The sequence below is a fragment of the Kitasatospora sp. NPDC090091 genome (assembly GCF_044747365.1).
GTDB lineage: Bacteria > Actinomycetota > Actinomycetes > Streptomycetales > Streptomycetaceae > Kitasatospora.
In genome coordinates this window covers 229,475-285,658 of record NZ_JBIVDY010000011.1, presented here as the reverse complement: position 1 = coordinate 285,658, position 56,184 = coordinate 229,475, and the positions used below count along the sequence as shown (strand labels likewise).

The window sequence follows — 56,184 nt, the reverse complement described above, 5'->3', positions numbered from 1 at the left end:
CTGTCGGCGTGCTCCCCGAGGTGACGGCGGTCCGCTATGTGACGCCACTGCGAGAAGGCGGCTCGATGCCGGGCCTGGTCGAGGCCGACGACCGGCGGCTGTATGCGCTGAAGTGGGTCGGCGCGGCGCAGGGCCGCAAGGCACTGGTGGCGGAGGTGCTGGCCGGAGAGCTCGGCCGCCGGCTCGGGCTGCCGGTGCCGGAGCTGGTCACCGTCGACCTGGACCCGGTGCTCGCCCGCAGCGAGCCGGACCAGCAGATCCAGGACCAGATGCGGGCCAGCGGCGGCCTCAACCTCGGCATGGCGTTCGTCAGCGGCGCGCTCAACTTCGACCCGCTCTGCTTCGACGTGGACGCCGGCCTGGCCGGCCAGGTGCTCTGGTTCGACGCGCTGATCGGCAACGTCGACCGCTCCTGGCGCAACCCCAACCTGCTGGTGGCGACCGGCGGGCTGCGGCTGATCGACCACGGCGCCAGCCTGATCTTCCATCACCACTGGGCCGGCGCGGACGCCTGGATCCGCCGCCCGTACGACGCCTCCGACCACGCGCTGCTGGGCGCCGAGCCGGACCTGGCGGCCGCGGACAAGGCGCTGGCCCCGATCGCCGAGGCGGCGATCGGGGAGGCGGTGGCGCAGATCCCGGACGTCTGGCTGGAGGACGAGCCGGGCTTCGACTCGCCCGAGGCGGTGCGCGCCGCGTACCGCGCCCAGCTGACCGGGCGCCTGGCCGGTCCGCGCGACTGGCTGCCGGAGGTGGCCGCATGACCGAGCCCACGACCCCCGCGCCGTCGGCCACCGCCGAGCTGCACGACTACGAGTACGCGGTGATCCGGGCGGTGCCCCGGGTCGAGCGCGGCGAGTGCGTCAACGTCGGCGTGCTGCTGTACTGCCGGCAGAACGGGCACCTGGCCGCGCGCACCCACCTCGACCAGGCCCGGCTGCTGGCGCTGGACCCGGTGGCGGACGTCGCCGGGGTGCGGCGGGCCCTGCAGGGGGTCGAGGCGGTCTGCGCGGGCGGTGCGGCGGCCGGTCCGGCGGCGGGGGACAGCCCCGGGCAGCGGTTCCGCTGGCTGACGGCGCCGCGCAGTGCGGTGGTCCAGCCGGGCCCGGTGCACACCGGGCTGACCGCCGACCCGGAGACGGAGCTGCGCCGGCTCTTCGACCAACTGGTGCTCTGAGCCGGCGGCCGGTTGCCCCGCGTTCCTGGCCGGGGCCGGCTGTCGGCGCGCCGGCCGTGGGGGCGGGCCCGGCCGTGCCGCGACGGACCGTTGCCGTGGTCAAAGCTTGAGTTGCTTAAGCACTCCGCCGTACCCTTGCACCATGGGTTCGACAGCGACGACGACCGTACCGACCAACGCCGAGTTGATGGAGGCGCTGGCCGCCGTAGGCGCCGCCTACTTCCACGACTTCGCCGCGGCGGCGGCCCGGCACGGGCTCTCCTCCTCGCAGGCGAAGGCGCTCGGCGCGGTGCGGGAGCCGGTGCCGATGCGGGCGCTGGCCGGCCGGCTGGGCTGCGACGCCTCGAACGTGACCGGCATCGTCGACCGGCTGGAGTCACTGGGCCTGGCCAACCGCGAGGCGGCGGCGGGTGACCGACGGGTGAAGATCGTCGTGATCACCGAGCAGGGCCGGGAGATCCTGAACCTGATCCGCGGCGAGATGGCCCGCACCCACCAGGCCTTCGAGGCGATGAGCGACGAGCAGCGGGTGGCGCTGCACTCCATCTGCGCCCAGGTGCTCCCGGTTCTCACCGGCCGCTCGGCCGGGGTGCAGTAGCGAGGTGGTGCCGTAACGCCGCGGGCGGCGCCCGCGGCGGCACCCGCGGTAGCGGCCGGTCCGGCGCCGGTCCGGCTGACCTCGGCTGTTAGGCTTGCGAAGCGTGAGCGCGAAGCCCCAGATCCCCAATGTCCTGGCCTCCCGGTACGCCTCGGCGACCCTGGCCCAGCTCTGGTCCCCCGAGCACAAGGTGGTCCTTGAGCGCCACCTGTGGCTCGCCGTCCTGAAGACCCAGCAGGACCTCGGCGTCGAGGTGCCCGAGGGTGCCGTCGCCGACTACGAGCGGGTGATCGACCAGGTCGACCTCGGCTCGATCGCCGCCCGTGAGCGGATCACCCGCCACGACGTGAAGGCCCGGATCGAGGAGTTCAGCGAGCTCGCCGGCCACGAGCAGATCCACAAGGGCATGACCTCTCGGGACCTCACCGAGAACGTCGAGCAGCTGCAGATCCGCCAGTCGCTGGAGCACGTGCGCGACCGCACGGTCGCCGTGCTGGTCCGCCTGGCCCGCCTCGCCGCCCAGCACTCCGAGCTGGTCATGGCCGGCCGCTCGCACAACGTCGCCGCGCAGGCCACCACCCTGGGCAAGCGGTTCGCGACCGTCGCCGACGAGCTGCTGGTCGCCTTCAACCGCCTGGAGGAGCTGATCGCCCGCTACCCGCTGCGCGGGATCAAGGGCCCGGTCGGCACCGCCCAGGACATGCTGGACCTGCTCGGTGGCGACACCGAGAAGCTCGCCGAGCTGGAGCGCCGGGTCGCCGGCCACCTCGGCTTCGAGAACGTGCTCACCAGCGTCGGCCAGGTCTACCCGCGCTCGCTGGACTTCGAGGTGCTCACCGCGCTCGTCCAGCTGGCCGCCGCGCCGTCCAGCCTGGCCAAGACCATCCGCCTGATGGCCGGCCACGAGCTGGTCACCGAGGGCTTCAAGGAGGGCCAGGTCGGCTCCTCCGCGATGCCGCACAAGATGAACACCCGCTCCTGCGAGCGCGTCAACGGCCTCGCCGTCATCCTGCGCGGCTACGCCTCGATGACCGCCGAGCTCGGCGGCGACCAGTGGAACGAGGGCGACGTCTCCTGCTCGGTGGTCCGCCGGGTCGCGCTGCCGGACGCGTTCTTCGCCTTCGACGGCCTGCTGGAGACCTTCCTGACCGTCCTCGACGAGTTCGGCGCCTTCCCCGCCGTGATCGAGGCCGAGCTGGACCGCTACCTGCCGTTCCTCGCCACCACCAAGGTGCTGATGGGCGCGGTGCGCGCGGGCGTCGGCCGGGAGACCGGGCACGAGGTCATCAAGGAGCACGCCGTCGCCTCGGCGCTGGCGATGCGGGCCGGTGCACGGGAGAACGAGCTGCTGGACCGGCTGGCCGCCGACGAGCGGATCCCGCTGGACCGCGCCGCGCTGGACGCGCTGCTCGCCGACCGGCTCGCCTTCACCGGTGCGGCCGGCGCCCAGGTCGCCGAGGTCGTCCGCTTGGTCGAGGTCGTCGCGGCCGCCCACCCGGAGGCCGCCAAGTACGCCCCGGGCGACATCCTCTGACGATTCGCCACCGGTAGCCTGCGTCGGCGAGGGCCCCGTCACCGTTCCGGTGGCGGGGCCCTCGCCGTTCTCCTTCGGAACCGGGCCCTCGGCCGGACAGCGCCTAGCCGGCGGCCGGGTGGCCCGGGTCGAGCGGTGGGGCGTTGGTGCCGCAGTTGTAGCGGCAGTCCGGCTCGGCCACCGGGTGGTCCTCGGGGGCGAGCACATTGCCCCGCACGGTGGTGAACGCGATCAGCCCTCCCGTGACCAGCAGCCCGGCGCAGATCAGCATCGCGGTGTGGAAGGCGGCGTCCACCGAGGAGGGCACCCGGTAGGCATCGCCGCTGAGGCCGGCCAGCGCGGGCAGCGCGGCGACCGCGAGCAGGCCGGCCGCGCGGGCGGCGGCGTTGTTGACCCCGCTGGCGATGCCCGCGTGCCGGACGTCCACCGCGGCCAGCACCGTCGCGGTGAGCGGTGCGACCAGCAGCACCATGCCGAAACCCATCACCGTGACGGCCGGCAGTACGTCCGTCCAGTACGAGGCGCCGGGCCCGATCCGCAGCATCAGCAGGACCCCGGCCGCGCAGAGCAGCGGCCCGACGGTCAGCGGCAGCCGGGGGCCGATCCGCTTGCCGAGCCGGCCGGCCCGGGCGGAGAGCGCGAGCATCAGGACGGTGATCGGGACCAGCGCCAGTCCGGAGACCAACGGGGAGAAGCCGGAGACGATCTGCAGCTGCACGACCAGCAGGAAGAACACCCCGCTGAAGGCGGCGTAGACGCAGAGGGTGACGAGGTTCACCGAGGTGAACAGCCGGGAGGAGAAGAGGCCGAGCGGCAGCATCGGCTCAGGGGTGCGGCGCTCGACCACGATGAAGGTCGCGCCGAGCAGCAGACCCGCCACGCCGGTGATCCAGACGCCGGGGGAGAGCCCGTCGCCGGCCGCGGTCAGCGCGTAGGTGACAGAGCCCAGGGCCAGGGCGGCCAGCACCGCGCCGAGCACGTCGAAGCGCCCGGTCGCACTCTCGTCCCGGCTCTCCGGCACGTGCCGGGAGGCCACCGCGACCACCAGGGCGGCCAGCGGGACGTTCAGCAGGAAGATCCACCGCCAGCCCGGACCGTCCACCAGCCAGCCGCCGACGAAGGGGCCGACCGCGGCCGACACCCCGCCGAGGCCGGACCAGAGGCCGACCGCCGCCGAGCGGTCCTCCGGGTGGAAGACGGCCTGGAGCATCGCCAGCGACCCGGGGGTGAGCAGTGCCCCGCCGATGCCCTGGACGGCGCGGGCGGCGATCAGCACTTCGATGGTGGGTGCGGCGGCGCAGGCCGCCGAGGCGGCGGCGAACCAGACCACGCCGAGCAGGAAGACCCGGCGCCGGCCGTAGCGGTCGCCGAGTGCGCCGCCGAGCAGGATCAGCCCCGCCAGGGTGAGCAGATAGGCGTTCAGCGTCCATTGCAGGGCGGCGAGCGGGGCGCCGAGGTCGGCGCCGATCCGGGGCAGGGCGACGTTCACCACGGTGCCGTCGAGCATCGCCATGCTGGAGCCGAGCACCGTCGCCAGTAGTACCCAGCGCCCCTGCGCGGTGCTCAGGCGCAGGGTGCCGGCCTCGGAAGTGGCCACGGCCCGATCGTCCGCCCCCCGGGGCCCGAGTGACAAGGGTCACCGGGGGTGTGTCGGCGGCTGGCTTTCCGTGAGTGATCGTGTGCGGACGGCCGACGAAATAGGCGGAGTGTCGCGGATCAGTGGCGCGCCGTAAATGGATTGTGCACGTACTGTGCAGCGGATCATCCGGAGCGTCACGGTGGTGCGCGCGGAATTGCCCGATTCGGGAGATCGACATTGCTTCGCTCGAACGGATGGGCTTTAGTTCAGCGACCGCCCGGCGTCAGCCCGGGTGGCCACCGGGTGGAACGCCTAGTCCTGCCGCTGCCCGGTGGTACGAACTGAACTCTGTACGGCAGGAGCGGGGGACCCACAGGTAAGTCGCCGGACCGGAATTCGCGGTCCGGCTTGGGGTGAAGCCGCCTATGCGGCCGGGCAACTCCAGCCCGAACCCGACAGCTCACCTCGCAGGCGTCGGAGAGGAACTCTTCCATGCCCGCACAGGCCCGTCGTATCGCCCTGCCCCGTGCCGCCCGCATCGGTATCGCCACCGCCGTCACCGGCGCCGCGTTCGCCCTCCCGCTGGTGACCACCATCAGCGCCCAGGCCCACACCGCCCCGGCCGCGAAGCCGCAGCAGACCGCCACCTGGACCGGCGCCACCAGCGTCGACGCCGCCCCGGCCGCCGCCGCGCAGCCGGCCGCCGAGGCCGCCGCTCCGGCCGCCGCCCCGGTCGAGGAGAGCTACAAGGTCGTCAGCGGCGACACCCTGTCGAAGATCGCCAACGCCAAGGACGTCCAGGGTGGTTGGAAGGCGCTGTACGAGCACAACCGCTCGGTCGTCGGCTCCAACCCGAACCTGATCTTCCCGGGCCAGAAGCTGGCCCTGGGCACCAAGGCCGCCGCTCCGGCCGAGGCCGCCAAGCCGGCCGCCCCCGCCGCCAAGCCGCAGGTCTCGCACGACTCCGCGAAGCCCGCCGCCCCGGCGCAGGCGCCGAAGCCGGTCCAGGCCGCGAAGCCGGCCGCCCCCGCCCCCAAGCCGGCCCAGGCCCCGGCCGCCAAGCCGGCCGCCCCGGCCGCGAAGCCGGCCACCACCCCGGCCCCGGCCGCCGTGGCCTCCACCTCCGGTTTCGTCGCCCCGCTGGCCAACCCGAAGCTCGGCACCGCCTACGGCGTCGCCGGCTCGATGTGGGCCTCCGGCCACCACACCGGCGCCGACTTCGTCGCGGCCACCGGCACCCCGCTGCGCGCCGTTGGGGCCGGCACCGTGGTCAAGGCCGGCAACGGCGGCGCCTACGGCAACGAGGTCGAGATCAAGCTCGCCGACGGCAAGTACGCCCAGTACGCGCACCTGTCCTCGATCGGCGTGAAGGTCGGCCAGGCCGTCACCGCCGGCCAGCAGATCGGCCTCTCCGGTGCGACCGGCAACGTGACCGGCCCGCACCTGCACTTCGAGATCCGCACCGGCTCGGAGTACGGCTCGGACATCGACCCGATCGCCTACCTGCGGGCGCACGGCGTCGCCATCTGACCCGGTCCACAACCGAGTTCAGACCACCGCCAGGTGCGGGGCGAACGAACTCCCGGGATGGTCATGTCGGGTGACCGCTCGACCGGGTGATCGCCGCACCAGTGGCGGACACGGGCGCGGGACACGCCCAGGCCGGCCCGGCTCGCGAGACCTCCCTCGCGAGCCGGGCCGGCCGCTTTCGTTTCCGTGGCGCTTCCGCCGGCCCCGGCGTGGTCCCGGCGTCCGGTCAAGTCGCCTTCCCGGCAGGCCTGTCAGTCCGCTCCGGTCAGGCCCGGCGGGCGGGCAGGCCGGTCTGGGCGGCGGTCAGCAGCCGGTGCATCTGCTCGCCGAACTCCTCGGTGTCGCGGGCCGGTTCGGGGAAGACCAGGCGGACGTCGCGGTGGCCGTGCGGGTGGTCCAGGCGCAGCACCAGGCCGTGGCGGTCGAGTGCGAGCGGGCGGATCTCCGGCCGCTCGGCGAGGAGTTGGGGGTCGAGCAGCCGGGTGAGCGCGGCGAGCGCGTCGGGGTGGTCGTCGATGAGGTGGGTGAGCAGGCCGGCCTCGTAGCGGGCGAGCGGGTCGGGTGCGGCGAGGGCGAGGTCGGCGCCGGTGAGCGCGCTGGTGCCGTACGGGGTGGCGAGGACGGCGTGGGCGACGTCCAGGTGCAGGTGGACGCTGAGGCCGTCGTCGGCGAGGTGGGCGAGCCGGAGCCGGCCGGCCAGGGTGAGCCGGCCGCGGATGCGGTCGCGGACCGCGACCGGTGCGATGTCGGTGACGTCCAGGACGACGGCCAGTCCCTCGGTCTCGCCGGTCGCGGCGAGGGTGAGTCCGGAGTCGAGCGGGGCGCTCAGACGGAGCCGGGAGCCGTGCACCGAGACCGGGGTGTCGAGGTCGTGGTGCTCGCCGAGGGCTCGGACCACCACCGAGGAGGTGGCGCTGAGCAGGCTGCAGATCCGTTCGGCAGCGGTGGGCTCGGGGGCCTCGGCGTCGGGGGTGGGGCTCACGGCGACCTCCAGTTTGTTAGGTGAGGCTTACCTAATCACCCTGGTCGTGTGGAAGGCAAGGGGCTGCCCGCCGGCCCGACGTGCGCGACGGGGCCCGGACGGTGACCGTCCGGGCCCCATGTCGGGGTCCTTGCCCGACTCCCGCCCGTCCGGCGGTGGATCAGCCGATCACGGCCTGGGCGTCGATCTCGACGAGCATCGGCTCCTGCGGCAGCTCGACGAAGACCGTGGTGCGGCAGGGCTTCACGCCGCCGGGCTTGATGTTCTCCTCGATGAACTCGGCGTAGGCCTCGTTCATCAGCGGGAAGTCGGCCCGCTTGGTGAGGTAGACGCGGAACATCACCACGTCCTCGACGGTGGCGCCGCCGGCCTGGACGATCGCCTTGACGTTCTCCAGCGTGCGCCGGGTCTGCGCCTTCACGTCGCCGTGGTGGAGGTACTCGCCGGTGGCCGGGTCCTGCGGCCCCTGGCCGGAGACCTGCAGGATGGGGCCCTTGCGGACGCCCTGGGAGAACATCCAGGCCGGGGCGGGGGCGCCGGCGGTGCGGATCTCGGTCTTCTCGTTGCCGCTCATGGCTTCCTTCGTGTCGCGCGCGGGCGGTTGAGGGGTGGCAGGGGTGGCGGGTGGCAGGGGCGGGGTGGTCCTGCGGGGGCGGTGGGCCCGGCCGGTCAGCCCTCCCGGGGCGGCCGGCCGCAGTCGGCGGAGACCGCGCGGGCGGTGGCGAGCAGCTGGGGCAGCAGCTCCAGGACCTGCTCGTAGGGGAGGACCACGTCCGGGACGGAGATCGAGACGGCGGCGACGACCCGTCCGCCGGCGTCCCGGACGGGCGCCGCCACGCAGTTGATGAAGGCCTCGTGCTCGGCGTGGTCCTGCGCCCAGCCCTGGGCGGCGACCTTCTCCAGCTCGGCCAGCAGCGCCTCGGGGCCGGTGAGGGTGCGCGGGGTGTGCGGGGTGAAGTCGATGCCGGCCACCACCCGGCGCCGCTCGGGCAGCGGAAGGTCGGCCAGCAGGACCTTGGCGACGGCCGCGCTGTGCAGGACTGCGCGCAGCCCGATCCGCGAGTACATCCGCACGGGGTGGCGCGAGTCGTACTTGTCGATGTAGACCACCTCGCCGCCCTCGTGGGCGGCCAGGTGCACGGTCTGGCCGGTGGCGGCGTTCAGCTCGGCCAGGTGCGGGGCGGCGATCCGGCGGATGCCGCGCTGTTCCAGGGCGAGGCCCGAGAGTGCGAACAGGCCGGCGCCGAGGTGGTAGCGGTAGGCCCGGTCGCGGTGGACGAAACGTTCCGCTTCGAGGCTCTGGAGCAGTCGCAGCACCGTGGTCTTGTGCACCCCGAGCACCTCGGCCAGCTGGTCCAGCGAGCGCTCGCCCTCGCCGAGTTCGGCGAGGATGCGCAGGGCGCGGGTGACGGTCTGACTCATCGGGGGCCTCCCGGGGCCGGGGCGGAGGTCGGTCGGGGGACGGCGGTCGGTCGGGGGACGGCGGTCGTGCCACCGGCCGGGGGCAGCGCGGGGGAGGTGATGCCGTCCGCCGCGACCGCGGTTGCCGCCCACTCCTCCGGGGAGGCGCCCAGCAGGGCGGCGACCACCGGCTCGGGCGGCAGTTCGGGCTGATCGCCGTGGGCGGTCAGGGCGCAGGCGGCGCTGAGATGGCCGAGCCGCAGCCGGCGTCGCCGGTCCAGGCCGCGCAGGGTGGCCGCCAGGTAGCCGGCCGCGAAGGCGTCGCCGGCGCCGGTCGCCTCGACCACCTCGACGGCGAGGGCCGGCTCGGTGAGGGCCGTGCCGTCCCGGTCCAGGGCGGTGGCGGTCCGGGCGGCGTCCTTGACAACGAGGGTGGCGGGGGAGGGGAAACGGCGGCGAAGCGCGTGCGCGTCGCCGGTGCCGAACGCGTCCGCGGCCTCGTCGGCGCCGAGCAGCAGCAGGTCACAGGCGTTCAGCAGCGGCGGCAGCACGGCCGGGTCGCGCTCGCGCCACAGGGCGGGGCGCCAGTTGAGGTCGAAGCTGACGAGGCGGCCCGGCCGGCGGTCGGCGAGCAGGGCGCGCAGCAGCGCGAGGCAGTCGTCGGAGAGGGCGGCGGTGATCCCGGAGAGGTGCAGCAGCCGGGCGCCGGCCAGCAGGCGGGCGGCCACCGGGTCGTCCAGCAGCGCGGGGGAGAGCGCGGACGCGGCCGAGCCGCGGCGGTGGTAGTGCAGCCGGCTGCGGCCCGGACCGAGGTCGTGGTGGTCTCCGGTCGAGCCGCCGACCTCCTTGAGGTAGAGGCCGGTCGGGCGGTGCCGGTCCACGGCGACCGCCGAAACGTCCACCCCGCGGGCGGCCAGCTCGGCTAGCAGGCGGCGGCCGAAGCCGTCGTCACCCACCCGGCTGATCCAGGCGCTCGGCACGCCGAGCGCGGCCAGCGCACCCGCCACGTTGGACTCGGCGCCGCCCACGGAGAGGCGGAAGCCCTCCACCGACTCCAGCGGGCCCGGGCGGTCCGGCAGCAGCGCGGCCATCGACTCGCCCACGCAGACCGCCGTCGGTCCGCCGGGCGGCGGCGGGGCGCCCGGGATCCCGGGGATCCCGGTGGACTCCTGTCGGGGCATCTGCGGGCTCCTCGTCTGCGGCTGCCGTTCCGTCGACCCTCGGTTCCGTCGGTTCCGTCGACGGTCGGTTCCGTCTTCGGGTCCGTTGACCGTCGTCCGGAGCCGATGCTAGAACCGTGCTGTCAGCATGCGCAACCAGCGTTGCGCATGTTGCAATCCGCTGAGGGAGGGTGACCGTGGATCAGACCTTCGCAAGCACCGGTACCGGGCCGGGCATCGACGCCGACAAGGTGGCGGCGCTCGCCGACGAGGTGCTCGACTGGCGGTTCAAGGCGCTGCCGGACGCCGCCCGGGGGTTGACCGTTCGCGACTACCTCGCCACCGGGCCCACCCTCGCCGGCTTCGGTACACCGCTGCTCACCCTCGACGCCGCCGCCGTCGGGCACAACGTGCGGACCATGGCCGACTGGTGCGCCAAGGCCGGTGTCGCGCTCGCCCCGCACGGCAAGACGACGATGGCGCCCGCACTCTGGCAGGCCCAGCTGGACGCCGGCAGCCACGGCATCACCCTGGCCAACCTCCCGCAGCTCCGGGTCGCCCGGGCCTTCGGCGTCCGGCGGATCCTGCTCGCCAACACCCTGCTGGACCCGGCCGGACTGCGCTGGCTCGCCGCAGAGTTGGCGGCGGACCCGGCGTTCGCCTTCGTCTCCTGGGTCGACTCGGTCGAGAGCGTCCGGCTGATGGACGAGGCGCTGCGGGCGGCCGGCGCCGAGCGCCCGGTCGAGGTGCTGATCGAGCTCGGCGGCCCCGGCGGGCGTACCGGCGTCCGCGGCGTTGATGCCGCCGTCGACGTGGCCGCCGCCGTGCTGCGCGCGCCCACCCTGCGGCTGGCCGGCATCGGCGGGTACGAGGGGGCGCTCGCCCACGACGCCACCGACCCCGGGCTGGCCGCCGTCCGCGGTTACCTGCGGGACCTCGCGGACCTGCACGGCCGGCTGTCCGCCGCGTACGCCGACGACGCCCCGCCGGTGGTCACCGCCGGTGGCAGCGCCTACTTCGACCTGGTCGCCGAGGAGTTGGCCGCGCTCCCGGAAGCCGTCGTGGTGCTCCGCTCCGGCGCCTACATCGCCCACGACGACGGCTTCTACCGGGGGATCTCGCCGCTCGTGCGCGGCGCCGGCGACGCGCCGTTCCGCGGCGCCCTGCACGGCTGGGCGCGGGTGGTCTCCCGGCCCGAGCCGCAACTCGCCCTGCTGGATGCCGGAAAGCGCGACCTGCCCTTCGACGAGGGCCTGCCCGAGCCGCAACTCGTCCGCGGCGGCCCGGCCCTGTCCGGGACGGCGGCCCGGATCACCGCGCTCAACGACCAGCACGCCTTCCTGCGTGACGCGGGCGACCTCGCACCGGTCGGCGCCGTGCTGCGGCTGGGCATCTCCCACCCGTGCACGGCCTTCGACAAATGGGCACTGATCCCGGTGCTGGACGACGCCTCGGCCGCCGAGCCGAAGGTCGCCGGGCTGGTCAGGACCTTCTTCTGATGGCCGGCGGCCCGCTGGTCTTCAAGGGCGCCACCGTCGTCGACGGCACCGGCGCCGACCGGTACCGTGCCGACGTCCGGATCGAGGGCGGGCTGATCACCGCGATCGGCCGCGGCCTCGGGGCGGCGTCCGCGGTGGACGCCGACGGACTGGTGCTGGCCCCCGGGTTCATCGACATGCACGCCCACTCCGACCTCGCCCTGCTGCTCGAACCCGAGCACCCGGCCAAGGTCACCCAGGGCGTCACCTGCGAAGTCCTCGGCCAGGACGGCCTGTCGTACGCGCCCGTGGACGACACCACGCTCCCCGCGCTGCGCCGCCAGCTCGCCGGCTGGAACGGCGATCCGGAGGGCTTCGACTGGGACTGGCGCACGGTCGGCGGGTACCTGGACCGCCTCGACCGGACGGGCACCGGGGTCAACGCGTGCTACCTCGTCCCGCACGGCTCGCTGCGGATGCTCGCCATGGGCTGGGCGAACCGGCCGCCGAGCCCGGCCGAACTCGACCGGATGCGCACGTTGTTGGCCGAGGGACTGGACCATGGCGCGGTCGGGCTCTCCAGCGGGCTCAGCTACACGCCCGGCATGTACGCCGACACCGCCGAACTGGTGGAGCTGTGCCGGGTGGTCGCCCGCCATGGCGGATTCCACGCACCGCACCAACGCTCGTACGGCGAAGGCGCGTTGGAGGGCTACGCGGAGATGGTCGAGATCGCCCGGCGCTCCGGCTGCCCGCTCCACCTCACCCACGCCACCATGAACTTCGGCGTCAACCGGGGCCGGGCCGGCGAACTGCTCGACCTGGTGGACCGGGCGCTCGCCGACGGCGTCGACCTCACCCTGGACAGCTACCCCTACCTGCCCGGCTCCACCACGCTGGCCGCCCTGCTGCCGAGTTGGGCCACCGAGGGCGGCCCGCAGGCGACCCTGGCCAGGCTCGCCGAGGCGGACGCGTGCGAGCGGATCCGCCACGAGGTGGAGGAGAAGGGCAGCGACGGCTGCCACGGCGTGGTCACCGACTGGGCGACCGTCCAGCTCTCCGGCGTCCGCAACCCCGCCCTGGCGGGCCTGGTCGGCCGGACGGTCGCCGACATCGCCGCCGAACAGGGGCGCAGCGGCACCGAGGTCTTCCTCGACCTGCTGCGCCGCGACGAGTTGGCCACCGGCATCCTCCAGCACGTCGGCCACGAGGAGAACGTCCGGGCGATCATGCGCCACCGCGCGCACACCGTCGGCAGCGACGGCCTGTTGGTCGGTGCCCGCCCGCACCCGCGCGCCTGGGGCACCTTCCCCCGCTACCTGGCCCGGTACAGCCGCGAGTCGGGCGTCCTCACGCTGGAGGAGGCGATCGCCCGGATGACCGGCCGCCCCGCCGCCCGGCTCCGGCTCGACCGCCGCGGGCGGATCGCCCCCGGCCACCACGCCGACCTGGTGCTCCTCGACCCCGGGAGGGTCCGGGACACCGCCACCTTCGACCGTCCCCGGCAGCCCGCCGCCGGCATCGAGCACGTCTACGTCAACGGCACCGCCGCCGTCCGGGAGGGCCGCACCACGGGTGCCCGCCCCGGACGGGCACTGCGCCGAACCGACCGAGGAACGCTTGCCGCATGAACCCAACGCCCGCCGTACTCGCCCGCGCCCGCGCCGTGCTGGCCGCCTCGCCCGTCATCGCCGTGGTCCGCGCACCGCGGATACCGGATGCCGCCGCGCTCTGCGCCGCGCTCTCCGAGGGCGGCATCCACCTGACCGAATTCACTTTCACCACGCCGGATGTGACGACACATCTGCGGCGCGCCACCCGGGTGGGGTGGCGGGTCGGGGTCGGCACCGTGCTGACCGCGGAGCAGGCCGACCGGGCGATCGGCGCGGGCGCCTGGTTCCTGGTCACGCCCGGACTCCGGCCGGAGGTGGCTCGGCGTGCGCACGCCGAGCGGGTGCCGGTGGTGCTCGGCGCGCTGACGCCGACCGAGGTGCTCCAGGCCCACGAGCTCGGCGCGGCCGCGGTCAAGGTCTTCCCGGCCCGGGCGTTCGGCCCCGGCTACTTCAAGGACCTGCGCGCTCCCTTCCCGGACATCCCGCTGGTCGCCTCCGGCGGCGTGAACGCGGGCAATGCCGGCGAGTTCCTGGCCCAGGGCGCGCTCGCGGTCTGCGCCGGCTCGGAGGTGGTGGCGCCGGATGCGGTGGCGGCCGGGGACTGGGCGGAGATCACCCGCCGGGCCAAGGCGTTCACCGAGGCCTGCGCGGGCCGGTAGCGCAGCGGAGCGCGGTCGCGCCGCACCCGGCGGGCGCGCCGCCGCGCCGGTCCGGCGCCACGCCCGGGGCCGCTGCGGGCTGTCGGGACGGCCGGGATTGGACGAGAATCGGTAGACCCGGCCCCCGGCACCCGGCAGGAGGATCCACCCCATGACCTCGACCCGCCCCGGCCCCGACTGGCTGGCCGACGCCGTCCTCTACCAGATCTACCCGCAGACCTTCGCCGACTCCGACGGCGACGGCATCGGCGACTTCGCCGGTGCCGCCGAGCGCCTCGACCACCTCGCCTGGCTCGGCGTCGACACGGTCTGGCTCACCCCCTGCTTCGCCTCACCGTTCCGCGACGCCGGGTACGACGTCAGCGACTACCTGACGCCCGCCCCGCGCTACGGCACCTCCGACGACCTGGCGGCGCTGGTCGAGGCCGCCCGCCGCCGCGGCATCCGGATCCTGCTCGACCTGGTCGCCGGCCACACCTCCGACCGGCACCCCTGGTTCCTGGCCGCCGCCGAGGACCCGTCCGACCACCGCTACATCTGGTCCGACCAGCAGGTGGACGGCTTCGTCGGCTCGCCCGGCAGCCGGCCGGGCTGGTACCGGCCGAACTTCTTCGACTGCCAGCCCGCGCTCAACTTCGGCTACGCGCGCAGCCGTTCCGACGAGCCGTGGCGCCAGCCGGTCGACGCCGACGGCCCGCGCGCCAACCGCCGGGCGCTGCGCGAGATCATGGCGCACTGGCTCGGCCTCGGCGTGGCCGGCTTCCGCGTCGACATGGCCTCCTCGCTGGTCAAGGACGACCCCGGGTTCACCGAGACCGCCAAGCTCTGGACCGAACTGCGCGACTGGCTCGACCGCGCCCACCCGCAGGCCGCCCTCTTCGCCGAGTGGGGCGACCCGGCCGCCGCCGTCGCGGCCGGCTTCCACGCCGACTTCTTCCTCCAGTTCGGCGGCGCCGACCGCGGCCTGCCGCTGCGCTCGCTCTGGAACAACAACGCCGGCACGGTGGAGGAGTTCTGGCAGCAGGGCCCGTGCTACTTCGAGGCCGAGGGCCGCGGCACTCCGCAGGTGTTCCTGGACGCCTGGCGCTCGGCCGCCGAACTCACCGAGGGCGCCGGGTACATCGCCCTCCCCACCGCCAACCACGACTTCTCGCGGCTCGCCACCGGCCCGCGCACCGGCGCCCAACTCGCCCCCGCCTTCGCCTTCCTGCTCACCTGGCCCACCCTGCCGGCGGTCTACTACGGCGACGAGATCGGCATGCGGTACCTGCCGGGGCTGCCGGACGTCGAGGGCAGCGTGCTCGGCCCGCAGTACAACCGGGCGGGCTCGCGCACCCCGATGCAGTGGGAGCCGGGGCCGACCGCCGGCTTCTCGACCGCACCCGCCGACCGCCTCTACCTGCCCGTCGACCCCGATCCGCACCGGCCCGACGTGGCCACCCAGCGGGCCGACCCGACCTCGTTGCTGCACACCGTCCGGCGGCTGATCGCACTGCGCCGCGCCCACCCGGGGCTGGGCGCGGCGGGGGACGTGGACGTCCGGCACGCCGGGTACCCGCTGGTGTACACCCGGGCCGGGCGGTACCTGGTGGCCGTCAATCCGCGGCGGGAGCCGGGCGAGGTGCCGCTCGGCCGGGTCGGGGTGCGGCCGCTGGACGTCCAGGGGGTGCGGGTGGTCGACGGGTGCCTGCGGGCGGACGGCTTCTCGTACGGGGTGTTCGAGCTGGCATGAGGGGTGGGGCGGTTCCGGGTGTCCGGTGAGGTCGCCGGGCGCCCGGGCTGGCGTCGCGCCTACCAGGCGCGTTCCACCAGCCCGAGCCCAACCACCTGAAGGTCGCGGTCGGCACCCTGCACTCCTTCTGGACCGGCGCCGGCTTCCTGGAGGGCGCGCGCAGCCTGCTCTACTTCGACGGCGGCGCCGGGCTCGGCGGGCACGTCCTGACGCTGGCGCTCTGGCTGCTGCTCGGCGGGCTGGTGATGGCCGGCGCGGCGCTGCACGAGCGGCGCGGGCGCGCAGCGGCGCTCGCGACGCGCGCGACGGAGGCGGAGGCCGAGGAGGAGATGGCGGAGGTCGTCGCGGTCTGACCCCGCCAAGGCGGCGGGGGCGAGGCGGGCGGTGTCAGGGTGCGGCGTCGGGGGCGTCCTGGGCGTCGGGGGTGTCGGGGGCGTCGCCGGTGCCCCCGGTGTCCGGGACGTGCGGGGCGACCTGGGCGTCGGGTGCGTCCAGCCAGGCCCTGAGCTCCTCGGTGTGCTCGCCGAGCCGTGGCGGACGGTGTGCGTAACGCGGCGGCGTCCGGGAGAGGTTGATCGGGTTGGCGACCAGGTCGAGCGGTTCGCCGTCCGGGCCCGGTACCGTCGCCCGCGGCTCCAGACCGAGGCTGTCGGCGAGCCGGAAGGCGTCGGCCAGGTCGTTCACCGGTCCGCACGGCACGCCGAGCGGAGTGAGGACGGCGAACCACTCGGCGGCAGTGCGGAGTCGGAGCCGCGCGGAGAGCTCGTCGGCCAGCGCGCCGACGTGCGCCACCCGGTCGGGGTTGGTGGCGAACCGCGGGTCCGCGGCCAGCTCCGGTGCGCCCAACCCCCGGCAGAGCGCGGCGAACTGGCGGTCGTTGCCCACCGCCACGACCAGCGGCCGATCGGCGGCCGGGAACACCTCGTACGGCGCGATCGACGGGTGGCGGTTGCCGAGGATGCCCGGGACGGCGCCGGCCAGGGTGTAGCCGGCGGACTGGTTCACCATGCTGGACAGCAGGGTGGAGAGCAGATCGACCTCGACCACCTGGCCCTTGCCGGTGGCGTCGCGCTCGCGCAGCGCGGCCAGCACCCCGACGGCGGCGTGCAGCCCGGTCAGCACGTCCACCACGGCGACCCCGGTTTTCACCGGTTCGCCCGGGGCGGCGCCGGTGACGCTCATCAGGCCGCCGACGGCCTGGACCAGCAGGTCGTACCCCGGCAGGGCGGCGCCCGCCCCGGCGCCGAAGCCGGTCACCGAGCAGTAGACCAGCCGGGGGTTGAGCGCGAGCGCGTCCCGGTGGCCGAGGCCGTGCCGCGCCATCGTGCCCGGGCGGAAGTTCTCCACCAACACGTCGGCCCGGCGGACCAGTTCGACGGCGCAGGCGTGGTCGGCCGGGTCGCGCAGGTCCAGCGCGATCGAGCGCTTGTTGCGGTTGACGGAGAGGAAGTAGGTCGCCTCGCCCTGCGCGTGCGGCGGCCCCCAGGCGCGGGTGTCGTCCCCGCGTCCCGGCTGCTCGACCTTGACCACGTCGGCGCCGAGGTCGGCGAGGAGCATGGTCGCGTAGGGGGCGGCCAGCACCCGCCCGAAGTCGGCGACCAGGACGCCGGAGAGGGGCAGGTCCGGCGCCTTCGGCCGGGCGGGTTCGGCGCGGTCACCGCTCATGCCGCGCCCCTGGCGGGGGCGTGGACGGGTACCGTCCGGGTGCTGGTGAGGACCTTCCCTGCCGCCTGCCGCATCGCTCTCCCTGTCGTTCATGCCGTTCGCCCGGCCGGGTCCGGGGTCGGGTCCGGATCATTCTGGGGGCGGGAGCGGGCTTTCGGGCAGTGGCGTTCCGGTCGGACGCCCTGCTCTCGGTGGCTGCGCGGTCAGCGGCCGCTCGCGGTGCGTCCTGCAGTCCCCCGAACGGGGGCGGCCCGAGCGGGGGATCTCCCGGTGGCACGGCGCCCCAGCGCGCAGTGGCGGCCGGTCGGCGTGCTCTGCTGGCAGGTACGCGTTCCCTCCGGCGCGCGCCCCCGACGTTCCCGTGTCGCGCCCGTCCCGGGTCGCCCGTTCTCCCGCGGCGCCCGTTCCCTCGTCGCATTCCGATCGATTCGACCATCCGACGATCCGAGGAGATGTCCATGCCCCGCCCGCCCCGCCACCGCCTCGCCGGACTGCTCGGTACGGCCTCCGCTGCCTCCGTCGCACTCGCCCTGCTCGCCGCCACGCCGGCCGTCGCCGTCTCGCCGCCTCTGTCCGACCCGCGGATCATCGCCCACTTCGACCTGGCCCAGGGACAGACGCCGGAGAACATCGCGCTCGAACCGGACGGCTCCGCGGACCTCACCTTCGCCCTCGCCCGGCAGATCGGGCGGGTCGACCCCGCCGGACACCTCGCGATCCTGGCCACCCTGCCCGCACCCGACCGGCCGAACACCCCGCTGGTCACCGCCCCGGTCGTCACCGGCATCGTCCGCGCGCACGACGGCACCCTCTACTTCGCCTACGCCACCGGCACCGCCGATCTCACCGGCATCTGGCGGCTCTGCCCCGGCAGCACGCCGGAGCGCATCTCGGCCTTCCCGGCGGACAGCCTGCCCAACGGCCTCGCCCTCGACGAGCGCGCCGGCCTGCTCTACTCCGCGGACTCGGCGCTCGGCCTGGTCCGCACGGTGCCGGTGGCCGGCGGGGACCCGGTGGTCTGGTCGGACGACGCGCTGCTCAAGCCCGCCCCCGGCGCGTTCGGCGCCAACGGCCTCAAGGTGCACCACCACGCCGTCTGGGTGGGCAACACCGACACCGGCACGCTGCTGCGCATCCCGATCGGGCGCGACGGCGCCGCCGGGACGCCGCAGGTCCGGGCCACCGGGCTCACCGGCCTGGACGACTTCGGCTTCATCGGCCGCGGCGACAGGCTGATCGCGGCGCTCAACACGCCCAGCGAGGCCGTTTACCTCGACGAGCACGGCAGCCGCCACACCGTCCTCACCGGGCAGGACGGCCTCTCCAACCCCACCGCGGTGGCCGTCCGCGGGGACACCGTCTACGTCCCGAGCGCGGCCTTCTCCACGCAGACCGACCCGAACCTGCTGCTCGCGACGCTGAGCCGCTAGGCCCGGCGGAGGTGGCCCGGGCAGGCGTGCGGCGTCGGCCCGGGCCGACGGGCTCGTGCGGTCAGCGCCGGCCCGGCACCTGGGCGTAGCGGCCGGCGGACCCCTGGCCGAGGAGGCCGCGGCCCGCGCCGAACAGGGAGCCGACCGCGCTGCCGAGGGCGAAGAACGGGGTGAGGTAGGACGGCCAGGCCGCCCAGCCGACGGCCGCCGTCACCGCACCCGCGACCAGCAGTGCAGCGAGCACCGACGCGAACGGTCCGGCACCGACGGTGAGCCGGGCGGTGAGCAGCCCGAGCCAGTAGGCCCCGACGGCCACCCCGGCGAGCAGGAGAAGAGCGAGCGACACGCCGCGACCCTACCCGCCGGGCTGTGACGCGGGGCCGGTGGGGGCGATGGTGCAGCCGGACCGGTGACCCCGTGGCGGGCAGGTGGCGCCGGCCGCGGGCGGGCGGGGTGTCGAGGGGCTGACGGGGTGCGTACCGATGTGGCTCCTGCCGGTGCGGGTCAGGGGCGGAGGGGTGGGCGGGTGAAGCAGCAGTCGCCGCAGACGCCCGCGGTCGGGCCGACGCGGTAGTAGAGGCAGCAACTGGTGCGCCGGAAGCCGCCGGTGTGCAGCGTCCCGGTGCCGGCCAGCGGCGTCCGGTCCAGCAGGTGGGCGACCAGCGCCTCGGCCCGGCCGGGGGCCGCGTGCGGGCGGAGCATCCGCAGCGTGCCCGCCAGGGCGGAGGCGGCGTTGCCGTCGAGCAGCCGCTCCGAGAGCGGGACCGCGGCCCGGACAGCGGTGGCCAGTGGCGCCAACTGGCCCTGGACCAGCACCCGGTGGAGCCGGTCGGCCAGCTCGGCCAGGTTGTCGGGGCCGGCCTCGCCGGGGGACGTGCCCTCGCCCGCGGGCTGCGGCCGGTGGGGCGCCCAGAGGTCGATCGGGCCCTGGTCGGGGACGCGCACGTGGGCCCGGTCGGGGTCCAACTCGGGGACGGTGCCGAGCAGGACGGCGGCACCGAGACTCACCGAGCAGAACCGGGCGGCGAGTCCGAGGTGCAGGATCGAGGCCGCTACCCGGGGCTCGGCGGTGCCGAGTCGGCGCGCGACCTCCCGGACCCGTGCGGCCAGCAGGGAGTCCGGCCCGGTCGCGTACAGGTCGCGCAGCGGACGGTAGCCCGGCGGCGGGGTGCCGGTGGGTTCGGTGGCGGCGTCCAGCGCGAAGTACGGCCCGGCGACGGCGAGTCGGCGGTAGTCGGGCATCGAAGGCCGTCCTCCGGGTCGGTGGCGGGCGGCCCGGCGCCGTCGGGCGGCCGCGCCGTTGTCGGTACGGAGGAACGGTAGCGCGTGGCCGTGGTGCGGGAGCACGGGAGTGCGGGCGCGCCGGAGTGCCGGTGGCGTGGGCGGGGCGGCCGCGGTGGTCCGGACGTGCGGAACCTGCGAGGCGGGGGTGGCCTCCGGACGTCGCGTCCTCCGGCCTGTAGTTCGATCGTCGACCTAGGTACCAGCGGCAGACCCTGATCCGTCTCGATCTGTCGCCACTGCCTCCTGCGGTCGAACTTCCTCGTCTACCTCGCAGGTCCACTTCCATGATGCGCCTGTACCGGTCGTTGCACCAGGGCTTTGCCGCCGGGAATCCGGGCAAACTGCAATCTTTCGGTCCGCATGGTCAGCGCAGCGCGTCCTTGCGCAGGAACTTCTTCAGCCGCTGCCAGGTCCAGGTGTTGATCACGTCCTCGGTGGTCAGCCAGGCCCGCTGGGCGGTGCCGATCCCGTACCGGGGGTAGGCCAGGTGGCCGGTGGCGTGGGCGTCGCTGTCGATCGAGAACTTCACGCCGTACCGCTTGGCCCGCAGGACGTCCTCGTCCCGCAGGTCGAGCCGCTGGGGCGAGCTGTTGATCTCGATCGCGGTGCCGGTCCGCGCGGCGGCCTCGAAGACGGCGTCCAGGTCGACGTCGATCGGCCCGCGCCGGCCGATCCGCCGGGTGGTGAGGTGGCCGATGACGTGCACGTGCGGGTTCTCGCAGGCGCGGATCAGCCGGCGGGTCTGGGTGGCCCGGTCGGCGCCGAAGTGCGAGTGGACGGACGCCACGCAGACGTCGAAGCCGGCCAGGAACTCGGCGGGCCAGTCCACCCCGCCGTCCGGGCCGATGTTCAGCTCGGTGCCGTGGAGCAGCCGCATCCGCTTGTGCCGGTCGGCGAGCCCGCGCAGCTGCTCGCGCTGGGCGAGCATCTTCTCGTCCGTCATCCGCTGCATGACCAGGTCGGGCGCGTGGTCGGTGACGGCGTAGTAGCTGTAGCCGCGGGCGGCCGCCGTGTCGATCATGTCCTCCAGGGTGGCCAGCCCGTCGGTGAGGTCGGTGTGGGTGTGCAGATCGCCACGGAGGTCCGATTCGGCCACCAGGTCCGGCAGTTCGCCGCGCAGCGCCGCCTCGACCTCGCCCCGGTCCTCGCGCAGCGGCGGCGCGATCCAGGGCAGCCCGAGCGCTGCGTAGACCTCGTCCTCCGTCGCCGAGACGACCTTCTCCCCGCTCTCTGCGTCGAACAGCCCGTACTCGGAGAGCTTCAGCCCGGCCCGGACGGCCATGGTGCGGAGCTTGATGTTGTGGGCCTTGGAGCCGGTGAAGTAGACCAGCGCGGCGCCCCAGTCCTCCTCGGGCACCACCCGCAGGTCCACCTGCAGGCCCTTGGCGGTGCGCACCGAGGTCTTGGTCGGTCCGCGGACGATCACCTCGGCCACGTACGGGAGTTCGGTGAGTGCGGTCATCAGCGGCTCGGAGTCCTCGGCGGTGGCGAGTACGTCGATGTCGCCGACGGTCTCGCGCATCCGGCGCAGCGATCCGGCGTAGGCGCAGCGCGTGCAGCCCGGGACGGCGGAGATCGCCCTGACGATCTGCTCGGCCTGCTCGGTGGCGGCGTCGAGCAGGGTCCGGCCGCCGGACTGCCGCATCAGCTCGATGCCGTGCAGGATCTTCTCGCCGCTGCGCTCGCCGAAGCCGGCCACCTCGCTCAGGCGGTCGGCGCGGACGGCCTCGGCGAGCTGGTCGACGGAGGCGATGTCGAGGTCGCGGTAGAGGGCGAGGGCGCGCTTGGGCCCCACGCTGGGGACGGCCATCATCTCCCGGACGCCGGGCGGGATCTTGGCGCGCAGTGTCTCCAGCGCGGACATCCGGCCGGTGGCGAGGTACTCGGCGATCTTCTCGGCGGTGGACTTGCCGACGCCGGGGATCTGTTGGAGCCCCTTGGCGTCCAGCCGTGCGACGTCCTCCGGGTGCCCTCCCACCGCGCGGGCGGCCTTCTCGTAGGAGCGGGCCCGGAAGGCGTCCCCTCCGGTGATCGAGATCAGGTCGGCGTACTCCTGGAGCAGCTCCTGGACCTGGTCGTTGATCCGGGTCATGGGGCCAGTCTAGGTTCGGCGGCCGGATCGGGCCGGGTGGGTGGAGTCGGTTGGGCGGGCCGTGGGGCGGGTGGTGCGGGCCGGGCCGGCGGGGCCGTCCGGAGGTCCGCCCCGTCTGTCGGCCGGGGCGGACCCCGCCGGTCGGCGGGGGAGTGCGGCGAATGTGCACCCCTGAGCCGGATTGTCACCCGTCCGGTGGGGGCGCAGGCTTGGCGGAGGGGCCCGGAAACGCGGCCCGCTCCGGCCCGCCCGCGTCCGACGGCGGTACGGGCCGGCGAAGCACGAGGGGCAGGGCGCGATGGCACGCGGGAGGGTCTGGGGCTATGTGGCCTCCGGTGCCCGGATGCTCGGCGGACTCGCCGCGGCCGGCGGCGTCGGCGGCAGCGCCGGCGGTCGGCCGGGCGGGCCCGGCGGGCCCGCCGGGCCGGGTTGGAGCGGGAGCAGCGGTCCGGGCGGACCGGGTGGTGCCGCGGAGGGCCCGGGACGGTCGCGAACAGGGGTGATGGCCGGTCCGCGGCCGCTCAGCCGGGCCGAGTTGGAGCGGGTGCACTGGACGGTCCGCCCGATCGGCTGCGGTCCCCAGGCGCAGCACGTCCAGGTGGCCGAGGTGGTGCAGCGGGTGCTGCGGGGCGGCGGTCGCGCGGCGGCCGTCTCGACGCGGATACCCGGCGGGCTGCCGGTGGTGAAGGGTGACGCCCGGCGGCTGGAGACGGCGCTGGCCGGGCTGGTCGACCACGCCGTCCGGCGGAATCCGGCCGGCGCCGCGGTGCTGGTCCGGGCCGAGGTGGCCGCGGTCGGCCGGGCCGGCCCGCGGCGTGCGCGCGGCGCCGAGGACGTGGGAGGCCCCGAGGAGGCGGGCGCCCTGGATCCGGCGAGCGGCTGGGGCGGCGGCCCGGCCCGGGTGGAGATCCGGGTCGTGGACCGCGGCCCGTGCGAACTGCCCGAGGCCCGGGAGTGGCTGCTGGCGGGGATGCGCACGGGCGGGCCGGCGGGCCCGGCCGTGCACGGGCTGGTCCGGGCGGCCGGCGGGCGGCTCGCCGTGGAGCAGACCCCGGGCGGCGGCCTGACCGTGGTGCTGGCGCTGGCGGTCGCCCTGGAGTGACACCGGGCCGGAGCGCCTTCGGCGGCCCCCAGCCGCCCGCGGACCGCTCGCGGGCCGTCTTCTGACCACTCGCGGGACGTCCCCGTGGAACCGCAAAGACGTCTTTGCAAAATTCCTTTGCGAAGAAGTCTTTGCGGTTCTACGCTGCTGCCATGACCGAAGAGAAGCGGTGGCCGCACAGCCCCGACCCGCAGACCGATGTCGTCCTCGACGCGCGGGGCCTGCGGGCCATGGCCCATCCGGTGCGCGTGCAGCTGGTCGGGCTGCTGCGTCGACTCGGGCCGTCCACCGCGACCAGGCTGGCCGAGCGGATGGGCCTGACGTCGGGCGCGACCAGCTACCACCTGCGCCAGCTGGCGGCCGCGGGCTTCGTCACCGAGGACACCGAGCGCGGCAACGCCCGCGAGCGGTGGTGGAAGGCGGTCCACCAGAACACCGTCTGGTCGGACCGGGACTTGGCCGAGCAGGAGCCCGAGGCGGCGATCGGCTTCCTCCGGTCGGTTGTCGCCGCGAACGCGCTGACCACCCAGCGCGCCCTGAACGAGTTCGACGCCATGTCGCGCAGCTGGCGGCACGCGTTCGACTTCAGCGACTGGGCGCTGCGGCTGACGCCGGAGGAGTCGCGCGAGCTCGCCGAGGAGCTGGCGGCGGTGGTCGCCCGCTACCGCCGGGACGACGCCCGGGAGGAGGCGCCCGAGGGGGCGGAGCGGGTCGCGGTCGTGCTCCAGGTGCTGCCCGATCCCGCGGGCGGGCTGCCGGCGGACGAAGCGGACGCGGGCGACGAGGGGGAGGGGCGGGTATGAGCACCACCGTGGATCGAGGCCCGGCCCCGGCGCCCCGCACCGTCCGCCCGCTGGTCGGCGTGTTCGGAGCGATGGCGATCTCGCTGACGGGGACGCGGGTCTCGGCCATCGCCCTGCCCTGGTTCGTCCTCGCCACCACCGGCAGCGCCACCATGACCGGCCTCGTCGCGTTCGTCGAGATGACGCCGTACGTGCTCGTCAAGGCCCTCACCGGGCCGATGATCGACCGGCTGGGCCCGCGCGTCGTCTCCTGGACGACGGACGCGGTCAGTGCCGTCGCCGCGGGCCTGATCCCGCTGCTGCACGGCGTCGGCGCGCTGCCGTTCTGGCTGCTCCTGGTCATGGTCGGCGTGGTCGGCGGGGTCCGCGGCCCGGGGGACCTCGCCAAGGAGGTGATGGTCCCCGAGGCGGCCGACCGCGCCCGGATACCGCTGGAGCGGGCCACCGGCCTCGCCGGCGTGACGGAGCGGCTGGCCTCGACGGTCGGGCCGGCGGTCGGCGGTGGTCTCATCGCGCTGCTCGGCCCGATGGCGGGCCTGACCGTCAACGCCGCGGCCTTCGCCCTCGGCTCGCTGGTGATCGCGTTCGCCCTGCCCGCCGGCATGGGCCGCGCGGCCGCCGCGCCCGAGCCCGCGGCGGAGGGTGCGCCCGGAGAGAAGGTCGGCTACTGGCAGATGTTCCGGGAGGGGTTCACCTTCCTGCGCAGCGAGCCGCTGATGCTCACCGTGATCGTGATGATCGGCATCACCAACCTGCTGGACGCCGGGTTCATGACGGTCCTGATACCGCTCTGGGCCAAGGAGTCCGGCGGCGGCCCGGCGGCCATCGGGCTCTCCGGCAGCGCCTGGGGGATCGCCGCGGTCGCGGGCAGCCTGGTGGCGGCGGCCGTCGCCCACCGCCTGCCGCGCCGGACGGTCTTCTTCGCCGGCTTCCTGCTCTGTGGTGCCCCCCGCTTCCTGGTCCTCGCGCTGGATGCGCCGATGGGTGTGGTGCTCGCCGTGTTCGCGGTGGGCGGCTTCGGGGCCGGGTTCCTCAACCCGATCCTCGGCGCGATCACCTTCGAACGCGTCCCGCGTCACCTGCTCGGCCGGGTCGGCGCCCTGGGCGACTCGCTCGCCTGGGCCGGCATACCCCTCGGCGGCCTGCTCGCCGGCAGCGCCGCCGCGCTCACCGGCCTGCTGCCCGTGCTGCTCGCCTTCGGCGGCCTCTACCTCGCCACCACCACCCTGGCGGGCCTGCGCCCGGAGTGGCGGGAGATGGACCGCTCGCGCGGGCGGGGCGCGGTGGCCGGATCGGTTCCGCCGAGCACGGTCGGCGCCGAGTCGGCGGCCGGCGAACCGGTGGGGTCGGCGGCCCGGTGACGGTGGCGCCCGTGCGGCGCCGTGCGTCCGGGCCCGCTCGCCCCCGTCGGCCGGCCCGATCCGAGCAGCTTTCCTGACGGCCGGGCAGCCGGCGCGGGACACCGTGCAGGGCAGGCGGCGGTGGCGGTTCACCGACCGGGGTCGCGGGCGTGGCGCTCGGCCTCGGCATGCCACTCGGGTGCGGTCATGCCGGCGATGCTAGGGCGTGCCCTGGTCGGCGTGCCTCCGGTGGGAGCGGCGGCCGGCGGACGGGCGGTCGTCGGGTGGGCGGTCACCGGGCGGGGTGGTGGTCCAGCGGAGCAGGAGCACGCTGGCCAGGGCGGCGAGGGCGCACCAGGTGGAGATGAAGGCCAGTCGCCACAGCAGCGCGCAGACGACGGCGCCCACGCCGGTGAGCAGACCGAGGTGCCGTAGCCGGCGGTCGCCGCTGAGGAGGAGCGCGCCGACGGTGGCGAGCAGGTAGCCGGTCAGCAGGAGTGCCGGGTGCGGGAGGCCGACGGCGTAGGTGAGGGTGTGGCCGTGTTCGGCGGCCCCGACCGGGTGGGTGGCGACGGCCACGGCGAGCGGGGCGGCGACGAGGAGGCCGAGGAGTACGAAGGGCAGGAGGCGCCGTCGGCGGGCCGGTTCGCGTGCCGCGCACCAGACCCCGGCGGGGACGAGCACGGGCAGCAGCGGCAGGGCGATCACCGCCCATGCGGTGCGGGCCAACCCGGCCGCGGGTGCGGGCAGGTCGCCGTCGGCGCCGGACCAGACCGCGGCCTCGATCAGCTGGTGCACGCCGAGCACCAGGGGGAGCGAGGCGAGAAGCAGGCGCTCCGGTCGCCCGGCGCGGTACGCGCGGGCCAGGCAGACCAGGCCGATCCCCGCGACCACGCCGCCGGCCGCCAAGTCCGCCTGCGCGCTCCAGCACATGCCTCAGCCCGGCCCCGGGACTACCGGGGGCTCCCGCCGGTGCCGCGCGGATCGTTGCCCTCGCGGCGGTCGGGTCCTTGGTCGTCGGGTCCTTGGTCGTCGGGTGCGCGGCTGTCGGGTGCGCGGCTGTCGGCTGTCGGGCTGCCGTCGACGGGGCCGCTTGTGGGGCCGCTGCCGGGAGGGTCGTGGTGTGGCGGGCCCGGGCCCGGGGCGTGGTCGGGGGCGGGATCGGTACCGGCGTCGGTACCTGCGTCGGCACCGGCACCTGCATCGGGGGCGGCACCGGAACCGGCACCTGCGTCGGGGGCGGCCTCGGGCCCGACCCTTCCCGAGTCTTCGGGGAGGTCGCCGACGCTCTCCAGCAGGTCTCCGGTGGAGCCGGGCATCGCGGGGTGGCGGCCGATCACGATCACGCCGATGACGATGGCGATCAGCCCGGCGATCTCCCAGGCCAGGGCGCCGGGCGTGACCCGCAGCCGGTCGCCGAGGAAGCCGACCGCACAGACGATCCCGGTGATCGGCTGCGCGGCGGTGAGCGCGGGCAGCGACATCCGCAGCGGCGCGGCCTCGAACGCACTCTGCACCAGCAGCAGTCCGACCACGCCGGCCGCCACCACCGCGTACGGCTGCCAGGTGCCCAGCACGGCCGAAAGACCGTCGTGGTCGAGGCGTTGGGTGGTGGTGCGGGTGAGGGCGTCCTGGAGACCGTAGAGCAGGCCGGCGGCCAGGGCGAGCAGCGTGGCCTCCTCGAAGAGGGGCAACCGGCGGGCGAACGAGACCAGCAGCAGGGTCAGCCCGGTGACCGTCCCGACCACCAGCCAGTGCCGCAGTTCGCCGGCCGGTGGACCGCCGCCGGTGGGTCGTCCGGCCACGATGAAGGCCGTGACGCCGAGGGCGAGCAGCAGCACCCCGATCCAGCCGGAGCGCCCGAGGGACTGGCGGGTCAGGACGCGGGAAAGGGCCATGGCGAAGAGCAGGTTGGTCGCGAGCAGCGGTTCGACCAGTGAGACCTCGCCCTGGTTGAGGGCGAGCGCGGAGAGGATGAGCCCGCTGACCATGAAGCCGGTGCCGAGCAGCCACTCGGGCATCCGCAGCAGGTCGAGCAGCAGTCGCCAGTGCAGCAGGTCGCCACGCGGGGCCCGTTGTGCCGCGTGCTGCTGGAGGACGAACCCGAGGCCCAGGCAGCAGGCGGCGCTCAGTGCGAGGAGGAAGACCACCACGAAGGGACCACCCCAATGTCGCTGCCCGCACCGCACCGGTGGTCTGCGGTTCGACGGCGGTCGCGGCGCGCTCTCGTCAGCGTACCGCCGGGGCGGCCCGCCGACCCCCGGGAGCGGCCGGGGTGGGCGTGGCGCCCGGGCACACGGCCGTGGCCCCCGGCCGTGCCTCCGTCCGTCCCCCCGGCCCGCGCTTGCCGCCGTGGGCGGAGCGGGCGCACGCTGGTGTGAGCGGCCGCCACGGCGTCAGCATCCGTGCCGGTCAGAGCAGGCACGACGGGGGCGGGCGCCAGGAGGTGTGGCATGCACAACCAATGGGATGTGGAGCTGAGCTTCGACGAAGACGGCGTGCACACGGCGTGCGACGCGAGGCTGACCGGCGCCAGGGCACCGGGCCTCAGCGCGCACGGGGAGTCCGTCAAGAGCGCGGACGACCGCCCGCTCGCCCGGATCGGCGAGGAGATGGCGGCCTCCCGTGCACTGGAGGAACTGGCCCACAAACTCCGGGCGCAGGCCACCGGGGAGATCGAGGACGAGGGCCACCGGCCCGGCTACCTGATCTACTGAACACGTACCGACCGACGGTCGCGGACCGGCCGACAGGGCCTCCGGGCCTCCGAAGCAACCGGGCCGGGCGCAGTGCGCCCGGCCCCCGGCAGCCCCCGGTTGGCGGTGGGCCCCGTCCGGCTCCGGCTGATCAGCCGGCCGTCCGATCGTCCGATCGTCCGATCGTCCGGTCGGCAGATCAGCCGATCCGCAGATCAGCCGAACTGTCCGGGCTGGTAGTCACCGGCGGGCGTCTGGACCATGACGTTGCCGCGGTTGAAGGCGTTGATCACGGTGATGACACCCACCAGGGCGCCGAGCTGCTCCTCGTCGTAGTGCTTGGCGGCGTTGGCCCAGACCTCGTCCGGGACGCCCCCGGCGGCATCGGCGATGCGGGTGGCCTCCTCCGCGAGCTCCAGCGCCGCGCGCTCGGCATCGGTGAACACCGTCGCCTCGCGCCAGGCCGCGACCAGGTTGAGGCGCTCGGGGCTCTCGCCGGCGTGCACGGCGTCCTTGAAGTGCATGTCGGTGCAGAAGCCGCAGCCGTTGATCTGGCTGGCGCGGAGCTTCACGAGCTCCTGGGTCGAGGCCGGCAGCGTCGAGTCGGCGAGCACCTTGCCCGCGGCGATGATGTGCTTGAAGACCTTGCCGAGGACCGGGTTGGTGAAGGGGTTGAGGCGTGCTTCCATGATGGGCTCCGTTGCCGTCGTCCTGCGGTGTCACATCCTTGACGGGACAGCCCGGCGGTTTGTGACACGGAGCCGATGTGACGGGCGTCACTCCCGTTCCGGCCTGTCGGCCCTGACATCGCAGCGCGATCCGACCCGCGGGGCGCCCGCTACGGGCGGGCGGCGAGGAACTCGGTGAGGCGACGGTTGAGTTCGGCCGGGTGGGCGATCGGGAGATTGTGGTGGGAGGCGTCGGGGAGCACGTCCACGGTGGCCCCGGGCAGGGCCTTCCGTGCCAGCTCGGCGACGCGCCGGGCGTCGTGCGTGCGGCTCCGGGCGGCGAACAGGGCCAGCGTCGGCGCGGTGAGGGCGCGCAACCGTTCGGTGGTCGGTTGCGGGCCGGTGACCGGGCGGGTGGCGGGGAAGCCGGTGAAGCCGAGTGCGTACAGCTCGCGCCAGGCGGCTTCGTCGGTGGTGCCGGAGCCGGCGCCCCGGGCCTCCCAGGTGAGGTAGGAGCGGGCCTTGCCGGCCGTCCGGGGCGGCACGAAGAGCGGTAGGGCGCGCAGCAGGTAGCCGGGGCGGAACCCGGCGAAGCACTGGGTCGGGTCGAGCAGGGCCAGTCGGTGGACCCGCTCCGGGGCGTGGAGCGCGTACTCCAGTGCGATCCAGCCGCCGTAGGAGTGGCCGCAGAGGTCCACCCCCGCGACGCCGAGTCCGTCGAGCACCGCGTCGAGCCAGCTCATCAGGCCGGCCACGCCACCGAGCGGCACGTCGAGGACGCTGCGGCCGGGGTCGCCGATCAGGTCGACGGCGAGGATGCGGTGGCCGGCCGCGGTGAGCGCCCCGACATTGGCGAACCAGCCGGTGGAGGTGGCGCCGCCGCCGTGCAGCAGGACCAGCGGCCGGCCGTCGCGCGGGCCACAGGCGTTGACCCGGGTGGCGCCGTGCGGAGTCCGGACGGTGAGCGCCTCGGCGGGGACGGGCCACCGGCTCAGGGCCTCGTCGTAGGCGGCGAAGAACGCGGCGAGCGCCGGTGAGGCCTGCGCGGCGGCCGAGCCGGGGGAGGCGGACGAGGCGTGGGGGGATCCGGTGGTGCGTGCTGACATCATGCCCTCCGACGGATGGCGAATTCACTCGCTGGCCAATAATCTCGCTGAGCGAGAGAATAGTGGCACAGGGCGTGCCGAGGGAAGGACGACAGGGTGGGTGCACAGGTCGACGGACAGCCGGACGGGCAGCCGGACGGAGAGCCTGCCGCGCAGCAGGGAGGCGGTGCCGGCGGGCGGACGGCGGAGCCGGTGGGCGGTGCTACGGAGCCGATGCAGCTGGTTCATCTGCTGCGCGGGCTGACCGTCGAGCTCGACCTGTTCGGTGCGGAATTCGCCGGTCGGCACGGACTTCACCCGACCGACCTGAGGGCGCTGATCCACCTGTTGGATGCGGCGCGAGCCGGCACTGTAGTGACGCCCGGTCGGCTCGGTGCGGCGCTGCGCCTCAACTCGGCGGGCACCACGGGCCTGGTCGACCGGCTGGAGCGGCTCGGCCTGATCCGTCGCGAGCGCGACCCGGGGGACCGGCGGAAGGTCCGGCTGCTGGTCGAGGACCGGGCGATGGAGCTGGGGCAGGACTTCTTCGGGGGCCTGATCGGGGACCTGGTGGCGGCCATGGGCCGGTTCGACGCCGGAGAGCTGGCGACGGCGCAGCGGTTCCTGCAGTCCATGACCGCCGTGGTCGCCGCGGCCCGGGAGGAGTGACCCGGCCGTCGCGGTGACCCGGCCGCGGTGAGCCGGCCGCGGTGACCCGGCCGCGGTGAGACGAGCTGCGCCGCGGCCGGCTCAGTGGCTCGGGGAGAGCACCCAGGTGACGGCGGAGAGGGTGGCCATCGAGACGAGGGTCGAGCAGAGCACCGAGTCGCGGGCGAGGGCGGTGGCATGGCCGTACTCGCGGGCGTAGACGAAGACGTTCTGGGCCGTCGGCAGTGCCGAGAACAGCACCACGGTGAGCAGCTGGTGCGCCGGCAGGTGGAGGAGGAAGGCGCCGATGGCGAATGCGCCGAGCGGCTGTATCAGCGTCTTGATCGCGACCGCCACGCCGACCTCCGCGTAGCGGCCCGGGCGGCCGGCCCGCCCACGGCCGTGGTGCTGCCTGTCGGTGCCCGCGCCCGGAAGGCCGGTGCCCGGAAGGCCGGTGCCCGGAAGGCCGGTGCCCCGAAGGTCCTCGCCCGCAGGGTCCGTGCCCCGAGGGCCCGCGCCCCGAGGGGCCGTGGCCGGGCGGTCGGCCGGTGGGCGGTGCAGCGACATGCCGAGGGCCACCAGGGCGGTCGGCACGCCGGCGCCGCCGAGCAGCTCGCAGGAACGGTTCAGCTCGGCCGGCAGGTGCCAGCCGCCCGCCGACACCGCGGCGCCGAGCGCGGCCGCGAGCAGGATGGGGTTGCGCAGCGGCAGGGTGAGCGCCGCCCGGCGGCCCGCGCGCCCGGTGTCCAGCACGGTCAGCACGGCGGGTGTCACCAGGAGCGTCTGGAACAGCACCACCGGTGCGGCGAAGGAGGCGTCGCCCAGGATCTGCATGGCGACCGGGATGCCGAGGTTGGCCGAGTTGACGTAGCCGGCCGCCATGCCGCCGATCGCCCGTTCGGCCGGCGGCCGGCCGAAGAAGCGGTGTGCGACGAGCGCGCCGATGCCCACCGCGAGCGCCGTTCCGGCGGCGAAGGCCAGCATCGACGGGTTGGCGAACTGGTCCAGCGGCGTCCGGCCGATCATCAGGAACAGAGCGGCCGGCATCGCCACGTGGAAGACGAACCGGCTCAGCACCGCTTCCGCCTGCGGTCCGAGCAGTCCGCTGCGGCCGACCAGGTAGCCGATCCCGGTGAGGGCCCAGATCGGGGCGAAGCCGGAGAGCAGCGGATGCAGGCTGGGCATGGTTCCTCGGAGGGCTCGGCCGCGCCGGGCCGCGCTGCCGGGGCCGAGGTGCCGGCGCGGCGGTGAGGCGACGTCGGATCGGCGGCGCGGCGGTGCGGCGAAACCGCCCGGGTGGTGGCGGCGTCGTCGGGGCGACGGGGGCGGGTCGGCGGGGTGGCCGCCGAGCCGGGGGTCGCCCGGCCACGCCGAAGTCAACCAGACGCCCCGCGGCCTACCATGGCCCGGTGGACTATCTGAGCCTGGCCGAGGTGGAGACGATCGCATGTCGAGCGCACGAGGGGCAGGTCGACAAGAACGGCCACCCGTACTCCGAGCACCTTGCCGCGGTGGCGCACGGTGTGGCCGCGCGCGGCGGGAGTGACGAGCAGGTCGCGGCCGGTTGGCTGCACGACGCGATCGAGGACGATGCACTGACCCGGGAGTGGCTGGCGGAGGCCGCGCTCTCCGACGCCACCAAGGCGATCGTCGACGCGCTCACCAAGCGCCCCGGCGAGCCGTTGGAGGGCTACACCGCCCGGATCCTGGCGACCCCGGGCGCCCTGCTGGTCAAGCAGGCCGATCTGGCCCACAACTCGAACCCGGTGCGGCTGGCCTCGCTGGACGACGCGACCGCCGCCCGTCTCGCCGAGAAGTACCGTCGCACGCGCGAACTGCTCGGCCTGGCCGAGGACTGACGGGGCGCCGGGTCGGTGGTCCGCCGGTCCGCCGGTCTGGTGGTCTGGTGGTCGGCGATCGCGGACGGCCGGGGCCGAAGACGGGCGAGAGGGCCCGTGCACGCGGATTGCGCGTGCACGGGCCCTCTCGGTCACCCCGGTGATCCCTGTCCGATCCCCGGGGTGAGGGGGGACAGCGGTTCGGAAGCTGGGGGAGGTGGAGCCGGGCGGCTCAATGCCAGTGGCTCAGTGGCTGCGGCTCAGTACCAGTGGTTCGGTACGAGCGGCTTAGTACCAGTGGTGGGTCTGCCAGAAGGCCCAGGCGGCGTTCGGGCTGCCGTAGCGGGTGTTCATGTAGTCCAGCGCCCACTTGATCTGGGTGGCCGGGTTGGTCTTCCAGTCCGCACCGGCGGAGGCCATCTTGGAGCCCGGCAGCGCCTGCGCCAGACCGTACGCGCCCGAGCTCGGGTTGGTCGCGGTCACGTTCCAGCTGGACTCGTGGCTGATGATCTGGCTGAACGAGGCGAGCTGGTTGGCCGGCACGATCTGCGCGGCGATGGTCTTCGGGGAGGCGGTCGCGGCGGAGGCGGTGGAGGGCAGCAGACCGGCACCCACGGCGGTCAGACCGGCAGCGCCGGCAAGAATCGCGGCGGAAGTACGCATACGGAGCTTGAAAGCGGGCATGAAGAACTGGACCTCAATCGGGTTGGGCCGGTGTCACGCCCCGCCTCGACCGGTGGCCGGACAGGGGCCGAAACGGTCGCGGGGCGTGACTCGGCAACAAGCCGTCCTCCGGCGGGACAGGAGCCGGGGCGGCTGACGACTGAGCCATTGTTGCCAGACCGGATCGGCCGCCGCCAAGACCCCCTGGCTACGACCCGCCGTCGTAGCGCCGGGCCCTGCCGTGGAATCGAAGGGACCGCCGAGGCCGGCGTCGTGGTGCCCGCTGACCTGGGGGAATGCCCTGCCGCGGGACCGCCCGCCCTCTCCGATCGGCACTCACTACCGGCCGTCGTGCCGCCCAATCGCGTGTGAGCGCACTCACCGAGCGACCGCCCCACACCGTCACCGTCCGGACGGCGGGCAACCACTGCGCGTACAGACGATCTGAGAGCGGCGCCACAGCCGGAGCCGCCGTCGGAGCCGGCACGGGCGTCGCCGCCGTTGCATCCGGTCCGTCGCACCGGCGTTGAAGCCGGGGGCGTCCGGCCCGGCCCGTGGACGTCAGCCGGCGAGCACGTCCCCGAGCCGGCGGTGGCGGACCGCGCGGGCCGCGAGCCGGTCCGCCTCCGATGCCGAGGCCAGCGCGTCGAGCGCGGTGCCCAGGGTGAGGCCGAGCCGCCCGCAGAACGCGGCCGGCTCCTCGGCGGCGTCCGGCAGCTCGGGGACGACCGTGTCGACCAGGCCGACCTCCGCCAGGTCGTACGCGCCGATGCCCTGCGTGCGGGCGAGCTCGGCGGCGTGGGCGCCGTCGCGGTGGACGATCGCCGAGGCGCCCTCGGGCGGGAGCGGGGCCAGCCAGGAGTGCTCGGCGGCGAGGACGCGGTCGGCCGGGAGCAGGGCCAGCGCTCCGCCGCCCGATCCCTGGCCGAGCAGCACCGCGAGGACGGGCGTGCGCAGGGCGAGCAGGGTGGTGAGGCAGTGCGCGATCTCGATCGCGATGCCGTCCAGCTCCGCCTGGGCGGAGAGCTCCGCGCCGGCCGTGTCCACGACCGTGACCAGCGGCAGGCCGAGCTGTTCGGCGAGCCGGGCGGTGCGGCGGACGGCGCGCAGGTCGGCGGCGGTGAACGGGCGCTCGCGCTCCGCGCCCTGCCGCTGCTGCCCGACCACCAGCGCGGGGCGGCCGTGCAGGACGACGAGCGCGCGCACCAGCGCGCCGTCCCGGCCGCCCGGGGCGTCCAGCAGGAGGAGCTCCTCGGTGGTCCGGCGCAGCAGCTCGCGCGTTCCCGGACGGTCGGGGCGGCGGGTGCGGCGCACCGACTCCCAGGCGTCGGGGCGGTCGGCCGGCAGCGGTCCGTCGGCGGCGCCACCGGGCGGGACTGCGTCGGCGCCGGTCCGGGGTGCGTCCGCGGGGCCGGGCGCCGGACCGGCGGCCGGGTCCAGTACGAGGGCCGGGTCCAGTACGGCGAGTGCGCGCCGCAGCACCTCGCGCAGCTCCTCCGGTGCGACGACCGCGTCCACCAGGCCGTGGCCGGCCAGGGTCTCGGCGCGCTGCACGTCCGCCGGCAGCTCGACGCCGCGCAGCTCCTCGTACACCCGGGGGCCGAGGAATCCGAGCCGGGCGCCCGGCTCGGCGAACACCAGGTGCCCGAGGGTGCCCCAGGAGGCGAACACGCCGCCCATGGTCGGATTGCGCAGATAGGTGAGGTAGGGGAGACCGGCCGCACGGTGCGCCTGCACGGCGGCGGTGATCCGGAGCATGCAGAGGAATGCCGCCGAACCCTCCTGCATCCGCGTGCCGCCCGACACCGGCAGGGCGACCACCGGCAGCCGCTCGGCGGTGGCCCGCTCCACGGCCCGGGTGATCCGCTCGGCGGTGGCCACTCCGATCGACCCGCCGAGGAACCCGAACTCGGACGCCACCAGGGCCACCGCCCGGCCGCCGATCAGTGCGGTTCCGGTGATCACGGCCTCGTCCGCCCCGGTGCGCTCGTGTGCCCGGGCCAGGGCCGCGCGGTAGCCGGCGTCGGCGGGCCCGCGGCCGATCGGCTCGTCCCAGGACCGGAACGAGCCGGGGTCCACCAGCAGTCCGAGGAGCTGGCGCGCCGTCAGAGAAGTTCCCGTACCCAACGCCCACCCCGCACCCGAGCCGCCCGCACCGACAAGATCCACCCTACGCAGCGGGCGTCGGCGCGTCCCGGTCCGACGTGCGGATGTGACCGGGTCGACAGCCTCGGCGGACCCGCCGGGTTCGTGCCGTCCCGCCGGCCTCGGGAACCCCCGCGGGCCGCCGGAAAACCCGTCGCGGCGCCGGGTCGTTCCGGCCACGATGGCGGGCATGGAGACCGGGGGGCACAGCCGGGTCCACTGGCCCGCCGGCCACCGGGCCGTCAGTGCGCGCGGGTCAGGGCGGGCCGTCGGTCCCGGCCGGTCCCGGCCGCCGGCCCGGTGTGCGCGCGGTCGCGGAGGTCGGCGCAGGCGTTGTCGTAGCGGGCGCCGACCAGGCGGGCGAGCGCGTCGTGGGTGCCCAGCGGCGCGCTGGTCCAGTGGGCGGAGGTGCCGGCCGCCCGGTCGGCGAAGAAGCCGGGGCCGAGAAGGTAGGTGGCGACGGCGACCCGGTGGTGGCCCGCGGCGTGCAGGGCCTCGACCGCCTCACGCGGGGTCGGCCGGGCCGCGGAGAGGTAGGCGGGGACGACCGGCCGGCCGTCGGCCAGCCGGGCCGCGAGCAGCCGGGCCGTCCGGCGGGTGTCGGCGGCGGCCGCCGGGTCGGAGGAGCCGGCCGCGGCAAGCACCACCGGGCCGGCGCCCGGGGCGCGTCCGCTCTCGGCGAGCCGGTCCGCGAGGACGGTGGCCAGCAGCGGGTCGGGGCCCAGCGCGGGGGCGAGCCGGACGTGCGGCAGCCGGGCGGCGGCCAGCGCGCCGGGGATGTCCACCCGCAGGTGGTAGCCGGTACCGAGCAGCAGCGGTACGAGGACGGCCGGCTCGTCGCCGGCGAGCCCGGCCAGGGCCTCGGGCAGGGAGGGCGCGGCGAGGTCCAGGAAGCAGCAGCGGACGTCGAGTTCGGGCCGCTGTGCGCGGACCAGGTCGAGCAGCGACCGGGTCGCGGCGACGCCGGCGGGGTTCCGGCTGCCGTGGGCGACGGCGAGCAGCACCGGCCGGCCGGCGCCCCGGGCCGAAGCCCCCGGCCGCCGCACCGCGACGCCTGCCGGCCGGTCGGGCGGCCCCGCCGGCCCGCCGGCCGCCGTCTGACGCACCACCACTCCGCCGGCCGCTGTCTGACGCACCACCGCCCTGCCTCTCGCCGTCTGACGCACTACCACTCCGCCCGCCGCCGCGACGCCCGCCGCGTCGCCGGCCGTCAACTCGCCGCCAGGCGGTAGCCGCGCTTGGGTACCGTGCGGATCAGCGCGCCGTGCGGCCCGAGCGCCGCGCGCAGCCGGCCGACGGCCGCCTCGACCGCGTGCTCGTCGGCGGCCGCATCGGCCCAGGCGGTACGGAGGAGTTCGGCGCGGCTGAGCACCCGGCCGGGCTGCTCGGCGAGGGCGCGCAGGACGGCGGCGCCGCGCGGGCTGAGCCAGTGGCTCTGGCCGTCGACGAGGACGGCGTTGCCCTGGAGGGTGAGCACCCGCCCGGCGAGCACGACCTCCTGGCGGCCGCGGCCGGGCAGGGCCTCGGCGAGCAGCCGGACCAGCGAGCCGAGCCGGCCGCGCTCCGGGAAGACCGCCGGCAGGCCGAGTTCGGCGAACGGCCGGGCGCAGAGCGCACCGACGCAGACCGGCAGGACGTCGGCGCGCAGCGCGTCGAGAAGTGGTTCGCGCAGGCCCTCGGCGGTGGCGGTCTCGACGAAGGCGGTGACCGCCGGGGCGCTGGTGAAGGTGAGCGCGTGGACCTGCCGCCGGACGGTCTGCTCGACCAGCCGGCGCACCGGGGCCGGGTCGTCCGGCGGCTCCCAGCGGTAGACCGGGACGGAGATCACCTCGGCGCCGCGCTCGCGCAGCGCCGCCGCGAACGCGTCCAGCCGGATGCCGTGCTCCTGGACGGCGATCCGGCGGCCGTCCAGCGGGCGGGCGAGCAGCCAGGTGAGCAGTTCGTCGGTGGCCTCGGAGCCGGGGGAGAAGCGCTCGCCGAGGCCGCTGGCCCGCACCGCGCCGGTGGCCTTGGGGCCCCGGCTGAGCACCACCGCCTCCCGGCAGGCGTCGGCGAGGGCGGCGCCCCGGCCCCAGCCCTCGGCCGCGCTCATCCAGCCGCGCCAGCCGACGCCGGTGGTGGCGATCACGTAGTCGAGCGGTGCGGCCAGGCAGCGTTCGGTGGCCTGACGCAGGGCCAGGTCGTCGGCGAGCGGGGTGATCCGCAGCACCGGTGCCTCGACCACCTGGGCGCCGCGCCGGGCGAGCAGCGCGACCAGTTCGTCGCGCCGCCGTGCGGCGGTGACACCGATGGTGAAGCCGGTGAGGGGCCCCGGCTGCGCGCTGGGACGCGGGACGGCGAGGGTGGGGGAGGGAGCCATGGCGGCAAGGGTGCTTCGCCCGCGTTACGTGCGGATTGCCCGGCCGTCACCTGCGCGTTAGCGAATCAGGCCGTCCGGTTACGGCTGATGTCCGGCCGCGCACCCCGTGCCGGCGGCGGCGTGAGCGAGGCGTACCGCGCCCGCAACACGGGGGACCCGGCGGCGAAACGATCTCCGGCGAGATTCTTCGGCATGACGACGACCACCGACACCCACTGCCCGTACTGCTCGCTGCAGTGCGGCATGCGGCTGCGCACCGGGGGCGACCCGGCCGCGGCCGGTGCGGCCGAGGCACCCGCCGAGGTGCTGGAGCGGCCCGGGTTCCCGGTGAACCGGGGCGCGCTCTGCGGCAAGGGCCGTTCGGCGCCCGCGCTGCTGGCGCCGGGCGCCCGGCTGACCGGTCCGCTGCTGCGCGACCGCCCGGGCGGCCCGCTGCGGTCGGCGGGGTGGACGGAGGCGCTGGACCAGGTGGCCGCAGGCCTGGCCGAGGTCCGCGAGCGCCACGGGGCGGACGCCGTCGGGGTGTTCGGCGGCGGCGGCCTGACCAACGAGAAGGCTTACCAGCTGGGCAAGTTCGCCCGGGTGGTGCTGCGCACCGCGAACATCGACTACAACGGCCGGTTCTGCATGTCCTCCGCGGCCGCCGCGCACCGCAGGGCGTTCGGGCTGGACCGCGGGCTGCCGTTTCCGCTGGCGGACATCCCGCACACCGGCTGCCTGATCCTGGTCGGCGGCAACCCCGCCGAGACGATGCCGCCGGCACTCCGCTATTTCCGCGAACTCCGCGAGAACGGCGGGACGTTGATCGTGGTGGACCCGCGCCGCACGCGGACCGCGGCGGAGGCCGACCTGCACCTGCAGCCGCGGCCCGGCGGGGACCTCGCGCTGGCGCTCGGCCTGCTCCACCTGGTGATCGCCGACGGCCGGGTGGACGAGGAGTTCGTCGCCGCCCGTACCACCGGCTTCGACCGGGCCCGGGCCGCCGCGATGGCGCACTGGCCGGACCGGGTGGAGCGGATCACCGGCGTCCCGGTCTCCCAACTCCGTGCCGCAGCCGAGCTGTTCGGCCGCGCCGCGACCGGTATGGTGCTGACCGCGCGCGGCCCGGAGCAGCAGAGCAAGGGCACCGACACGGTCGGCGCCTGGATCGACCTCTGCCTGGCCACCGGGAAGGCCGGCCGCCCGTACTCCGGGTACGGCTGCCTGACCGGCCAGGGCAACGGCCAGGGCGGCCGGGAGCACGGCCAGAAGGCCGACCAGCTCCCCGGCTACCGCTCGATCGAGGACCCGCAGGCCCGCGCCCACGTGGCCGGCGTCTGGGGCGTCGACCCGGACGAGCTGCCCGGCGCCGGCCGCTCCGCCTACGAGCTGCTGGACGGCCTCGGCCGGCCGGGCGGGGTCCGCGCGCTGCTGCTGACCGGCTCCAACCCGGTGGTCTCCGCGCCGAACGCCGCCCACGTCACGGCCCGGCTGCGCGGGCTGGACCTGCTGGTCGTCGCCGACCCGGTGCTCTCCGAGACGGCCCGGCTGGCGGACGTCGTCCTGCCGGTCACCCAGTGGGCCGAGGAGGACGGCACCACCACCAACCTGGAGGGCAGGGTGATCCTGCGCCGCCGCGCGCTGGACCCGCCCGAGGGCGTGCGCACCGAGCTCTGGGTGCTGCGCGAACTCGCCGCCCGGCTGGGCGTGGAGAAGGGCTTCCCGGACGAGGCCGAGGAGGTCTTCGACGAGCTGCGCCGCGCCTCGGCCGGCGGGGACGCGGACTACTCCGGCATCAGCTACCGGCGGATCGCGGCCGAGGACGGCGTCTTCTGGCCCTGCCCCGACGACGCGCACCCGGGCACCCCGCGGCTCTTCCTGGACCGCTTCGCCACCCCGGACGGCCGGGCCCGCTTCGCCGGCGTCACCCACCGCCCGGCCGGCGAGGAGCCGGACCGCGACTACCCGCTCCACCTGACCACCGGCCGGGTGCTCGCCCAGTACCAGAGCGGCGCGCAGACCCGCCGGGTGCCGGAGCTGAACGCGGCCGCGCCCGGGCCTTTCGTCGAGCTGCACCCGCGGCTGGCCGCCCGGCTGGCCGTGGCGGAGGGCGACCTGGTCGCGGTGACCAGCCGGCGCGGCCGCGCGGTGGCGCCGGCCCGGATCACCGACGCCATCCGCCCGGACACCGTCTTCATGCCGTTCCACTGGCCCGGTGCGGGGCGGGCCAACACCCTGACCAACCCGGCCCTGGACCCGGTCTCCCGGATGCCGGAGTTCAAGCTCTGCGCCGTGCGCGTGGAGCCGGCCCGGGAGCCGGCCCGGGAGTCGGCTCAGGAACCGGTCCGAGAGGCGGCCCGGGACGCAGCCCAGGAGGTGGCGCCGTGAGGAACGCACAGGACCGGCGGATCGCGGTGGTCGGCGGCGGCATGGCCGCGGCCCGCTTCGCCGAGCGCTACACCGCGCTGGGCGGCTCCGGCCGGGTCACCGTGTACGGCGCCGAACCCCGCGCCCCCTACAACCGGGTACTGCTCGCCGACGTGCTCACCGGCCGCTACGAAGCCGAGTCGATCGCGCTGCCGCTGGGCGGCGCCGAGCCGCGGCCCGGCTGCGAGGTGGTGGCCCTGGACCCGGCCGCCCGCACGCTCGGCCTCGCCGACGGCACCGTGGAGCCGTGGGACGAGCTGGTGCTCGCCACCGGCGCCAACCCGGTGCTGCCACCCATCCGGGGCCTGCGGCGGGCGGACGGCGGCGGCCTCACCGAGGGCGTCCACACCCTGCGCACCCTGGAGGACTGCGGCCGGCTCGCCGAGGACGCCGTGGCCGCCCGCCGGGCCGTCGTGATCGGCGGCGGGGTCCTCGGGGTGAGCGCCGCCCGGGCCCTGGCCGCGCTCGGAGTGCCCACCGAGATCGTCCACCAGGGGCCGTACCTGATCGAGCGCCAACTCGACGCGCAGGCCGGGGAGGTGCTCCGCGGCCGGCTGCTGGAGGTCGGTGTGGAGACCTACCCCGGCAACCGGGCCCGCGCCCTGCGCGGCGAGGACCGGGTGACCGGCGTCGAGTTGGCCAACGGGTACGTCCTCGACTGCGACCTGGTGGTGCTCGCCTGCGGCACCCGGCCGCGGACGGCGCTCGCGCACACCGCCGGCCTGCCGGTCGCCACCGGCGTGCTGGTGGACGACGCGCTCGCCACCGCGGCCCCGGGCGTCCACGCGATCGGCGACTGTGCGGAGCACCGCAGCACCGTGCACGGCCTGGCACTGCCGGCCTGGGACCAGGCCGACGTGCTGGCGCAGCGCCTGTCCGGTGCCGAGCCGGACGCCCGCTACACCGGCTCCCGGCCCCCGGCCCGGCTGAGCACCGGCGGCCTGGAGTACGCGGCCTTCGGCGCGGTGGACGAGAGCCTCGACCCCGGCCTGGACGTGCTGCGGCTCACCGACGCCACCCGCGGCAGCTACAAGAAGCTCGTGCTGCGCGGGGACCGGCTGGTCGGCGCGATCCTGCTCGGCGACCTCGCCGGCGTGGACGCCCTCGCCGAGGCCTGGCAACGCGACGACCCGCTCGTCGACCACCCCCTGCACCTGCTCACCTGAGCCACCGGCTACCGGCCCCGGGCCGGACCCACCGCCACACCCAGAACCCCCTGAACCCTGCACCCCCGCACGACCCCGAGGAGCATCGCGATGACATCGCACACGCCCGACCGACCGCGGGACCTCGTCCTCGTCGGCCACGGCATGGTCGGCCAGCGCTTCCTGGAGGCCTTCACCGAGCAGCCCGGCGCCGAGGGCTGGCGGATCACCGTGCTCGCCGAGGAGCCGCGCCCGGCCTACGACCGCGTCCACCTCAGCGCGCTGTTCGACGGGAAGACCGCCGAGGACCTCGCGCTCTGCCCGCCCGGCTTCCTCGCCGAGCACGGCATCGACCTGCGCCTCGGCGACCCGGTCACCGCCGTCGACCGAGCCGGCCGGACCGTCACCACCCGGGCCGGCACCCGACTGCGCTACGACGCCCTGGTGCTGGCCACCGGCTCGGTGCCGTTCGTGCCGCCCGTGCCCGGCAAGGACGCGGCCGGCTGCCACGTCTACCGCACCATCGAGGACCTGGACGCGATCCGCGCCGACGCGGACCGGGCCGGGACCGGCGTGGTGGTCGGCGGCGGCCTGCTCGGCCTGGAGGCCGCGGGCGCCCTCAAGGCGATGGGCGTCGCCACCCACGTGGTCGAGTTCGCCCCCCGGCTGATGGCGGTCCAGGTCGACGAGGGCGGCGGCGAACTGCTCCGGCGCAAGATCGAGGAGCTCGGCGTCACCGTCCACACCAGCGCCGGCGCCAGCGGCGTCGAGACCGGCGAGGGCGGCCGGGTCCGCGCCCTGGCCCTCTCCGACGGCCGCGAACTCGCCGCCGACCTGGTGGTGTTCTCGGCCGGAGTCCGCCCCCGCGACCAGCTCGCCCGCGACTGCGACCTGCCGGTCGGCCCGCGCGGCGGCATCGTGGTGGACGAGCACTGCCGCACCGCCGACCCGGCCGTCCTGGCCATCGGCGAGTGCGCGCAGACCGTGGACGGCCGGGTCTACGGCCTGGTCGCGCCCGGCTACCAGATGGCCGAGACGGCCGCCCGCACCCTGGCCGGCACCGCCGGCTCCGGCTTCACCGGCGCCGACACCTCCACCAAGCTCAAGCTGCTCGGCGTCGACGTGGCCAGCTTCGGCGACCCGCACGGCGCCGCCGAGGGCGCGCTCGACGTGCTCTACAGCGACAGCCGGCTCGGTGTCTACCGCAAGCTCGTGATCGGCACCGACGGCGCGCTGCTCGGCGGCGTCCTGGTCGGCGACACCGAGGCCTACGGCACCCTGCGGCCGCTCGCGATGGCCGGCAAGCCGCTCACCACCCCGGCCGAACAGCTGGTGCTGCCGGCCGGGTTCGCCGCCGCCGGCCCCGTCGCGCTGCCCGACGACGCGGTGCTCTGCTCCTGCCACAACGTCACCCAGGGCGCCGTCCGGGCGGCCGTGCACGAGGAGGGCTGCGACTCCGTCGCCGCCGTCAAGAAGTGCACCCGGGCCGGCACCGGCTGCGGCAGCTGCATCAAGCAGCTCACCACCGTCGTCAACGAGGAGCTCGCCGCCACCGGCGTCGCCACCCGGACCGGCCTCTGCGAGCACTTCCCGCAGACCCGCGCCGAGTTGTACGAGATCGTCCGGGTCACCGGCATCACCACCTTCTCCGAGCTCGTCGACCGGTACGGCAGCGGCGAGGGCTGCGACATCTGCAAGCCGACCGTCGCCTCCGTCCTGGCCAGCCTCGGCAACGGCCACATCCTGGACGGCGAGCAGGCCGCACTGCAGGACTCCAACGACCACTTCCTCGCCAACCTCCAGCGCAACGGCTCCTATTCGGTGGTGCCCCGCGTCCCCGGCGGCGAGATCACCCCCGAGGGGCTGATCGCGATCGGCGAGATCGCCCGCGACCACGGCCTCTACACCAAGATCACCGGCGGTCAGCGGATCGACCTCTTCGGCGCCACCGTCGACCAACTCCCCACCATCTGGCGGCGGCTGGTCGACGCGGGCTTCGAGTCCGGCCACGCCTACGGCAAGGCGCTGCGCACCGTGAAGTCCTGCGTGGGCGAGACCTGGTGCCGCTACGGGGTGCAGGACTCGGTCGGGCTCGCGATCGAACTGGAGCTCCGCTACCGTGGGCTGCGCTCCCCGCACAAGCTCAAGTCCGCCGTCTCCGGGTGCGCCCGCGAGTGCGCCGAGGCCCAGAGCAAGGACTTCGGCATCATCGCCACCTCGTCCGGCTGGAACCTCTACGTCGGCGGCAACGGCGGCATGACGCCGCGTCACGCCGACCTGCTCGCAGCCGACTTGGACCGGGAGACGTTGATCCGCACCATCGACCGGTACCTGATGTTCTACATCCGCACCGCCGACCGCCTGGAGCGCACCTCGGTCTGGCTGGAGCGGCTGGAGGGCGGCCTGGACCACCTGCGCGCGGTGGTCATGGACGACTCGCTCGGCATCGCCGCCGAGCTGGACGACCTGATGGCCCGTCACATCGACGACTACCAGGACGAATGGGCGGCCACCCTGGCCGACCCGGACCGGCTGCGCCGGTTCTCCTCCTTCGTCAACGCCCCCGGCACCCCCGACCCGGCCGTCACCTTCGTCCCCGAACGCGGCCAGATCCGCCCCGCCCGCCCCGACGAGGACGGGCACGTCCTCACCGCCCCCACCCCGGTCCTGGTGGCCGGGCCCCGACTGGAGGTGCTCGTCCCGTGACCGTGGAGATCCACGACGGCATCCGCTGGCAACCCGTCTGCACCCTCGACGACCTGCAGCCCGGCCGAGGTGTGGCCGTCCTGCTCGGAACCGACCAGGTGGCCGTGTTCCGCGACCGCGCCGGCGCGCTGCACGCCGTCGACAACCGCGACCCGTTCAGCGGCGCCCACGTCCTCTCCCGCGGCCTGATGGGCAGCCGCGGCGACCGGCCGACCCTGGCCTCCCCGATGTACAAGCAGGTCTTCGACCTCACCGACGGCCGCTGCCTCGACGAGGAGACCGCGCCCGACGGCGCCCCGGCCGTCCTGCGGCTCTGGCCGATCCGCGACAGCGCGGGCGGCAGCGCCGGTGACGGCACGGTCGGCGCCGGGTCCGCGGGTTCCGCGGCCGCCGCGGGCGCCGGGCGGGCCGGACTCGCCGGGCAGGAGGGCGCAGCATGAGCGCCGTCGTCGAGACCCCGCCCGCGGGCGGCAGAGCCGGCACCGCCCCGCTCACCCACTGGGATCCGGAGGACCAGGTCTTCTGGGAGCGGACCGGCGCCGCGATCGCCCGCCGCAACCTGGTCTTCTCCGTGCTCAGCGAGCACATCGGCTTCTCGGTCTGGAGCATCTGGTCGGTCCTGGTGCTCTTCCTCGGCCCCGAGTACCACATCGACACCGCGGGCAAGTTCACCCTGACCGCACTGCCCACCGCCCTCGGCGCCCTGCTGCGGCTGCCCTACACCTTCGCCGTCGGCCGGTTCGGCGGCCGCAACTGGACGGTCGTCAGCGCGCTGCTGCTGCTCGTCCCCGCCACCCTGGCGGCCCTGGTGCTCACCCCCGGCGTCTCCTACGGCACGCTGCTCGCGGTGGCCTGCGTGGCCGGTATCGGCGGCGGCAACTTCGCCTCCTCGATGGCCAACATCAACGCCTTCTACCCGCACCGGCTCAAGGGCTGGGCGCTCGGCATCAACGCGGGCGGCGGCAACCTGGGCGTCCCGGCGGTGCAGTTGCTCGGCCTGCTCGTCCTGGCCACCGCCGGCGCGGCCCACCCCAGGCTGCTGCCGCTGCTCTACCTGCCGCTGATCGTGCTGGCCGCGGCCGGCGCCTGGTGGCGGATGGACAACCTGGCGGCTGCACCGCGCGGCGAGGGCCGGGCGCTGCGGGAGGTCGCCCGCGACCCGTACGGCTGGGCGGTCTCCGCCCTCTACATCGGCACCTTCGGCTCGTTCATCGGCTTCGGCTTCGCCTTCGGGCAGGTGCTCCAGGTGCAGTTCCACGACCGCTTCGACACCCCGGTGAAGGCGGCCGCGCTGACCTTCCTCGGTCCGCTGCTCGGCTCGCTGCTCCGGCCGGTCGGCGGCCGACTGGCCGACCGCTGGGGCGGCGCCCGCGTCACCCTGGCCACCTTCGTGGCGATGGGCGCCGGCACCGCGGTCGTCCTGGCCGCCTCCCGGGCGCACTCGCTGCCGCTCTTCCTGGGCGGCTTCATCGCGCTCTTCGTGCTCAGCGGCATCGGCAACGGCTCGACCTACAAGATGATCCCGGCCCACTACCAGGCCAGGGCGCGGGCGGCCGTCGCGGCCGGCACCGACCCGGCGACGGCCGAGTCCGACGCCCGCCGCCGCTCGGCCGCGCTGATCGGCCTGGCCGGCGCGGTGGGCGCCTTCGGCGGGGTGCTGGTCAACCTCGCCTTCCGGCAGTCCTTCCTCGCCAGCCACAACGGCGACGACGCCTACCTGGGCTTCCTGGTCACGTACCTGGCCTGCTCCGTGCTCACCTGGGCGGTCTGGCTCCGCCCGCGGGCGGCCCGGTCGACCGCCGGCGCCGAGGCCTGACGCCCCTCCACCTCGCCGACCGGTCCCCGGGCGCCCCCACCGCCCGGGGGCCGGTCGGCGCGCTCCCGGCGCCGCGCGTCAGAACCGCGTACGGAAGCGGGCCCGGCCCGTCAGAGCCCCGTCAACGAACCGTCCCGCAGCGGGCCGCCCGGCTTTGCTGGAGCCGACAGCGCGTCGGGCGAGTCGGAAGGGACGGACAGGGCCATGGCGGACTTCGGAGCCACGGGGGCCGGCTTCCCCGCAGGGGAGCGAGCGGTCGGGCCGGCGGTCGGAGCGACCGGGGAGGACGACGGCGGGCAGAGCGGCCGCTCCCGGATCGTGGTCGGCGTCAGCGGCTCCCTCGGCAGCCTCGCCGCCCTGCACCGCGCCGTCGCCGAGGCCCGCCGCACCGACGCCGAGGTGCTCGCCGTCCACTGCTGGACCCCGCCCGGCGGCGAGATCGGCTACCGCCACTGCCCGTGCCCGCCGCTGCTGGGCGTCTGCCGTGAAGCGGCGGACGCCCGGCTGCGCCAGGCCCTCGACGAGGCCTTCGGCGGCGGCCACGCCGGCGTCCGGCTGCGCTGCCTGGTCGTCCGCGGCGAGAGCGGCCGGGCCCTGGTGCATTCCGCCGACCGCCCCGGCGACCTGCTCGTCCTCGGCGCCGGCCGCCGCGGAGCTCTCGCCCGCGTGCTGCGCCCCTCCGTCACCGCCTACTGCGTCCGGCACGCCACCTGCCCGGTCCTGACGGTGCCGAGGTCCGCCCTGCAGCGCGATCTCGAAGCCCTCGAACGCCGGCACTTCCCCCTGGCCCGCCCACTCGGCGCCGGGCGGTGACAGACCCGCCCGCGGGTCAGGCCGGGGTCGGACGGAGTCGAAGCCGGGGTCAGACGGAGTCGAAGCGGTGGCGGGCCGTCTCGATGGCGCCGAGGTAGCGGTGGGTCCAGTCGCACAGGCCGGCGACGGTCGTGCGCAGGGCCCGGCCCGACTCGGTGAGGGTGTACTCGACGCGCGGTGGGACGGTCGGGTACACCGTCCGCTCGACCAGGCCGTTGCGCTCCAGCAGCCGCAGGTTGTGCGTGAGCATCTTGTGGCTGATGCCCTCCACCGCGTTGCGCAGTTCGGTGAAGCGCAGCGTGCGGTCGCCCACCGCTTCGATGATCAGCAGGGCCCACTTGTTGGCGATGTCCGAGAAGATCTCCCGCGCCAGGGAGTCCGCCCGCGTGACATCCGCCCGGTCCTCGGCCGAGCCGCCGAGCTGTTTGGTCACCATGAGGTTCCTCAGTCACCGAAAAGTGCGTTCTTCCAGGTCAGCCGCCACTCTCCTACGGTTTCCCAGTAACCGCAAGAGAGCACGAGGAGGCATCGGCATGGCCATCACCCTGGTGAACCCCGAGGGGTTGCCCACCATCGACGTCTACCGCCAGGTGGCGATCGCATCCGGTTCGCGGACGGTCTTCGTCGCCGGGCAGGTCGCCTGGGACGCGGCGGGGGCCACGGTCGGCGCGGGCGACCTGGCGGCCCAGGTCGAGCAGTGCTACCTGAACGTCGGCACCGCCCTCGCCGCGGCCGGCGGGACCGTCGACGACCTGGCGAAGCTGACCGTCTACGTCGTCGACTGGACCCCCGACAAGATGCCGCTGCTCCTGGACGGGATCTCCCGCGCGGCCGCGAAGCTCGGCTCCACGCCGGTGCCGCCGGGCACGCTGGTGGGCGTGGCGGCCCTGGACCTGCCCGAGCACCTGGTCGAGATCGAGGCCATCGCCGTCCTGGACTGAGAGCCGGGCCCTTGGGACTCGCTAGGCCAGGCGGGCCGCGTCTGCGAGGACGCGGGCCGTGGCCAGGCCGGCCCGGACGGCGTGGTCGGCCTTGGCGGGTACGCAGCGGGCGACGGCCGGGTCGAACTCGGTGAGGATCACTCCGGCGTGGTCGGAGTCCGGCTCCAGGAGGTGGTGCGAGCCCCGCGCCGCCAGCGCGGTGCTCAGCTCGCGGCTCCGGTCCGCGGGCACGAGCTCGTCGCGGGTGCCGTGGACCAGCCGGACCGGGACGGGGGAGGGGTGGGCGGAGAGAAAGGCGAGCGGGGATTCGCCGGTGGTGACGGCGGGCCGCTCGTAGCTGGAGGCTATGCCGACGGCGGCCGTCGGGCGCAGCTCGGCGGGGGTGTCCGGGTGGGTGGCGAGGGCGACGGCCTCCCGGCCGCTCAGCGACCAGCCGGCCAGCACGAAACGGTCCGGATCGCCGGCGTGGGCGGCCGCGTGCCGGCGGGCGTACTCGAAGGAGGCGAGCAGGTGGGCCCGGCCGCCGTCCTTCTCGTCGGACCGCCAGTCGGGGACCAGTACCAGCAGGCCCAGCTCCGCCGCGGCGAGGGCCAGCGGGCGCATGACGTCCCGCTCGTCGGGGCCCCTCCCGTGCCAGAGCAGGACGACGGGGGACGGGCCCTCGCCGCCTGCGGGGCGGTGGACGTCCATCAGCTTGCCGGGGGCGTACTCGACGACCTCGGGCGGGGCGGGGTGCAGAGCGGTCACGTGCGGTTCTCCTCCGGTTCGGGCAAGGGTTCTGACCTGCTAGTGTTCTTCTCGTCGCGAGGGAGAAGATTCCTCGTCAGGCGTCAGTGGTGCTACCAGAGCACGTCCTACTTTCAGTAGGGAGAGTCCGTGCAACCCGGGCCTGGCGCTCCATCGTCGGACGGGGTCCGGTGCCTGTGAGGGTGCCGGGCCCCGTTCGCGTTCCCGCCTCCGGACCCGCCGCTCACCGGCGGACGAACGCGTAGGCCTCCCTGGCCAACTGCTCCCACGCCAGCGCGGACGCCGGGTCCAGTGCGAGCCACTCCTTCATCGGGCGGCCGCGCCCGGCGTCGTAGTGCTCGCCCTCGCCGGCCGCCACCAGTTCGTCCACCCGGGCCCGCGGCAGCTTCACCACCAGCCGGCCGGCCGAGAGCATCGCGAAGATGCGGTTGTCCGCCTTCAGCGCGTCCGAGCCGAAGCGCCGCCCGCCCGCGCCCGGACCGGTGACGCCCGCCAGGGGCTCCAACTCCTCGACCAGCTCGGCGAACCGCTCCACTGCCGGGTCCGGATCCGTCATCTCAGGCCGCCTCCGCCGTCTCGTCGAGGTCGTTCCCGGCCTCGCTGTCGCCTGCCGGGCCGGCGATCAGGGTGAATGCCGCACCGTCGTCGTCCCGCACCACCGCCACCCGCCCGAACGGGGTCGGCTCCGGGCCGTCCAGTACGGTACCGCCGAGCCGCAGCGCCCGCTCCACCGTTCGGTCGGTGTCGGCCGCAGCGAAGTAGACCGCCCAGTACGCCGCGGGGCCCGTCGGATCGACCCCCGGGTTGCCGCCGATCCCGCCGCCCGGCAGGCCGTCGACCCGGAACAGGGTGTAGTCGCCGGCCGGGCTGTCGTAGCCGTATCCGAAGACCTGACGGTAGAAGGCGCGGGCGGCGTCCGGGTCGGGCGACAGGTGCTCGTTCCAGGTGAACGTGTCCGGCTCGTTGACCAGGCCCGCGCCCGGGTTCAGCCGGCCCTGCCAGAGGCCGAACGGTGCGCCGAGCGGGTCCACGGCGAGGGCGGTGCGGCCAAGCTCGGCCACCTCCGCGGGCTCGCGGGCGATCCGGCCGCCGGCCTCCCGGACGGCCCGGGCCACCCCGTCGGCGTCGTGCACCGCGAGGCAGGTCGTCCAGACCGACGGCTCGGCGGCCGTCACGGTGCCGCTCCCGCCGCCGCCCGGCCCGGTGACTCCGGCGACCTGCGCCCCGCGCAGCGTCGCGACGCTGTAGCCGTCCAGCTCGACGAACTCCCAGCCGAACAGCCCGCCGTAGAAGCGCCGGGCCCGCTCGACGTCCCGTGCGGACAGCTCGACCCAGCACGGCACGCCCTCGTGGTACCTGCCCGCCTTCGGCATGCCGTCCTCCCGACCCCGGTGGACTCCCATGGACCCCCCGTGGACTTCCCCGGACAGCCTCCGCGACCCCGGGCGCCCCGGCAACCGGGGCGCCCGCCCTCTCCCCGTGGACGGGCCGGCCCTCCGGGCCGCACCGTGCCGGGCCGGCACACGGATCACGCCACACCGCGCGGCCGGAACTGGATGCTGATCCGCGGCCCCACCGGCCGGGCGGTCTTCGGCACGGCGTGCTCCCACGTGCGCTGGCACGAGCCGCCCATCACCAGCAGGTCCCCGTGCCCCACCCGGTGCCGGACGACCGGCCCGCCGCCGCCCCGGGGCCGCAGCAGCAGTGCCCGCGGCTCGCCGACCGAGACGATCGCCACCATGGTGTCCTCGCGTGCCCCGCGCCCGATCCGGTCGCCGTGCCAGGCCACGCTGTCCCGCCCGTCGCGGTAGTAGCAGAGCCCCAGCGTCCGGAACGGCTCGCCCAGCTCGGGCCCGTAGTGGGCGCTCAGTGCAGCGCGGGCCTCGCCGAGCACCGGGTGGGGCGGCTCGTCCCGCTCCCCGTACGACGCGAGCAGCCGCGGCACCTCCACCACCCGCTCGTACATCTCCCGCTGCTCGGCCCGCCACGGGACCTCGGCCGCCAGCTGTTCGAACAGCCGGTCCGCGCCCTTGACCCAGCCCTCCAGCACCTCCACCCAGGCGCCCGCGCCGAGCTCCGCCCGCCGCGCCCCGGCCAGAGACCCGAGCAGGATCCCGCTCTGCCCGGAGTCTTCGAACAGTGAGGGCTGGAGGGCGACGGTGTTGCGCATGGCTCCAGCGTACGCCTGATTCGAACATATGCTCGAACCAATTCCTGCGGGTGTCCGACCCCGGGGCTAGGCTTCGGCCATGCCGGGCCGCGGAGGCCGCGAACGGGGCCCGCCGACAGAACGGGCCCCGCGGACGGGCCCCGCCGACGAGGCTGCAAGGGTCGACGATGCGACAAGGGGAGAGACGATGAGCATGGCGGCCGCCGACAGCCACGATCTGATCCGCGTGCACGGTGCACGCGAGAACAACCTCAAGGACGTCAGCGTCGAGATCCCGAAGCGCCGGCTGACGGTGTTCACGGGTGTGTCCGGCTCCGGCAAGAGCTCGCTGGTGTTCAGCACGATCGCCGCGGAGTCGCAGCGGCTGATCAACGAGACCTACAGCGCCTTCGTCCAGGGCTTCATGCCGACCCTGGCCCGGCCGGACGTCGACGTGCTCGAAGGGCTGACCACGGCGATCATCGTCGACCAGCAGCGGATGGGCGGCGACCCGCGCTCCACGGTCGGCACCGCCACCGACGCCAACGCGATGCTGCGCATCCTCTTCAGCCGGCTCGGCCGGCCGCACATCGGCTCGTCCCGGGCGTTCTCCTTCAACATCCCCTCGGTGACCGGAGCGGGCGCGATCACGCTCGAACGCGGCGGGAAGACCGTGAAGGAGCGGCGCAGCTTCACCGTCACCGGCGGCATGTGCTCCACCTGCGAGGGCCGCGGCACGGTCTCCGACATCGACCTCACCCAGCTGTACGACGACGGCAAGTCGCTCAACGAGGGCGCGCTCACGATCCCCGGCTACACCATGGACGGCTGGTACGGCCGCATCTTCCGCGGCTGCGGCTTCTTCGACCCGGACAAGCCGATCCGCGAGTTCACCGAGCAGGAGCTGCACGACCTGCTCCACCGGGAGCCGACCAAGATCAAGGTCGACGGCATCAACCTGACCTACGAGGGCCTGATCCCGAAGATCCAGAAGTCCTTCCTCTCCAAGGACGTCGACTCGCTGCAGCCGCACATCCGCGCCTTCGTGGAGCGCGCGACGACCTTCGGCACCTGCCCCGACTGCGACGGCACCCGGCTCAACGCGGGCGCCCGGTCCTCGAAGATCGGGGGCATCAGCATCGCCGACGCCTGCGCGATGCAGATCAGCGACCTCGCCGCCTGGGTCCGCGGGCTGGAGGAGCCGTCGGTGGCGCCGCTGCTCGCCTCGCTGCGGCAGACCCTCGACTCCTTCGTCGAGATCGGCCTCGGCTACCTCGCGCTCGACCGGCCCTCGGGCACGCTGTCCGGCGGCGAGGCGCAGCGCGTCAAGATGATCCGCCACCTCGGCTCCTCGCTCACCGACACCACCTACGTCTTCGACGAGCCCACGATCGGGCTGCACCCGCACGACATCCAGCGGATGAACGAGCTGCTGCTGCGCCTGCGGGACAAGGGCAACACCGTGCTGGTCGTGGAGCACAAGCCGGAGATGATCGCGATCGCCGACCATGTCGTCGACCTCGGCCCCGGCGCCGGTTCGGCGGGCGGCACGGTCTGCTTCGAGGGCACCGTCGACGACCTGCGGGCCGGCGGCACCGTCACCGGCCGCCACCTCGACGACCGGGCGGCGCTCAAGGAGGCGGTTCGCAGGCCCACCGGCGCACTGGAGATCCGCGGCGCGTCGGCGAACAACCTGCGCGACGTGGACGTCGACATCCCGCTCGGGGTGCTGTGCGTCGTCACCGGCGTGGCCGGCTCCGGAAAGAGTTCGCTGGTGCACGGGTCGCTGGTGAACGGCTCGGCGGCCGGCGGGGCGGGCGGTGCGGGCGCGGGCGTGGTCGCGATCGACCAGGCGGCGATCCGCGGCTCGCGGCGGAGCAATCCGGCCACCTACAGCGGGCTGCTCGACCCGATCCGCAAGGCCTTCGCAAAGGCCAACGGCGTGAAGCCGGCGCTGTTCAGCGCCAACTCCGAGGGTGCCTGCCCCACCTGCAACGGCGCCGGCGTCGTCTACACCGACCTGGCGATGATGGCGGGCGTCGCCACCACCTGCGAGGAGTGCGAGGGGAAGCGGTTCGAGGCGTCGGTGCTGGAGTACCGGCTCGGCGGCCGCGACATCAGCGAGGTGCTCGCGATGTCGGTGGCCGAGGCGGAGGCCTTCTTCGGCGACGGCGAGGCGCGCACGCCGGCCGCGCACCGCGTCCTCGGACGGCTGGCCGACGTCGGTCTCGGCTACCTGACCCTCGGCCAGCCGCTCACCACGCTGTCCGGCGGCGAGCGGCAGCGGCTCAAGCTCGCGACCCACCTGGCCGAGAAGGGCGGTGTCTACGTCCTCGACGAGCCGACCACCGGCCTCCACCTCGCCGACGTCGAGCAGTTGCTGGGCCTGCTCGACCGGCTGGTCGACTCCGGCAAGTCGGTCGTCGTCATCGAGCACCACCAGGCGGTCATGGCGCACGCCGACTGGATCATCGACCTCGGGCCCGGGGCCGGCCACGACGGCGGCCGGGTCGTCTTCGAGGGCACTCCGGCGGAGCTGGTCGCCGCCCGCTCCACGCTGACCGGCCGGCACCTGGCGGAGTACGTCGGCGCCTGAGGGGCGGGGTGCGGCCGCCACCCGGGCGGCCCACCTCCCTGTCCGCTTCGTGCGATTTCTGAGCAGGCGTGATGTCCTGCTACTGTTCTTCTCGTCGAGAGGAAACGTTCTCTCGAACAGGCGTCAGTGGTGCTACCGGAGCACGTCCTACTTTCAGTAGGGAGAGTCCGTTCAACCCGGGCCTGGCGCTCCACCCGAGGGGCCGTTCCGCACTGGAACGGCCCCTCGTCGTTGTTGCCGTCGTGGTGCCGCTGTGTCGTCGTGGTGCGTTGCGCGTGTGCCCGCCTGTGCTTGTGCCGGGTGGGGGTGGGGCCGCTGCGGGGGGCCGAGTCGGTTCCGGGCGAAGCCGAAGGTCTGTCCTATCGCAGATTGTGGCTGAAACCGTTTGGCGTGGCCGAGTACCGGCCAAGGTCCCGCCCCAGGTGGCTCGATGGAGCGGATCCGCGCAGCGGCTGCAGCCAGGGCTTTTGTCCGTCACCCTGTGCTGATGTGTCGTCACAGGTTGGCCGGAAACCGGTGCTTCTGGTGTGAATATGCCATTGGAATGTTCGTCATACGGAATCCGGCAGTAGCCTTCCGTGTCGAACCCGCCACTGGTCGTGGTGGTCCGGCCGGCGCCGGCCGAGTGAAACCGGCTGCCCCAACCCTCCGAAGGAGCCCGAGTGCCGGGTATCGACGAATGCCTGTCCGGGGCGATGGCGATCGCCGGCGCCCGTGCAGCCAGTCTCATCGACTGGAGCAGCGGACTCGCCCTCGGCAGCCTCGGCGTCAGCCCCGCGGGAGACCACGAGACCTCGGCGGCGGAGGCAACCGACTTGGTGCGGGCGGCCGTTGAGGGCCAGACCTTCACCGCTGCGGAGGACGTACGGGCACCGCTGCAGGACATCATCGTCACTGCGGGCCGCAGTTACCACCTGATCTGCTTCATTGACACCGTCTTCGACAGCCCGCTCGTCCTGCACCTCTGGCTGGACCGGATCGACGGCAATCTCGCCGCCGCCCGCTACCGCCTCCAGACCCTCGCCGAGGAACTGGTGCTCGGATGACGAACGAGTCAGCGAACGTGCCGGGCAGGGGGCGTGGTCGGGCCGTCATGTTTCGGCCAAGCGCCCGTGGCTGCGGCCACGTCGGCCGGGCCGGCGGCGGGGCCGTGCGTCTCGGGCGACCCCTCCGGCTGCTCCGGTTCCTCCAGGACTTCCGGGCCGCCGGTGCCCTCCGGTCTTCCTCCCTCCGGGGCTCGCGTCCCGCCCGGCTGCCCCGGTGGTCGGCGTGACGACCGTGACCGCCGCCGACGCGCTCGCGGCCGTCGGCTGGCTGGCCGACCAGCGCGCGACCGGCGTACTGCGCGGACCGGCGGGCGCCGTCTACCTCACCGACGGCCTGGTGGTGCATGCCGAGTCCGACCTCGCCCCGGACCTGGACGTGCTGCTCACCCGGAGCGGCCGGATCGATCCGGAGACGTGGCGCGAGGTGGTCGGCGCGTTCGGCCCGTACGGCCTGGTGGCCGGCGCTCTGGTGGACCAACGGCGCCTCACACGCGGGGAGTTGGAGGTCGGCCACCTCGGAGTCCTGTTCGACGCCGCCTACTGCGTCCTGACGGCGGGCCGTGCCGCGTCCCGCGCGGAGGAGGCGGGCCCGCGGACCGGGAGACCGGACGGCGGCGCCCCCGGGGGCGGCGGGTTCGGTCGGGGCGGGTTCAGAGGTGGAGGGTTCGAGGGCGGGCAGCCCGTGGCCGGGGCCGACGGCGGCGAGCCCGGCACCGAGGACTGGCTGTTCGAACCGGGCGTCCGGCACTGGCTCGGTCCGGTCTCGGCGGTGAGCGCCCAGCGGCTCTGCCGGGAGGTGGAGCGCCGGCGCCGCCTGCTGGACCGGATCTGGCCCTGGCCGCAGCTCGACGCCGCGCCGGTGTGCCCGACCGGGGTACGGGGAGCGGTGGCCGCTCCGGGTGGCCGGGCCGGCCGTCAGCGCCCGCCCACACGGCGCCAGTGCGAGCTGCTCGAAAAGGCCGACGGCCGAAGAACCCCGGCGGAGCTGGCCCGACTGCTCGGTCGCTCGGCCTTCGCCACCACGGCCGACATCCGGCGGCTGGCGGCCGCCGGACTGGTCGTCACCCCGGGGCGCGACGCCGCTCGGCGCGCGCCGCGGCACGCCGCCCGTCCGGACGCGGAGCCGGCTGTCGGCACCGCCGAGGTGCAGGCGGCGCGGGTGCCGGCCAGTGAGCTGCGGGCCATGGGTGCCCGCGACGCGGACGTCCGGGCGCCCGCCGGACAGCCCGCGACCGGGCAGGCCGCGACTGCCGGCCGGGCAGCCGGGCAGGGCCAGGTCGTGGCAGCCGGGCAGGTCGTGGGTGGCGGTCCGGCCGTCACCGGCCCAGCTGTCGGCGGTCCGGCCGTCGCCGGCCCAGCTGTCGGCGGTCCGGCCGTCGCCGGCCGAACCGCGGGCGGCCTGCACCGCCGGGTGCCCGGGGCCGCGCTGGCCGGGCTGCTCCCGCCGGCCGCCCGCTCCGCCCGGCCGCCCACCCCGATCCACCCACCGACCCCGGCAGCGGCCCACCCGTTGACCGTCACCGACCCGGACATCGCGCTGCTGACCCGGGTCCGAACCCTTCTGGAGGCCCGACTTTGAACCTCTCTCCGCCCGCGACCCCGCCCTCTCGGCCATGAGGCGGGCGCTCAAGCAGCGTGTCGGAAGGAGACAACTGATCGCCTTGGAGACCGAGCTGCTGGCCGAACTCCGCGCCCTCAAGCACCGGGTGCCGCACCTCGCGGGCGGCCTGGTGGGGAGCGTGGACGGCATGCTGGTCGCACACGACACCCACGGGACCGAGCCCACCGGGGTGGCGGCGATGACCGCCGCCTCCCTCAGCCTGGCCCAGCGCCTCGCCGACGCCACCGGGCAGGGCGACTTCCGGGAGTCGCTGGTCCGCGGCGAGTACGGCTACGTGGCCACGTACGGCGCGGGCGGCAGCTGCGTGCTCACGCTGCTGGCGCACCCGGACGTGAACGTCGGCCGGTTGCACCTGGAGGCCCGTCGCTCCGCCCAGCGGATCGCCGCGCTGCTCAACGACCCCCTCACCTCCAAGGAGACCCGGGAACCGCGCGAGGTGAGCTGACCTCTCCGCCCGGCGCCTCCCCGCCCGCCAGGGACCTGGCGATCCGACCCCCCGACCGCCGACCCACCCGATCACCCGACCATCCGACCTTCCGACCATCCGACCTTCCTTTCGACCACCACCCACCTTTCGACCAACCTCGAAACCACCCCCTCGAACGAACTGGAGAAACCGACATGACGGACGCAGCCGGCGCACTCAAGCAGGCAATGAGCTCGATCGAAGGCGCCATCGGCGCCGCCCTGGTCGACTACAACAGCGGGATGGCGCTCGCCACCCTCGACGGCGCGGGCGGGTTTGACCTCAACGTCGCCGCCGCCGGGAACACCGACGTGGTCCGGGCCAAGATGCGCACGATGGACATGCTGGGCCTGGGGGACGGGATCGAGGACATCCTCATCACGCTCAGCAGCCAGTACCACCTGATCCGCCCGCTCACCGGCCGCAGCGGCAAGGGCCTGTTCCTCTACCTCGCACTGGACAAGGCCCGGG

Annotated in this window: 50 protein-coding genes, 1 pseudogene and 1 riboswitch (1 of these 52 running past the window's edge); of the genes and pseudogenes, 28 read left to right on the top strand and 23 right to left on the bottom strand. The window is 75.0% G+C overall.

All coding sequences use genetic code 11. From position 1 onward, the window contains the following. The first annotated feature begins 8 nt into the window (after positions 1-8). The 4 genes from ACIPSC_RS21125 (at position 9) to purB (ending at position 3,309) form a co-directional block, all read left to right on the top strand. On the top strand, positions 9-764 hold the full coding sequence (locus tag ACIPSC_RS21125) for a HipA family kinase (protein ID WP_400827464.1): 756 nt from the start codon (positions 9-11) through the stop codon (positions 762-764). Further along, positions 761-1,177, top strand: coding sequence for a DUF3037 domain-containing protein (locus tag ACIPSC_RS21120; RefSeq protein WP_400827462.1), 417 nt, complete (start codon positions 761-763; stop codon positions 1,175-1,177). Before ACIPSC_RS21125 ends, ACIPSC_RS21120 begins: the two co-directional genes overlap by 4 nt. Before the next feature lie 142 nt (positions 1,178-1,319). Further along, positions 1,320-1,775, top strand: a complete 456-nt coding sequence (locus ACIPSC_RS21115) for a MarR family winged helix-turn-helix transcriptional regulator (protein WP_400827461.1) — start codon at positions 1,320-1,322, stop codon at positions 1,773-1,775. A gap of 103 nt (positions 1,776-1,878) precedes the next feature. After that, positions 1,879-3,309: an adenylosuccinate lyase gene (gene purB, locus ACIPSC_RS21110; protein WP_400827460.1), complete on the top strand. Its 1,431-nt coding sequence runs from the start codon at positions 1,879-1,881 to the stop codon at positions 3,307-3,309. Positions 3,310-3,412: 103 nt separating this feature from the next. Here the strand turns inward: purB and ACIPSC_RS21105 are convergent, their stop codons facing one another. After that, the gene (locus tag ACIPSC_RS21105) at positions 3,413-4,906 is read right to left on the bottom strand and encodes an MFS transporter (RefSeq protein ID WP_400827458.1); all 1,494 of its coding nucleotides are present in this window, start codon (positions 4,904-4,906) and stop codon (positions 3,413-3,415) included. A gap of 311 nt (positions 4,907-5,217) precedes the next feature. Beyond that, a riboswitch (cyclic di-AMP (ydaO/yuaA leader) is annotated at positions 5,218-5,375 on the top strand. Positions 5,376-5,380: 5 nt separating this feature from the next. Between ACIPSC_RS21105 and ACIPSC_RS21100 the strand changes: the two genes are divergently transcribed. Then, positions 5,381-6,418, top strand: coding sequence for a peptidoglycan DD-metalloendopeptidase family protein (locus tag ACIPSC_RS21100; RefSeq protein WP_400827457.1), 1,038 nt, complete (start codon positions 5,381-5,383; stop codon positions 6,416-6,418). 265 nt (positions 6,419-6,683) lie between these two features. On the opposite strand, the gene ACIPSC_RS21095 is transcribed toward ACIPSC_RS21100, so the two are convergent. The 4 genes from ACIPSC_RS21095 to ACIPSC_RS21080 all read right to left on the bottom strand — a co-directional run bounded on the left by ACIPSC_RS21095 (position 6,684) and on the right by ACIPSC_RS21080 (position 9,982). After that, positions 6,684-7,400, bottom strand: a complete 717-nt coding sequence (locus ACIPSC_RS21095) for a DUF2470 domain-containing protein (RefSeq protein ID WP_400827456.1) — start codon at positions 7,398-7,400, stop codon at positions 6,684-6,686. A gap of 160 nt (positions 7,401-7,560) precedes the next feature. Further along, on the bottom strand, positions 7,561-7,974 hold the full coding sequence (locus ACIPSC_RS21090) for a RidA family protein (RefSeq protein ID WP_400827455.1): 414 nt from the start codon (positions 7,972-7,974) through the stop codon (positions 7,561-7,563). A gap of 95 nt (positions 7,975-8,069) precedes the next feature. Next, positions 8,070-8,822: an IclR family transcriptional regulator gene (locus ACIPSC_RS21085; RefSeq protein WP_400827454.1), complete on the bottom strand. Its 753-nt coding sequence runs from the start codon at positions 8,820-8,822 to the stop codon at positions 8,070-8,072. Next, positions 8,819-9,982 carry a sugar kinase gene (locus ACIPSC_RS21080; protein WP_400827453.1) on the bottom strand — a complete coding sequence of 388 codons (1,164 nt, stop codon included), beginning with the start codon at positions 9,980-9,982 and terminating at the stop codon, positions 8,819-8,821. The genes ACIPSC_RS21085 and ACIPSC_RS21080 overlap by 4 nt, the downstream gene beginning before the upstream one ends. A gap of 176 nt (positions 9,983-10,158) precedes the next feature. Between ACIPSC_RS21080 and ACIPSC_RS21075 the strand changes: the two genes are divergently transcribed. The 4 genes from ACIPSC_RS21075 to ACIPSC_RS21060 all read left to right on the top strand — a co-directional run bounded on the left by ACIPSC_RS21075 (position 10,159) and on the right by ACIPSC_RS21060 (position 15,443). Continuing rightward, on the top strand, positions 10,159-11,460 hold the full coding sequence (locus ACIPSC_RS21075; RefSeq protein ID WP_400827452.1) for an amino acid deaminase: 1,302 nt from the start codon (positions 10,159-10,161) through the stop codon (positions 11,458-11,460). After that, complete coding sequence (locus ACIPSC_RS21070) at positions 11,460-13,070, top strand: amidohydrolase family protein (RefSeq protein ID WP_400827450.1); 1,611 nt, start codon at positions 11,460-11,462, stop codon at positions 13,068-13,070. The genes ACIPSC_RS21075 and ACIPSC_RS21070 overlap by 1 nt, the downstream gene beginning before the upstream one ends. Beyond that, the gene (locus tag ACIPSC_RS21065) at positions 13,067-13,711 is read left to right on the top strand and encodes a bifunctional 4-hydroxy-2-oxoglutarate aldolase/2-dehydro-3-deoxy-phosphogluconate aldolase (RefSeq protein ID WP_400827449.1); all 645 of its coding nucleotides are present in this window, start codon (positions 13,067-13,069) and stop codon (positions 13,709-13,711) included. Before ACIPSC_RS21070 ends, ACIPSC_RS21065 begins: the two co-directional genes overlap by 4 nt. A 151-nt stretch (positions 13,712-13,862) precedes the next feature. Continuing rightward, positions 13,863-15,443: an alpha-amylase family glycosyl hydrolase gene (locus tag ACIPSC_RS21060; protein WP_400827447.1), complete on the top strand. Its 1,581-nt coding sequence runs from the start codon at positions 13,863-13,865 to the stop codon at positions 15,441-15,443. 387 nt (positions 15,444-15,830) lie between these two features. Here the strand turns inward: ACIPSC_RS21060 and ACIPSC_RS21055 are convergent, their stop codons facing one another. Further along, on the bottom strand, positions 15,831-17,108 hold the full coding sequence (locus ACIPSC_RS21055; RefSeq protein WP_400827446.1) for a CaiB/BaiF CoA transferase family protein: 1,278 nt from the start codon (positions 17,106-17,108) through the stop codon (positions 15,831-15,833). Positions 17,109-17,566: 458 nt separating this feature from the next. Between ACIPSC_RS21055 and ACIPSC_RS21050 the strand changes: the two genes are divergently transcribed. Next, on the top strand, positions 17,567-18,538 hold the full coding sequence (locus ACIPSC_RS21050; protein WP_400827445.1) for a hypothetical protein: 972 nt from the start codon (positions 17,567-17,569) through the stop codon (positions 18,536-18,538). Between the two features lie 61 nt (positions 18,539-18,599). Here the strand turns inward: ACIPSC_RS21050 and ACIPSC_RS21045 are convergent, their stop codons facing one another. The 3 genes from ACIPSC_RS21045 to polX all read right to left on the bottom strand — a co-directional run bounded on the left by ACIPSC_RS21045 (position 18,600) and on the right by polX (position 21,914). Beyond that, on the bottom strand, positions 18,600-18,884 hold the full coding sequence (locus ACIPSC_RS21045; protein ID WP_400827443.1) for a hypothetical protein: 285 nt from the start codon (positions 18,882-18,884) through the stop codon (positions 18,600-18,602). Positions 18,885-19,042: 158 nt separating this feature from the next. Further along, entirely contained in the window at positions 19,043-19,780 is a 738-nt protein-coding gene (locus tag ACIPSC_RS21040; RefSeq protein WP_400827441.1) for a (2Fe-2S)-binding protein, read from the bottom strand. 406 nt (positions 19,781-20,186) lie between these two features. Then, positions 20,187-21,914 carry a DNA polymerase/3'-5' exonuclease PolX gene (gene polX, locus ACIPSC_RS21035; protein ID WP_400827440.1) on the bottom strand — a complete coding sequence of 576 codons (1,728 nt, stop codon included), beginning with the start codon at positions 21,912-21,914 and terminating at the stop codon, positions 20,187-20,189. A gap of 502 nt (positions 21,915-22,416) precedes the next feature. Here polX and ACIPSC_RS21030 point away from each other — a divergent pair. From ACIPSC_RS21030 to ACIPSC_RS21020, 3 genes are all read left to right on the top strand, one after another. Next, complete coding sequence (locus ACIPSC_RS21030) at positions 22,417-23,016, top strand: hypothetical protein (RefSeq protein WP_400827439.1); 600 nt, start codon at positions 22,417-22,419, stop codon at positions 23,014-23,016. Positions 23,017-23,168: 152 nt separating this feature from the next. Then, entirely contained in the window at positions 23,169-23,819 is a 651-nt protein-coding gene (locus ACIPSC_RS21025) for an ArsR/SmtB family transcription factor (RefSeq protein WP_400827437.1), read from the top strand. Next, entirely contained in the window at positions 23,816-25,180 is a 1,365-nt protein-coding gene (locus ACIPSC_RS21020) for an MFS transporter (protein WP_400827435.1), read from the top strand. Before ACIPSC_RS21025 ends, ACIPSC_RS21020 begins: the two co-directional genes overlap by 4 nt. A gap of 198 nt (positions 25,181-25,378) precedes the next feature. On the opposite strand, the gene ACIPSC_RS21015 is transcribed toward ACIPSC_RS21020, so the two are convergent. Together ACIPSC_RS21015 and ACIPSC_RS21010 are read right to left on the bottom strand one after the other, a co-directional pair. Continuing rightward, the gene (locus tag ACIPSC_RS21015) at positions 25,379-26,092 is read right to left on the bottom strand and encodes a DUF6629 family protein (RefSeq protein WP_400827434.1); all 714 of its coding nucleotides are present in this window, start codon (positions 26,090-26,092) and stop codon (positions 25,379-25,381) included. 380 nt (positions 26,093-26,472) lie between these two features. After that, a pseudogene (locus ACIPSC_RS21010) lies at positions 26,473-27,312 on the bottom strand (DMT family transporter); the annotation flags it as partial. Between the two features lie 300 nt (positions 27,313-27,612). Here ACIPSC_RS21010 and ACIPSC_RS21005 point away from each other — a divergent pair. Further along, positions 27,613-27,876, top strand: a complete 264-nt coding sequence (locus tag ACIPSC_RS21005; protein WP_238864540.1) for a dsRBD fold-containing protein — start codon at positions 27,613-27,615, stop codon at positions 27,874-27,876. Between the two features lie 194 nt (positions 27,877-28,070). Here the strand turns inward: ACIPSC_RS21005 and ACIPSC_RS21000 are convergent, their stop codons facing one another. Further along, positions 28,071-28,544: a carboxymuconolactone decarboxylase family protein gene (locus ACIPSC_RS21000; protein ID WP_400827432.1), complete on the bottom strand. Its 474-nt coding sequence runs from the start codon at positions 28,542-28,544 to the stop codon at positions 28,071-28,073. Between the two features lie 149 nt (positions 28,545-28,693). Then, positions 28,694-29,632: an alpha/beta fold hydrolase gene (locus ACIPSC_RS20995; protein ID WP_400827430.1), complete on the bottom strand. Its 939-nt coding sequence runs from the start codon at positions 29,630-29,632 to the stop codon at positions 28,694-28,696. A gap of 210 nt (positions 29,633-29,842) precedes the next feature. Between ACIPSC_RS20995 and ACIPSC_RS20990 the strand changes: the two genes are divergently transcribed. Beyond that, positions 29,843-30,277 carry a MarR family transcriptional regulator gene (locus tag ACIPSC_RS20990; protein ID WP_313768038.1) on the top strand — a complete coding sequence of 145 codons (435 nt, stop codon included), beginning with the start codon at positions 29,843-29,845 and terminating at the stop codon, positions 30,275-30,277. Positions 30,278-30,358: 81 nt separating this feature from the next. Here ACIPSC_RS20990 and ACIPSC_RS20985 read toward each other — a convergent pair whose 3' ends face one another. Then, a complete protein-coding gene (locus tag ACIPSC_RS20985) occupies positions 30,359-31,441 on the bottom strand; it encodes an AEC family transporter (protein ID WP_400827429.1) in 1,083 nt (360 codons plus the stop codon). 224 nt (positions 31,442-31,665) lie between these two features. On the opposite strand from ACIPSC_RS20985, the gene ACIPSC_RS20980 reads away from it, so the two are divergent. Then, entirely contained in the window at positions 31,666-32,115 is a 450-nt protein-coding gene (locus ACIPSC_RS20980) for an HD domain-containing protein (RefSeq protein ID WP_400827428.1), read from the top strand. 267 nt (positions 32,116-32,382) lie between these two features. On the opposite strand, the gene ACIPSC_RS20975 is transcribed toward ACIPSC_RS20980, so the two are convergent. From ACIPSC_RS20975 to ACIPSC_RS20960, 4 genes are all read right to left on the bottom strand, one after another. Continuing rightward, positions 32,383-32,757 (bottom strand): transglycosylase SLT domain-containing protein, encoded by a 375-nt coding sequence (locus tag ACIPSC_RS20975; protein ID WP_400827426.1) that lies wholly within the window; start codon positions 32,755-32,757, stop codon positions 32,383-32,385. 561 nt (positions 32,758-33,318) lie between these two features. After that, on the bottom strand, positions 33,319-34,926 hold the full coding sequence (locus ACIPSC_RS20970) for a carboxyl transferase domain-containing protein (protein WP_400827424.1): 1,608 nt from the start codon (positions 34,924-34,926) through the stop codon (positions 33,319-33,321). 218 nt (positions 34,927-35,144) lie between these two features. Continuing rightward, positions 35,145-36,008: a sirohydrochlorin chelatase gene (locus ACIPSC_RS20965; RefSeq protein ID WP_400827422.1), complete on the bottom strand. Its 864-nt coding sequence runs from the start codon at positions 36,006-36,008 to the stop codon at positions 35,145-35,147. A 104-nt stretch (positions 36,009-36,112) separates the two neighbouring features. Beyond that, entirely contained in the window at positions 36,113-37,261 is a 1,149-nt protein-coding gene (locus ACIPSC_RS20960) for a uroporphyrinogen-III synthase (protein WP_400827421.1), read from the bottom strand. 192 nt (positions 37,262-37,453) lie between these two features. Between ACIPSC_RS20960 and ACIPSC_RS20955 the strand changes: the two genes are divergently transcribed. The 6 genes from ACIPSC_RS20955 to ACIPSC_RS20930 all read left to right on the top strand — a co-directional run bounded on the left by ACIPSC_RS20955 (position 37,454) and on the right by ACIPSC_RS20930 (position 46,147). Next, complete coding sequence (locus ACIPSC_RS20955) at positions 37,454-39,628, top strand: molybdopterin oxidoreductase family protein (protein ID WP_400827419.1); 2,175 nt, start codon at positions 37,454-37,456, stop codon at positions 39,626-39,628. Continuing rightward, complete coding sequence (locus tag ACIPSC_RS20950; RefSeq protein ID WP_400827417.1) at positions 39,625-40,833, top strand: NAD(P)/FAD-dependent oxidoreductase; 1,209 nt, start codon at positions 39,625-39,627, stop codon at positions 40,831-40,833. The genes ACIPSC_RS20955 and ACIPSC_RS20950 overlap by 4 nt, the downstream gene beginning before the upstream one ends. A gap of 90 nt (positions 40,834-40,923) precedes the next feature. After that, positions 40,924-43,518, top strand: a complete 2,595-nt coding sequence (nirB, locus tag ACIPSC_RS20945; RefSeq protein WP_400827415.1) for a nitrite reductase large subunit NirB — start codon at positions 40,924-40,926, stop codon at positions 43,516-43,518. Further along, the gene (gene nirD / locus ACIPSC_RS20940; protein ID WP_400827414.1) at positions 43,515-43,958 is read left to right on the top strand and encodes a nitrite reductase small subunit NirD; all 444 of its coding nucleotides are present in this window, start codon (positions 43,515-43,517) and stop codon (positions 43,956-43,958) included. The genes nirB and nirD overlap by 4 nt, the downstream gene beginning before the upstream one ends. After that, complete coding sequence (locus tag ACIPSC_RS20935; RefSeq protein WP_400827413.1) at positions 43,955-45,334, top strand: nitrate/nitrite transporter; 1,380 nt, start codon at positions 43,955-43,957, stop codon at positions 45,332-45,334. Before nirD ends, ACIPSC_RS20935 begins: the two co-directional genes overlap by 4 nt. Positions 45,335-45,538: 204 nt before the next feature. Then, complete coding sequence (locus tag ACIPSC_RS20930; protein WP_400827411.1) at positions 45,539-46,147, top strand: universal stress protein; 609 nt, start codon at positions 45,539-45,541, stop codon at positions 46,145-46,147. Between the two features lie 49 nt (positions 46,148-46,196). Here the strand turns inward: ACIPSC_RS20930 and ACIPSC_RS20925 are convergent, their stop codons facing one another. Continuing rightward, positions 46,197-46,583, bottom strand: a complete 387-nt coding sequence (locus ACIPSC_RS20925; protein ID WP_400827410.1) for a winged helix-turn-helix transcriptional regulator — start codon at positions 46,581-46,583, stop codon at positions 46,197-46,199. Positions 46,584-46,680: 97 nt separating this feature from the next. On the opposite strand from ACIPSC_RS20925, the gene ACIPSC_RS20920 reads away from it, so the two are divergent. Then, positions 46,681-47,088, top strand: coding sequence for a RidA family protein (locus ACIPSC_RS20920; RefSeq protein ID WP_400827408.1), 408 nt, complete (start codon positions 46,681-46,683; stop codon positions 47,086-47,088). Between the two features lie 21 nt (positions 47,089-47,109). Here ACIPSC_RS20920 and ACIPSC_RS20915 read toward each other — a convergent pair whose 3' ends face one another. From ACIPSC_RS20915 to ACIPSC_RS20900, 4 genes are all read right to left on the bottom strand, one after another. Continuing rightward, complete coding sequence (locus ACIPSC_RS20915; RefSeq protein ID WP_400827406.1) at positions 47,110-47,835, bottom strand: alpha/beta hydrolase; 726 nt, start codon at positions 47,833-47,835, stop codon at positions 47,110-47,112. Between the two features lie 223 nt (positions 47,836-48,058). Continuing rightward, positions 48,059-48,391, bottom strand: coding sequence for a hypothetical protein (locus ACIPSC_RS20910; protein WP_400827405.1), 333 nt, complete (start codon positions 48,389-48,391; stop codon positions 48,059-48,061). Between the two features lies 1 nt (position 48,392). Continuing rightward, positions 48,393-49,208, bottom strand: a complete 816-nt coding sequence (locus ACIPSC_RS20905) for a VOC family protein (RefSeq protein WP_400827404.1) — start codon at positions 49,206-49,208, stop codon at positions 48,393-48,395. A 155-nt stretch (positions 49,209-49,363) separates the two neighbouring features. Continuing rightward, positions 49,364-50,005 carry an alpha-ketoglutarate-dependent dioxygenase AlkB gene (locus ACIPSC_RS20900; RefSeq protein ID WP_400827402.1) on the bottom strand — a complete coding sequence of 214 codons (642 nt, stop codon included), beginning with the start codon at positions 50,003-50,005 and terminating at the stop codon, positions 49,364-49,366. A 187-nt stretch (positions 50,006-50,192) separates the two neighbouring features. Between ACIPSC_RS20900 and ACIPSC_RS20895 the strand changes: the two genes are divergently transcribed. The 5 genes from ACIPSC_RS20895 to ACIPSC_RS20875 all read left to right on the top strand — a co-directional run. Further along, complete coding sequence (locus ACIPSC_RS20895; RefSeq protein ID WP_400827400.1) at positions 50,193-52,580, top strand: ATP-binding cassette domain-containing protein; 2,388 nt, start codon at positions 50,193-50,195, stop codon at positions 52,578-52,580. Between the two features lie 662 nt (positions 52,581-53,242). Continuing rightward, the gene (locus tag ACIPSC_RS20890; protein WP_400827399.1) at positions 53,243-53,626 is read left to right on the top strand and encodes a hypothetical protein; all 384 of its coding nucleotides are present in this window, start codon (positions 53,243-53,245) and stop codon (positions 53,624-53,626) included. 223 nt (positions 53,627-53,849) lie between these two features. Further along, complete coding sequence (locus ACIPSC_RS20885) at positions 53,850-55,205, top strand: hypothetical protein (RefSeq protein ID WP_400827398.1); 1,356 nt, start codon at positions 53,850-53,852, stop codon at positions 55,203-55,205. 82 nt (positions 55,206-55,287) lie between these two features. Next, entirely contained in the window at positions 55,288-55,692 is a 405-nt protein-coding gene (locus tag ACIPSC_RS20880) for a roadblock/LC7 domain-containing protein (RefSeq protein WP_400827397.1), read from the top strand. Positions 55,693-55,868: 176 nt separating this feature from the next. Beyond that, on the top strand, positions 55,869-56,184 hold the 5' portion of the coding sequence (locus ACIPSC_RS20875; protein WP_400827396.1) for a hypothetical protein. The gene runs 59 nt beyond the window's last position; 316 of the gene's 375 nt are visible here — the first part of the coding sequence; it begins with the start codon at positions 55,869-55,871; its stop codon lies off the right edge, out of view.

Coding starts and splice junctions, on each gene's coding strand:
- ACIPSC_RS20910 (WP_400827405.1), bottom strand. CDS start 48,391: ATGACGGATCCGGACCCGGCAGTGGAGCGGTTCGCCGAGCTGGTCGAG.
- ACIPSC_RS21085 (WP_400827454.1), bottom strand. CDS start 8,822: ATGAGTCAGACCGTCACCCGCGCCCTGCGCATCCTCGCCGAACTCGGC.
- ACIPSC_RS21040 (WP_400827441.1), bottom strand. CDS start 19,780: ATGCCCGACTACCGCCGACTCGCCGTCGCCGGGCCGTACTTCGCGCTG.
- ACIPSC_RS20960 (WP_400827421.1), bottom strand. CDS start 37,261: ATGGCTCCCTCCCCCACCCTCGCCGTCCCGCGTCCCAGCGCGCAGCCG.
- ACIPSC_RS21060 (WP_400827447.1), top strand. CDS start 13,863: ATGACCTCGACCCGCCCCGGCCCCGACTGGCTGGCCGACGCCGTCCTC.
- ACIPSC_RS21025 (WP_400827437.1), top strand. CDS start 23,169: ATGACCGAAGAGAAGCGGTGGCCGCACAGCCCCGACCCGCAGACCGAT.
- ACIPSC_RS21100 (WP_400827457.1), top strand. CDS start 5,381: ATGCCCGCACAGGCCCGTCGTATCGCCCTGCCCCGTGCCGCCCGCATC.
- ACIPSC_RS21050 (WP_400827445.1), top strand. CDS start 17,567: ATGCCCCGCCCGCCCCGCCACCGCCTCGCCGGACTGCTCGGTACGGCC.
- ACIPSC_RS21115 (WP_400827461.1), top strand. CDS start 1,320: ATGGGTTCGACAGCGACGACGACCGTACCGACCAACGCCGAGTTGATG.
- ACIPSC_RS21070 (WP_400827450.1), top strand. CDS start 11,460: ATGGCCGGCGGCCCGCTGGTCTTCAAGGGCGCCACCGTCGTCGACGGC.
- ACIPSC_RS21000 (WP_400827432.1), bottom strand. CDS start 28,544: ATGGAAGCACGCCTCAACCCCTTCACCAACCCGGTCCTCGGCAAGGTC.
- ACIPSC_RS20895 (WP_400827400.1), top strand. CDS start 50,193: ATGAGCATGGCGGCCGCCGACAGCCACGATCTGATCCGCGTGCACGGT.
- ACIPSC_RS20900 (WP_400827402.1), bottom strand. CDS start 50,005: ATGCGCAACACCGTCGCCCTCCAGCCCTCACTGTTCGAAGACTCCGGG.
- ACIPSC_RS21020 (WP_400827435.1), top strand. CDS start 23,816: ATGAGCACCACCGTGGATCGAGGCCCGGCCCCGGCGCCCCGCACCGTC.
- polX (WP_400827440.1), bottom strand. CDS start 21,914: ATGACCCGGATCAACGACCAGGTCCAGGAGCTGCTCCAGGAGTACGCC.
- ACIPSC_RS20935 (WP_400827413.1), top strand. CDS start 43,955: ATGAGCGCCGTCGTCGAGACCCCGCCCGCGGGCGGCAGAGCCGGCACC.
- ACIPSC_RS21090 (WP_400827455.1), bottom strand. CDS start 7,974: ATGAGCGGCAACGAGAAGACCGAGATCCGCACCGCCGGCGCCCCCGCC.
- ACIPSC_RS21030 (WP_400827439.1), top strand. CDS start 22,417: ATGGCCGGTCCGCGGCCGCTCAGCCGGGCCGAGTTGGAGCGGGTGCAC.
- ACIPSC_RS21080 (WP_400827453.1), bottom strand. CDS start 9,982: ATGCCCCGACAGGAGTCCACCGGGATCCCCGGGATCCCGGGCGCCCCG.
- ACIPSC_RS21055 (WP_400827446.1), bottom strand. CDS start 17,108: ATGAGCGGTGACCGCGCCGAACCCGCCCGGCCGAAGGCGCCGGACCTG.
- ACIPSC_RS20905 (WP_400827404.1), bottom strand. CDS start 49,208: ATGCCGAAGGCGGGCAGGTACCACGAGGGCGTGCCGTGCTGGGTCGAG.
- ACIPSC_RS21065 (WP_400827449.1), top strand. CDS start 13,067: ATGAACCCAACGCCCGCCGTACTCGCCCGCGCCCGCGCCGTGCTGGCC.
- ACIPSC_RS20995 (WP_400827430.1), bottom strand. CDS start 29,632: ATGATGTCAGCACGCACCACCGGATCCCCCCACGCCTCGTCCGCCTCC.
- ACIPSC_RS20975 (WP_400827426.1), bottom strand. CDS start 32,757: ATGCGTACTTCCGCCGCGATTCTTGCCGGCGCTGCCGGTCTGACCGCC.
- ACIPSC_RS20920 (WP_400827408.1), top strand. CDS start 46,681: ATGGCCATCACCCTGGTGAACCCCGAGGGGTTGCCCACCATCGACGTC.
- ACIPSC_RS21015 (WP_400827434.1), bottom strand. CDS start 26,092: ATGTGCTGGAGCGCGCAGGCGGACTTGGCGGCCGGCGGCGTGGTCGCG.
- ACIPSC_RS20930 (WP_400827411.1), top strand. CDS start 45,539: ATGGCGGACTTCGGAGCCACGGGGGCCGGCTTCCCCGCAGGGGAGCGA.
- ACIPSC_RS20925 (WP_400827410.1), bottom strand. CDS start 46,583: ATGGTGACCAAACAGCTCGGCGGCTCGGCCGAGGACCGGGCGGATGTC.
- ACIPSC_RS21005 (WP_238864540.1), top strand. CDS start 27,613: ATGCACAACCAATGGGATGTGGAGCTGAGCTTCGACGAAGACGGCGTG.
- nirB (WP_400827415.1), top strand. CDS start 40,924: ATGACATCGCACACGCCCGACCGACCGCGGGACCTCGTCCTCGTCGGC.
- ACIPSC_RS21120 (WP_400827462.1), top strand. CDS start 761: ATGACCGAGCCCACGACCCCCGCGCCGTCGGCCACCGCCGAGCTGCAC.
- ACIPSC_RS20955 (WP_400827419.1), top strand. CDS start 37,454: ATGACGACGACCACCGACACCCACTGCCCGTACTGCTCGCTGCAGTGC.
- ACIPSC_RS20985 (WP_400827429.1), bottom strand. CDS start 31,441: ATGCCCAGCCTGCATCCGCTGCTCTCCGGCTTCGCCCCGATCTGGGCC.
- ACIPSC_RS20990 (WP_313768038.1), top strand. CDS start 29,843: ATGCAGCTGGTTCATCTGCTGCGCGGGCTGACCGTCGAGCTCGACCTG.